Raw genomic sequence first — 57671 nt, 5'->3', positions numbered from 1 at the left:
TACGGCTCGAACACCAACGTCTACTTCGAGCCGATGAACGAGCCGCACGGCTACAGCTCGGCGGAGTGGCGCGACGTCGCGGCGAACTGGCTGAGCTACCACTACTCGGCGGTGCCCGGCCGGGTGCTCATCGGTGGCACCGGCTTCAGCCAGGATCTGCGCGACATCTGCAACGACACCCGCTTCAACTCGACCCTGCTGTCCTTCCACTACTACGCGTTCTTCTACGGCGCGATGACCTACGACGCCTTCCGCAGCCACATCCAGACCCGCCTGGGCAACTGCGCCTCCCGCGCGGTCGCGACCGAGTTCGGCGCTCCCATGAACGACGGCCGCAACTACGCCGACGCGGGCAGCACCGACAACTTCGTGCGCTACATCCGCGCGATGGCCCAGGTCATGCGCGACAACCAGATGGGCGGCACCTACTGGCCCGCCCTCGGCGGCAAGCCGGGCACCATCGGATACGACTGGTACTCGATGTTCGCCCTCGGCGGCAGCGGCACCAACCTCAGCCTGACCGTTCGCAACACCTCCGGCGCCGACCGGATCCGGTACGCCTGGGGCGACACCATCGACGGTGGTCCGACGACGCCTCCGCCCACGACGGGAACGTTCTACCGGATCAACGTGCGGCACAGTGGCAAGGCGATGGACGTCCAGCAACCGAACACCGACAACGGCGCGCGGGTCGGCCAGTACACGTACGGCGGCAACGCGTGGCAGCAGTGGCAGTTCCAGGACGCCGGCAGTGGCTACTGGCGCATCATCAGCCGACACAGCGGAAAGTGCCTCGATGTGGTGAGCGCTTCGACCGCCGACGGCGCCGAACTCGTCCAGTACACCTGTGGCACCGGCACCAACCAGCAATTCCAGATGGTCGCCAACGGCAGCTACTTCCAACTCCGCGCCCGGCACAGCGGCAAGTGCGTGGACGTACCGGCCGCATCGACGGCGGACGGCGTGATCCTCAAGCAGTATCCGTGCAACACCGGCGCCAACCAGCAGTGGTCGCGCACGGCCGTCTGACGCTCGTCTCGCCGCGACGACCGATCCACGGTGGCCCGCACCCCCGGTACCGAGCTGGTGACCGGCGCCGGGGGTGTGCGCCGTTGCGACGCCGCCTATGCCGGCGTCGCAACGGGCAGCCCGGCGACGTCAGACGGCCCTGAGGTCGGCCGCGCCGAAGGAGACGGCGAATCGCTTGCACCAGATGGAGACGCTCCGGAAGTCGCGGGGGTCAACCGATGCCGGTATCTCGTACACCTGGTTGCCCTGATTGCCCTTGAGCCTGGCCAGTTCGACCCATTCGCCGTCATCGAACACCCGCCACCCGGCCTTGCCGAGGGTGACCGGTTGGTCGGTCAGCCACACTCGCAGGTCCGGCCCGCTCGACGTACTCAGGTTCCGGATGACGAGCTGGTGGCGCCCGTCGGCGAGCCGGTGGATCTCGGCACTGCCGGTCGTCCGGTGCTCATGGGTGACGAACTCGCCGGCGGTCAGGATCGCGTTCCCGGCTGGTGTCGCCGCCGGAGCCGCCGACGCGGGAGTGGGCGCGGTCGACGTGGTCCCCACGGGGGGAACCGCCTCGTCGACGTACGTGTCGGTGAACAGCTTCCACGGTTGGAACCAGTAGAGGGCCAGAGCCGCCACGAGGACAGCGGAGGCGAGACCGGCCCAGGCCACTCGCGACCGGAAGATCCATTTCCCCACCCCCGCAGCGTACGACCCCCGCAGCCGTCGAACTGGTCGCGAACCCTTTCGGAACCCTTACGACGCTCCGGGTCGCCCACTCCAGCCAACGTCGGTTGTCGTCGATGAACAGGTGGTGCGGTGCGGTTGCGGGCCGGCCGGGCCGGCACACCACACCGTTGCCGATCGCCCAGGCTGATAGGTTGATCTCAGGTGTGCCGGGAAGCCTGGTCGGCGTTGCGATAACGGCTGACCAGAACCGGAGAAGCGCCGAATGAGCATCCTGGCCTGGATCGCGGTGGCCGTGTTCGCCGCCGCCTACGTCCTGATCGCAACCGAGAAGATCAACCGGGTGGCGGTGGCCCTGGGCGGCGCGTCGATCATGTTGGCGATCGGGGCGACCGATGCCGAGCATGCGTTCTTCTCCGAAGAGGCGGGCATCGACTGGAACGTCATTTTCCTGTTGCTGGGGATGATGCTGATCGTCGGAGTGCTGAAACGCACCGGCCTGTTCGAGTACTTGGCGATCTGGAGCGCGAAGAAGGCTCGGGGCCGTCCGTTCCCGATCATGGTGATCCTGGTGGTGGTGACCGCCGTGGTGTCGGCGGCGCTGGACAATGTCACGACCGTGCTGCTGGTGGCGCCGGTGACGCTGCTGGTGTGCGAGCGGCTCGGCGTGCCGCCGATCCCGTTTCTGATCGCCGAGGTCATGGCGTCCAACATCGGTGGCGCGGCAACCCTGGTCGGCGACCCGCCGAACATCATCATCGCCAGCCGGTCGGGGTTGAGTTTCACCGACTTCCTGAACGTCATGGCCCCGCTGGTGCTGATCGTGCTCGTCGTGTTCGTCGGCCTGTGTCGGATCATGTTACGCACGGCGTTCCGCTACGACGCCGAGCGCGCGGCCCGGGTGATGGCGCTGCGAGAGGCGGACGCGATTCGCGACCGCCGCCTCGTGGTGATCAGCCTGGTGGTGCTCGGCACGGTGCTGCTCGCGTTCAGCCTGCACACGGTGCTGGACCTGGAGCCCTCGGTGGTGGCCGTGCTCGGTGGCCTGCTGTTGCTGGCGTTGTCGCGGCTGGACACGGAAGACGTGGTCAAGGACGTCGAGTGGCCGACGCTGGTGTTCTTCGCCGGCCTGTTCGTCATGGTCGGAGCCCTGGTCGCCACCGGAGTGATCGACAGCGTCGCCCGGTCGGCGACCGAGGCCGTCGGGGGCAAGCTGTGGCCAGCCACCATGTTGATGCTGTGGGCGTCGGCGGGGCTGTCGGCGATCGTGGACAACATCCCGTACGTGGCGACGTTGAGCCCGATCGTGAGCGAGCTGGTGAACGCCGAAGGTGGGCTCGGTAAGGCTCAGGTGCTGTGGTGGGCGCTCGCCATCGGGGCTGACTTCGGCGGCAACGCCACCGCCGTCGGCGCTTCGGCAAACGTGGTGGTGCTCGGCATCGCCGAACGTGCCGGGCACAAGATCACGTTCTGGGGGTTCACCAAGTACGGTCTGATCGTCACCGTGATCTCGGTGGCGATCGCGGTGCCGTATCTGTGGCTGCGATTCTTCTGACGCTCAGGTGCCGAGCATCCGGTCGAGCAGCCCGTCCAGGGTGATCGCGCCGGTCATCACCCGGTCGTGGTCGACGACCGCGACCAGCGGCACATTCGATCGCGCCATCACCGAGGCGACCTCGAGCAGGGTGGCGTCAGCGTTGACCGCCGGCAGGCCCGGACGGTTGCGGGGCAGCAGGTCCGCGACGGTGCGGTCGCCTATCCCCTCCAGGATCACGTCGGCAGCGGCCTCGTCGATCACCCGGGCCAGCGCCGGATCGTCCTGGCAGTAGGACGGCAGTGCCATCCGCAGCACCTGCGTGCCAGCCAGCACCGTCGACGGGCGGCCCTTGGCGTCCACCACGATCAGGCCGGGCAGGTCCTGCGCCGCCAGGATCCGCGCGGCCTCCCGGGCCGGCATGTCCTCGGTGACGGTGTCCATCGGGATGGCCACATCGCTCGCGCGCATGCACCGACGATACGCCCGGACGCCGCGTTGACCGCGCTGACGCCGCCTGGCAGCCCCCCACTCGCAGTGGACCTATTTCTGGTAGACGTCCGGAACGTCGTCATGGTCACGGTCGACCTGCTCGGCCTCGTAGATCTGCCGGTACACGCGATTACGCAACCGCAAGATGACCGTGGCGAGCGCGGCGGCAATCAGGGAGCCTCCCAGCACAGCGATCTTGACCCGGCCGTCGGCGTCGCTGCCGACACCGAAGGCGAGTTCGCCGATCAGCAGCGAGACGGTGAACCCGATGCCGGACAGCACGGCCAGGCCGACCACGTCGATCCAGGCCAGCCCCGAGTCCAGTCGGGCCCGGGTGAACCGCGCGACGAGCCAGGTTGCCAGCAGGATGCCGATCGGCTTGCCGACGACCAGACCGAGCATGATGCCCACGGCGATCGGGTCGGTGAGCGCCTGCGTCAGGCCGTCCAGCCCGCCGACGGCCACCCCAGCGGCCATCAGCGCGAACAGCGGCACCGCAACACCGGCGGAGATCGGCCGGAATCGGTGCTCGAAGTGCTCGGCCAGGCCGGGTCCGGGGCCGGCCCCTGTGGAGCGCGGCACCGGGACGGCGAAGGCGAGCAGCACCCCGGCGACGGTGGCGTGCACGCCGGAGGCGTGCACCAGCGCCCAGGTCGCGAACGCCAGCGGCAGGAGCAGCCACCATGAGCGCACCCGCCGCTGCACCAGCAGCGTGAACAGGCCCAGCGGCACCACCGCGGCCAGCAGTGGCAGCAGCGACAGGTGGGCGGTGTAGAAGACCGCGATGATGACGATCGCCAGCAGGTCGTCCACCACCGCCAGGGTCAGCAGGAAGGTGCGCAGCGCGCTCGGCAGATGCCGGCCGATCACCGCCAGCACGGCGAGGGCGAACGCGATGTCGGTGGCGGTCGGAACCGCCCAGCCCTTCACCGCGCCGCCCCAGTTCACCACCGCGTACAGCAGGGCCGGCACGAGTACGCCGCCGACCGCGGCGGCGACCGGGACCGCGGCCCGGCGGGGATCACGCAGATCACCGGCGACGAACTCGCGCTTGAGTTCGAGACCGGCGACGAAGAAGAAGATCGCCAGCAGCCCGTCAGCCGCCCACGTCGCCAGCGACAGGTCAAGGTGCAGCGCGTGGGGCCCGACGGTGAGCGCCGTCATCGCCTGGTAGCGGTGCGCCCACGGCGAGTTCGCCCAGATCAGCGCCACGACGGCACCGACCAGCAGCAACGCGCCGCCGATCGTCTCCTTGCGCAGTACGTCGGCGATGCGACGTGCCTCAGCCCAGGAACCACGGCCGAGAACACGAGGAGGCGACTGAGGGTTCGACGTCACAAGCAGGCCAACTTTCGAAAGACGGGTCGGAACCATCTGCCGACCAGACTTCCCGGCGCACCGGAACCCATCGTACCGGGGCCTTTCGCCGCGGATCCCTCGACCGCAGACAGCCGACGGCGCGCCATCGGCCGCCAGATCTCGTTTCAACCGACCGGCTCCGTGGGTACGCTCCCACCGGCTGATCATCCGATCGACGGAGACCCTCGTGATCATGGCTCTGCTGCTCGACCTCGCCAACATCGTCGGTGGTTTCCTGCTCGCCGTCTCGGTGCTGCGGCTGTTGCCACGCGTCGGTGACGACCTGGGCCGCCTCGCCGGTCGGGCGGCCCCGATCGCGTGGGTGGTCGGCCTCGTGGCGCTCGTGACCGGCGGCTACCACCTCATCGTCCACCTGGTGTCCGGCCCCCGGGTGTTCCACTTCGAGGTGGTGGGGATCGGTGTGGGGCTCGCCCTGTTGTGGAGCCGGCTGACCGGTCGGCCGGCGTCGCGCGAGGAGCGGTCGGACGGCGCGACCGGAGTCCGCCTGTTGCTCGCGATCTTCGGTCTCATCGCGATCGTCGTCGGTATTCAGGGGCTCTTCACGCCGGACGGCTGATCAAGCCCGCACGCCCGACCCGCGCGTGCGGCGTTCGCGCATGAGCGGGGTGTCACCCCGGCGGTCAACGTCGGTTCCCATCAATTCCCTGATTGAGGAGAGTCCCATGTCGGTCCAGGCATTTCTCTACGTCATCGCGGTCATCCTGATCGTGCTCGCCGCACTGCCACTGCCCACTCGGGGTGTCTCGTTCGCGCTGCTGGGCGCCGCCTGCGCCCTGCTCGCCTACGCCTGGCCGGTGATCACCGACTGATTCTTCGTCGGTGTGGTCGGTGGCCGGCAACCAGCACCCGACAGTGTTGCCGGCACCCGGCCATGTCCCACCTTGCGGGGTCCGACAGGGACTCGTCGATGGACGGACGCGACGGACGCCAGCGGCGTCCACGAGACGCTTCCGGTCACCGGGGCAGGCCGAAGTGGTGGGTGAGCGAGGCGCGCAGGGTGTCCGCATCCCCGGCGGACCAGGCGACGAAGCAGTCGGGGCGTACGAGCAACGCGGTCGCGGTCGTGCCCCGCAACGCGCCGGTGGCGACGTCGACCCGGTCTCGCCAGGGCGCGGCCACCTCGGCGTAGACACCCGTGGAATCCAGTAGCAACGGCCGGGCGGTGCGGGTCAGCTCGGCGAGGCGTACCGCGGCGTGGTCGGCGTGCACGACCACGTCGGGGGCGCACCGGCCGGCCAACGGGTCGGCGGGGTCGGCGGGGTAGTGGATGTCCGCGCCGGACATCAGCGCCGCGATGTGCCCGGTCACCTCCGGGATGCGCAGCAGTTCGGCGAAGAGTTCCCGCAGGCCGGTGATCTCGTCGCCGGGCTCGATGAGCGCCGACTGCGCCTGGGTGGACATGACGACCCGTTCGGCTACGGGACGGCGCTCGGTCTCGTATGTGTCGAGCAGGCCCTGCGGCGCCCACCCGCGCACCGTGGCGGCCAGCTTCCAACCCAGGTTGACGGCGTCCTGCAGGCCCAGGTTGAGGCCGGGGCCGCCGATCGCGGGGTGCACGTGCGCGGCGTCGCCGACCAGCAGCACCCGGTCGGCGCGGTAGCGGGCGGCGATGCGGGTGTTGCCGCCGGTCAGCCGCCGCAGCAGGCCGGGGCCGTCGGGTGGGCCGAAGGGGACGTCGACGCCGAGCACCCGGCCGACGCTGGCGCGTAGCTCCGCCAGGGTCATGGGGGTCTCGTCGCTCGTCGGCGCGTCGGGCCACTCCGTCGTGCTCAGGATCGCCGGGCGGCCGGGGAAGGGCGCCCAGGCGATCATGCCGCGCGGGGTGCGGGTGTGCTGGAACGGCGGGACGACGCCGTAGCCGGGGGCGCACAGCCCGCCGGTCTCCGGGTCGAGGGATGACGCGGGGACGGTCACGGTGGCGGTGCGGGAGACCGACCGGTCGAACGTGGCGCCGGGAAAGTCGATGCCGGCGAGGCGGCGCACCGCGCTGCGACCGCCGTCGGCGCCGACGAGGAAACGGGACGTGAGCTGCGTACCGTCGGCGAGGTGAACCTCGACCGCGTCGGGGCGTTGGCGGAGGTCGACGACCTCGTGGCCGCGGCGCAGGTCGACGCCGAGCTCGACGGCGCGGGCGGCGAGGGTGGCCTCCAGCTGGGCCTGCGGCACGCCGAGCACGTAGTGCGGATTCTCCGCGAGCACCGTGAGATCCAGCGGGAACGCGCCGAAGGTGAAGGCTGGTTGGGGGGACGGCGGGGTGCTCTCGCCGCTGAGCCGCGCGTAGAGGCCGCGCCGGTCGAGCAGGCGGACGACCTGGCCGACGAGGCCGTTGGCGCGGGGCTCGCCTCCGGGCGTGGCGTGGCGTTCGAGGACGACGGGGTGGACGCCGGCCAGAGCGAGTTCGCAGGCGAGCATGAGGCCGTTGGGGCCGGCTCCGACGATGAGCACATCGATCACGATCGTGATCCCTTCGGGGTGTGCGTCATCGCCGCGGCAGGCGCGGAACGCGACCGGCCCGCCGTGGGGTGTGACGCGGACAAGAAGTGGCTGGGGTGGTGCCGTGAGCGAGGGGCGGGCCTCAGCGGGGCGGCGCGGGGAGGCCGGCGGCGACCTGGGTGAACGCGTCGGTGATGAGGCGCTCGATCGGGGTGGGCGGGTCGGGGCTGTCGAGATAGTGCTGCATGGCGACGGCGACCGCGGCGCTGGCGGCGGCCGCGACGAGCCTCGGATACATGTCGGTGGCGAGGTCGGTGCCCGTGCGCTCGGCGACCGCGGCGGCCAACTCGGCCTCGGCGATCGCGACGGCGCGCAGCCGCTCGCCCTGCAGGGCCGGCTCGGCGAGCATGGTGCGTACGCCGGCCACCCACTGGGCGTGCGCGGGAGACGGCATGGCGTCGACCTCGGGGCCGCGGGTGAACTGCTCCAGCGAGGCCTGGGTGAGCGCCGCCCAGAGCGGCTCGTCGGCGGGGCGTTCGCGCAGCGCGGCGGCGGTGCGCAGGCTGCGGTCGAGGTGGCGGGAGGCGATCGCCTCGGCCTTGCTGGAGAAGTAGTTGTTGAAGGTGCGCGGGGAGACGCCGGCAGCCTCGGCGATGTCCTCGACGCGGACGTTGTCGTAGCCGCGCTCCGCGGTGAGGTGGATCGCGGCCCAGCCGAGCGCCGCCCGCGTCTCGGCCTTCTTGCGCTCCCGCAACCCCGTCATGCCACCACCCTAGCACTAATTGCGCGCCCCGCAAATATGCGTGCCACGCAAACTGATGGTCGCTGGTGCCCAGCTCACCCGACGATCGGGTAACTCCCGATCCTCGGTGACCGGTCGGCCTCACTCGGCGGGGAGGCGATAGCCGAGTCCCCGTACCGTCTGAATCAACTCGGGCCGACCCAGTTTGGCGCGCAGCGCCGCCACGTGGACCGCCAGGGTGTGCCGGCCCGACCAGGTGGTCTGCCACACGTCCAGCATGATGCGCTCGCGCGTGAGCGCGAGGCCGGGTCGACGGGCGAGCGAGGCCAGGATGTCGAATTCCTTGCGGGTCAACGACACCGGCCGGGCGTCCACGTGGACCGTGCGGGCCGAGAGGTCGATCCGCAACCCTCCGACGTCGATGACGTCGGACGGTCGCGGACCCTGCCGTGCTGTTCGCCGCAGCAACGCCTCGATGCGCGCCTGAAGCTCGTCCATCGCGAACGGCCTGACGACGTAGTCGTCGGCGCCCATCCGCAGGCCGACGATGCCGCCGCGCTCCTCGCCCCGTTCGGTGACCGCGATGATGCCCAGTTCGGCGCTGCGTTCCCGCAGCGCCCGGCACACGGCGAATCCGTCGCCGTCCGGCAGACAGAGATCCAGCAGGACCAGGTCGCAGGGGGCCGCCACGAGCGCTGCGGCACCTGTCGACGCGTGTTCCACCTGATAACCGCACCGGCGCAGCGTCGAACCCAGGACCGCAGAGATCCGCCGGTCGTCCTCCACGAGCAAGATCCGCATCGCCCCGCCTGTCGTCGTCGCGGCGTCCACCCGGCGCGGGGCGAGAGCGGGATCGCCAGCGGCCAGGGCGGCCGGCGACGTCGTCGACGCACCTCGTCAGTCCCGAACGACGGGGGGACGTTCCGCCGCGAATAACAGCCGACAGCGCTGAGCCGGCGCTGATTTCTGGCTGAGGCGGCGATCGGACGGGCGGACGTCGAGGGCGCGAGGCATGGTTGCTCCGCACGGAATACTGGTCGGTGAGGAACTCGCGGTCGAGGCGTCGCGATCGAACTTGAGAGAGTCTTGACCGGCGTCCCGGCTAGCCGAGCGGTGCCGCCTCGGCGGCGCCGATCTCCCGGAACAGCTCGTGTGCCGCCCGCCATCGGGTCTGAGCCGCCGACGGACGGCCCAGCGCCGCGTACGCGCCGCCGACGGTCATCAACGTGCGGGCGTACGCGAGACGTTGCCCTGCCCGGCGTTGGACGCGCAGCGCCGGACGGCCCTCGACGAGGCACCCCGCGGGATCGCCGAGGCCCAGTCTCGCGGCGGCGAGGCGGCTGCGCGCCTGACCGGCCACCAGCCGGTACCCACCGGCGCGGGCCGCCGCCATCGCACCGGTGGCGTGCTCGTGGGCGCTGTCGAACTCCTTGCGGGCCGCGCTGAGATCGGAGAGCAGCATCAGCGCCTCGACCCGGGCGCGCTCGTTGCCGGTCCGATCCGCCAGGTCAAGCACCAGATCGAGCCGGCGGCCCGCCTCCGCCAGTCGGCTCTGCCGCAGCAGTACCTCGGCGAGCGCGGTCTGGGTGACCACCTCCAGTCGGCCGTCCGCCAGTCCCTGGACGATGTCGAGGCCGAGGTGGAGCACCTCCTCGGCCTCCGCGTAGCGTCCCGCGTCACCGTGCACGCGGCCGAGCGTGGTGAGCGAAGCGGCCTCCTCGTGCCGGGCGCCGATCGTCCGGCCGACGCGCACCGCCTCCTCCGCTGCCGTCCGCGCCTCGTCGAGCCGGCCGAGCTCCCGGGCCACCAGCGCGAGGTTCTCGCTGGCCACGGCAGCGCCCAGATGTTGGCCGGTCGCCCGCAGCAACCCCATCGCCAGTTCGCCGTGCCGTGCGGCCGCGGCCAGCTCGCCCACCTCCTCGCAGGCGGCCGCCAGGTTTGCCAGCGTGCCGGCCTCGGCTCGGCGGTCGCCGATCTCCCGATCGATGACGAGAGCCTGCTCGAACCGGCTGATCGCGGCCCGGGGCCGGCCCAGCTGAGCCAGTGCGATACCGATGCTGCAGTGTGCCGCCGAGGCGCCGACCTGCCAATCGGCTCGGGCGGCGAGCGCCGCGACCGCCTCGTACTCGGCGCGGGCGGCGCGCAGATCGCCGGTACGCCAGTTCAGCAGTCCCAGGCTTTGTCGCATCACGGCCTCGCCGCGCAGGTCGCCGTCGCGGCGGGCCGCCTTGAGCCCGGTCCGGGCGATCGACCGCCACTGGCTCAGCGGCGTCCGCATGCGGAGGAAGTCGTACAGGGCGTGGGCGAGTTGCCACGCCATCCGGTCTCGGCCGTCGGCAGCCGCGTGTTCCAGCGCCGCCACCAGATTCGCCGTTTCCGCACCGAGCCATTCGCGGGCGGGTGCCTGATCGTCGAGCTCAGGGATCCGTACGCCGGTCGGCGGTGGATCCGGCGGCAGCCGTAGCCGCGACGGGCCGTTCAGCGCGGCGCTGGCCCGGGCGACAGCATGCAGGTAGAAGTGCAGCAGCCGGTGCACGGCGGCGGCATTGTCGGCCGCGTCGCCATGTTCGGCGGCGAGCTGCGCTCCGTACTCGAGCAGCAGGTCGTGGCTGACGATCCGGGCTGCCCGGGTGATTCGGATCAGGTGCAGTCGGGCGAGGGTGTCGATGAGCGGTTCGAGATCGTCGCAGGGCAGGCCGGTCAACGCCGCGGCCGCGGGTACGGCGAGGCCGGACGGTGCCGGCACCAGTCCGAGCAGCCGGAACACCCGACCCGCTGGGGCCGGGAGCGCCTGGTACGACAGCTCGAACGCGGCCCGGACGGCGGTGCTGTCGTCACCCTCGACCCGCAGCTGCGCGACCCGGCCCCGCGCGATCAGCTCGTCGAGGTGCCTGCGCACGCTCACGTGCGCCCGGTCGGCCAGGCGGGCGCCGGCGATGCGCAGGGCCAGCGGCAGGTGCCCGCAGATTTCGGCCAACTCCCGAGCAGCGGCCGGGTCGGCGTTGATCCGCTCGGCCCCCGCGGTGCCGACGAGCAGTTCCACCGCGTCGGCGGCAGGTAGGACGTCGAGAGTGAGCCGAGCGGCACCGTCCCGGGCGACCAGGCCGCTGAGCCGGTCCCGGCTGGTCACCACCACCAGGCAGTCCGGGCCGCCCGGAATGAGTGGCCGCACCTGGTCGGCGTCGGCGACGTTGTCCAGTACGAGCAGAACGCGCCGACCGGCGAGCGTCGAACGGTACAGCGCGACCTGCGCGTCCGGCTCGGCCGGTATCCGGTCGGCGGTGACGCCCAGCGCGTCCAGCAGCAGCGGCAGCGCCTCACCGGGGGTCCGGCGTGGACGACTGTGGAACCCGCGCATGTCCACGAACAGATGTCCGTCGGGGAAATGGTGGTGGACGTCGTGCGCCCACCGCACCGCCAGGCTGGTCTTGCCTGCCCCCGCTGGGCCGCAGACGACGGCGACCGGCGCCGCCCGCTCCCTCAGCGCCTCGTCGAGGAGGGCCAGTTCGCGTCGGCGGCCGACGAAGCCGGGGGTGGCCGCCGGCAGTTGCCGCGGCACCACGCCCGTCGGTTCCCGCACCCGCTGCCCCGCGGGTTCCGCGGCGGGCTCGGCGCCGGCGAGCATTGCGCGATAGGCCCGCTGGAGCTCCTCGCCCGGCTCGATGCCGAGCCTCTCGACCAGGTTCTCGCGGACCCGACGGAACAGGGTCAGCGCGTCGACCCGACGGCCGCACCGGTGCAGCGCGATGAGCACCGCCAGCGCCAGACGCTCCCGGGCCGGGTTGTCGGCTATGAGGTCGGACAGATCGTCGACGATGTCACCGTACCGGCCCAGCCGGAGATCGAGGTCGGCGCGCAGCTCAACCGCCGCGAACCGCTCCTCGTTCAGCTGCGGGGCGACGAGTTCGTCCAGCCACGGGCCGGCGACGTCCGCCAACGCCGGCCCCCGCCATCGACGCAGAGCGCGGTCGACCAGCTCACGAGCCTGCTGCGGCTCGCACGTGCGCGCGGACCGCAGTAGATCCCGAAAGTCGTGCAGATCCACCGCGGACCGGTCGACGGTGAGCCGATAGCCGGTCCCCACCCCCACCAGCTCGGCTGTGCGTGGCGGGTCAACCGAGTTGAGCAGGGCCCGTAGTCGGGAGACGCAGCCCTGTACCGCGTTACGAGCCGATGCGGGCGGTGCCGTGCCCCACAGTGCCGTCACCAGGCGGTCGATGGGAACGATGTTTCCGCACTCCAACGCCAGCATGGCCAGCACGGTGCGTTGCTGCGCGGCCGACGGGCCCAGCCAACGGGTGCCGTGCCACACGCCGACCGGACCCAGCAGCCGGATCTGCAGGCCGTCCTCCACTTGGTCCACGCCCGGTCCGATCCGTAGGAATCCACGACGCTGGAAATGATCTCACCATCGACACGCAGCCGACGGCCCATCGACGCCCACCCCTGAATCAGCCGTCCGTGTCGTCGGTCACGCTCCTGCCGAGGCGTCCCAACGCCCTCCGGGACCTGGCGTCCACAACGGACAAGCCCGGCGCGGTGCGGCCGCCACTTGTCGTGGCTGCTTCGGTCAAGATCTGTTCAAGAACATCGCCGAAACCTGGACCCCTGAATTGTTCTCTTGAAACGGTGATGGAAGTGGATCAAAACAGCATCGATGTCCGGAGATGCATCGATGCTCTCCATCGTCCGGACGCCGTCGTCACCACCTCGGAAGGAACCGTCGTGTCAGGACCATCCGGAGCGCACTGGGGGCGCGCCGGGGGTCGATCAGCAGCACGGTCGAGGCGACCCCCGCGGGGTGGTCGACCGAGCAGCCCCAGTCCGCCGCGGCGTCGCTCCGGACCCGCGGGTTCTCGCTCGATTCGGGCGCCGATACCGGTAGATCGTCCTCAGGGACCAGATCCGAGGAGTACGCATGAACCAGGAAAAGGGACTATCGCGGCGGCAGATCCTCCGCGTTGGTGCCGTGGTGGGATCGACAGTCGCCGTGGTGGCCGTCTCGGGCGAGTCGGCATCGGCCGACCCGGGGACGGATGCGGCACAGGCCGGCTCGCGCGGTGAGCTGGCCCGCGTGTCAGCGGTGGCGGCCGGCGGTGCCGTGGTGGGTACGCCGAAGGTGGCGAACCGCACCGCGATCCGGGCGGCGGAGCGTGTTCCGTTCGCCGGCTTCCCGGACGGGATCGCCCCACGACCGGGTGACCTGGTCACCGTGACCGACCTGTGGCCCGGCCTCGCCGTGGCCGCCGTGCCGGTGGTGCACTGGGTGACCGGAGTGCCGAAGCGCGACGGCAGCGGCTATGCGGTCGCGGGCCAGCGGCTGGCCGCCTCGCCGTTGCTCGACAGGCGGACTGCACGACGGGTGCGGGTCTGTGTCCTGGACACGGAACTGGCCGACGCCCAGGTCCTCGCGGTCGTCCCGGCCTGAGCTGGTGCCGATGATCGACGCAACGGTGCGGATCGTCGCGGCAGCTGTCCTGCTCTACACCGCGGGTCAGAAGCTCGCCGCGCCCATCGCCTTCCGTCGCACGCTCGTCGCGCTCAGGATGCCGCGTCCGCGCGTGCTGGCACTGCTGGTCAGCGGCGTGGAGCTGGTCACCGCGGTCCTCCTGCTGACCGCACCGCGTGCCTGGGTGACAGCGGGCCTGGTGATCGCGCTCGGCGCGTCGTTCGCAGGTGCGGCGTCGATCGCTCTGGCACGGGGCGCCTCGGTGCGCTGTGCCTGCTTCGGCGGCACGTCCGAGGCGAAGCTGGGTTGGACGCAGCTCGCGCTGCTCCCGATCTGGCTCGCCGTCGCCTGGACGGCGCACCGCGACTCATCGGATCTGCTCGTCGGTCCGGACGCCGTCGCGGTGACGGCGCTGGTGCTGTGCCTGGCGACCGTCGTCCGTCAGCTGTTGCCTCTGGCCCTGCGGAGCTGGAGCTACCTCAAAGTGTTGGAGAGTCAATGGGCTTCCTCTGGGTCGTCGTCGCCGCATTGAGCGTGCTGATGGGGATCTGCGTGTTGGCGCTGATCGACCAATATCAAACCCTCGAACTGATCCGTACGTCCCTCAAGCTCGAAGACAACCCGTCGCCGATCCCGATCCCGATGGACGACTCGATCAGGCCCTCCCTGGTCGGGCTTCCGGCACGACTCGACGCGCAGCCGCATCTCGCGCTGCTCTTCCTGTCCGTGTCCTGCACGACCTGCCGGTCAATCGCGGAGGGCCTGCGCCGCAAGGACCTGGAACTGGTGTGGATCGTCCTGCAGCAGGCGCATTCCGAGCAGGAGGGCCGCGCCTGGCTCGAAGGACTGAACATACCAATCGACCGGGCGACCATCGATGTCGAGGAAAATGTCGCGCGGGCGATCGGCATCGACACCGTCCCGTCGGTGGTCCTCTACCGCTCGGGTGAGGCCTTCCTGGCCCAGACACTGCCGTCATTCCGGCAACTGCAACCGCTGTTGAACGCCCGCACCGTCCCGTCCCGCCTGCCCGTCGCCAAGGAAGGAACCGTACGGCTATGACCAATCAGATGGAGTGCGTGACACCGACCGAGACGGCGGTGCTCACCGACCGCCGTCGTAGCCGCCGATTCGCGCTCATGGGCGCGGCGTCCGCGGTCGTCGCCGGCCTGGCCACCGTACTGAAGGCATCCCCGGCGGTGGCCGACTGCCTGGGGTCGCCCTGCTGCTCGCTGGCCAGCTGCACCCGGTGCCACTACGCGGTCGAACCCGATCGCTACACCTGCCCGTCGGGCTATTACCGCACGTTCTGGACCTGCACCAGCGGCAGCCGCACGTACGGCTGCGGTGAGTGCAGCAAGAGCAAGACCTCGTGCTGGTCCGGTCCGTTCGCCTGCTCGATCTGGTACGTATGGTAGTTCTGTGGACGATCGTGCTCGCCGTGGTGGCGGGCTTCGCCCAGCTCTTCAGCCCTTGAGGCCAGTCCTTCATCGGAGTCATCCGCCCCTTCGTGCAAGGGGACTCGTCCCGTCTCGTCCGAAGCGGTCTGCGCTTCGTCGCCGTACTGTCCGTCGCGCACATCGCCATGGCGGGCTTCGTCACCGCGTCGCTGTACCAGGTCGGCACCCTGTTCGCCGGGCGGCTCGATGCCCAGCTCACCGTGGGGCTGTGTCTCGTGGCGGCACTGGTGGCGGCGGCCTTCGACGTACACGCGATCCGGACGGATTCGTACGCCCCCGGGCTGCGCCGACAGACGTCCAAGGAACTGGGCCATCGGGAGAACATCCCGTGGTGGGTTCCGCCGATGATCTGGGGTCTGGACACCGGCCTCATGTGGAGCACGTTCCGGGTGTCGGCGACGACCTGGGTGCTGCTGGTGGCGGCGCTGCTCAACGTCGCTCCGCAGTGGAGTGGGCTGGTGTTCGGTGGCGCGTTCACCGGTCCACTGGTCGTGGCGATTCTCGCCGGTCATGGAAGCGTGAGTGACCTGGGGCGTCCCGGGCCACGGCGGCTGGTGCAGTCCGCGGCGGTCGCCACGGCGTTGCTGCCGGCCATGGTGGTGGTCGTGTCGTCCGTGATCTGAGGTTCGGCCGGGGCCCGACGTGGGCCCCGGCCGAACCGGCGCGACCCCGATGACGGTGCGTCCGCCCGTCCGCCCCCCCGCGACTGCTCCGCTACTCCGGCCCCGGCCCGCGACCACGGGTACGGTTTCTGTGCTCGACAGGTACGGGCACCGACGGCATGTCGCCGGGGCGGGAACGTCCGGCCCGGTGGCGACGGAGCGTGGAGGGGAGCGAGGGTGGCGCAGCCGAGAGCACTCGTGGTTCGGGGCGGCTGGGAGGGGCACCAGCCGGTCAAGGCGACGGAGTTGTTCATTCCCTTCCTCGAACGCAGCGGCTATGCCGTACGGGTCGAGGAGTCGACCCAGATCTACGCCGATGCCGCCGAGATGGCCGACACCGACCTGGTCGTGCAGTGCATGACGATGTCGCAGATCACCGCTGACCAGGTGGCGGGCCTGAGCGCCGCGGTCATCGCCGGCACGGGTTTCACCGGCTGGCACGGCGGGATCGTGGACGCGTTCCGCGCGTCGTCGGAGTACCTGCATCTGGTGGGCGGCCAGTTCGCGACCCACCCGGGTAAGGAGCCGTGCGAGCGCCACGGCGGCCCGGAGGACAACTTCCTGCCGCACACGGTGCGCATCACCGACCTCGGCCGGGAGCACCCGATCACCGCGGGGATCGAGGACTTCGACCTGGTCACCGAGCAGTACTGGGTGCTGCACGACGACCTGATCGACATCCTGGCCGTCACCACCCATCCCACGCAGGCGTGGCATCCATGGCACCGGCCGGTCACCTCGCCGGCGATCTGGGCGCGACGCTGGGGTGCCGGGCGCATCGTCGTGACCACACCGGGGCACAGCCTCGACGTGCTGGAGGACGCGAACGTCCGTACCGTCATCGAGAGGGGGATGGTGTGGGCGACCCGCACCGCGTCGGCATCGTAGGTCTCGGGGTCATCTCCCGCGCGTACCTCGACACCCTCGCGAACCACCCCGCGGTGCGCATCGTCGCGCTGGCCGACCTCGACGCCTCCCGGTCGGCCGCGGTCGCGGCCACGATTCCCGGCAGCGAGGCGTTGAGCGTCGAGGGTCTGCTCGCCCGTCCGGAGGTGCAGACGGTTCTCAATCTCACGATCCCCGCGGCGCACGCCGAGATCTCACTCGGCGCGATCGAGGCGGGCAGGAACGTGTACGTCGAGAAGCCACTGGCCGTGACGTTTCCGGACGGCCGCTCGATCATCGAACGGGCCTCCGCGGCTGGCGTCCACGTCGGGTGCGCGCCGGACACCGTCCTCGGCACAGGTACGCAGACGGCACGGGCGGCGATCGACGGCGGGCTCATCGGACGCCCGCTGTCGGCGACGGCCGTCATGGTCACACCGGGACACGAGCGCTGGCATCCCCACCCCGACTTCTACTACGCCCCGGGCGGCGGCCCGTTGCTGGACATGGGGCCGTACTACATCTCAGCGCTCGTCCACCTGCTGGGGCCGGTTCGCGCGGTCGTCGGAGCCGCCAGCCGCCTGCGCGCCGAGCGTGTCATCGGCTCGGGCCCGCGCAACGGCCAGCGCGTCCCGGCGGAGGTGGACACCCACGTGACCGGTGTGCTTGAGCATGCCAACGGTGCTCTCTCCACCATCACCACGAGCTTCGACGGCGTCGCGACGACGGCCGCGCCGATCGAGGTGCACGGGGAGACCGGCACGCTCGCCGTACCCGATCCGAACATGTTCGACGGGGACGTGCGCGTCTTTCCGCTGGGCGGCACCGAATGGCGCGTTCTCGAACCACGGGCCGGTTACGTCGAGGGCTCCCGCGGCATCGGGCTGATCGACCTGGTCACCGCCGACGGTCAGCGCCCGCCCCGCGCCGGCGGCGACGTCGCGCTGCACGTACTCGAAACGATGACCTCGCTGCTCGCCTCGGCGGCCGAGGGCCGGCGGATCGAGCTGACGACTGTGGCGCAGCGGCCGGCACCGGTTCCGCTCACTCCGGTCAACGACTGGAAGAAGTGACCCGGTGCGGGCCGGCGGCTCTCCGCCGGCCCGCACCGTTGGTCAGAGCACGGTCCGCCGCCGTCAGGGGGCCCAGGGGGCGGCGATGTTCCAGGTGCTGTCGGCGGCCCAGAGGGTGGGCCGGTTGTAGGCGTCACCGCCCGTGCCGTTGCTGAGCCAGACCTCCGAGTTGTAGTGCCGGAGGTACTTCCCGCGGAAGTTGTACGACTCCAGCGAAACGCCGCTTCCGGTCAGCCCCACCCGGGCGCACCAGGTGGCGTCGGCCCGCAGGAGCGCTGACCCGTCGTTTGGCGAGTTGCGGACCCGGGAGTCCTGGTGCCGCAGGTACTGACCGGGATAGTTGACCGACTCGAAGGAGTAGCAGGCGCCGTCGGCCAGGCCGGGCCGAATGGTGTACGTCGCGTCGTTCTTGAGCAGCGCCGAGCTGCCCGCGTCGACCACCTCGGTGTACGCCAGGCTGTTCTGGTGCCGCAGGTACCGGTTGGTGTAGCCGGGGGTGGTCACCTGCAGTGAACGCCGGGTGTTGACCGGCAGGGCGACGGGGGCGGAGCTGCCGATCGTCCGGGAGGCGTTGACGAGGGCGGTGTTGGCCGCGCGGACGCGGGCCTGGTCCATCTTGACCACCTGCCGGTCGTAGGTGAGGAAGCCGTTCAACTCCCCCTCCTGGTCAGCGATCTCGGTGTAGATCGAGGCGCTGAGTCCCTTGCCGAGCATCAGGTTCTGCGCACCCTCCACCAGCCCCACGTACCGGTCGGTGAGCGCAGCGGAGGTGGGTTGCCACTCGTAGGCGAAGAACTGCCCGTTCGGGCTGTACTCGTGGCCCGGGGTGCGCAGGCCCAGGCCGCCGAACTCGCCGAGCACCGCGATCCGGCCGCTCGATGGCGAGGGTGAGTCCGGACCCAGGTAGACGTGCCAGTCGTCGATGTCGCCGTTGCCGGGGTCACCGAGGGACTGGCAGCAGTTGTGCCCGCTGTGCGGGTTGACCAGCCGGGTGGGGTCCTGATTCTTGATGTTCTGCGCCACGCGGCGGGTGTCGGCCAGGGCGCGCTCGCCCCAGCCCTCGTTGTAGGGCGTGTAGGCGACGACCGCGGGGGAGCTGCGGTGCTCGTCGACGATCTCGCGTGCCTCGCTCTCGAACTGCGCCTGCTGGGCATCGGTGGGGTCGATGTTCTGCGCGGTCAGCGACGGGATGTCCTGCCAGACCAGCAGGCCGAGCCGGTCGGCGTGGTAGAACCAGCGCTGCGGTTCGACCTTGATGTGCTTGCGCACCATGTTGAAGCCCAGGTCCTTGTGCTTCTGCAGGTCGAAGGCGAGAGCGGCGTCGGTCGGCGCGGTGTACAGGCCGTCCGGCCAGAAGCCCTGGTCGAGGGTGCCGACCTGGAAGACGAACTGGCCGTTGAGCTTCGGTCGCAGCACCCCGTTGACCATGCCGGTGGTGATCTCCCGCATGCCGAAGTAGTGGACGGTCTGGTCGACCGTCGCGCCGCCGGCGTTGCGTAGGCGTACCCGCAGGTTGTAGAGGAACGGGTCGTCGGGTGACCAGCGGCGGGCGTTCGGCACCGGGACGCTGAAGTCGGTGAAGCCGCCGGTGGCGGAGCCGACAACCGTAGCGCCGTCGAGCGCCTCGGCGAGCACGCTGTGCCCGCTCACGTCGCCCCGGGTGAAGACCCGGATCCGCAGGGTGTTGGTGCCCAGGTTCGGGTAGACGTCCACGCTGCTGATCGACGCCGCGGGCACCGGCTCCATCCACACCGTCTGCCAGATTCCGGAGCTGGGCGTGTAGAAGATCCCGCCGGGCTGCTTGGTCTGCTTGCCGATCGGGGGCAGGCTGCCGTTCTGCCGGGTGTCGGTCGGGTCCCACACCTTCACCACGATCTCGTTCACGCCGCCGTTGAGCTGCGGGGTCACGTCGAAGGTGAAGGCGTCGTAGCCGCCGGTGTGCGCGCCGACCCGTACGCCGTTGACCCAGACCGTGCTCTGCCAGTCCACGGCGCCGAAGTGCAGCAGGGTCCGCCGGCCGGACCAGTTCGGCGGGACGGTGACGGTGCGTCGGTAGAACAGGTAGTTGCGGTTGTCGTTGGCGGCCCGCTGGACACCGGAGAGGGCGCTCTCCACGGGAAACGGCACGTTGACCCGCTCGGGCAGGTCGGTGTTGAACTGCGGGGCGTCGTCGGTGCCGGACTGGCGCAGCTGCCACTCCCCGTTGAGGTTGAGCCAGTCCGGTCGGGTCATCTGCGGTCGCGGGTACTCCGGCAGGGGCGTCCCGGCCAGCGCCTGGCTGGTCCACGGGGTGGTCAGTGGCGGCGTCTTGGCCGGTGCGGCCCGCACCGGTCGGGTCGGTGCGGCGAACACGCCGACGACGAGGGCGAGGATGAGCAGTAGGGGCAGGGCGGGGCGGGCGGGGACCTGACGTGTCATGCCGTCTCCGAGGGGCGGGTCGCCGCGGGCCGTACAGCTGAGCCCGCAGCGCGCGGGCGGTGGGCATCGGGTGGCTTCTCGAACGCGGACGGCGGATGTCGGCGGGATTTCCACCCACAGGCGATGGTGATCTGATCGACATCCATCACCACCCGTACAACGTTATAGAGGCACCCTGGACACTCAGTCAATTGCTGATCGTCAATGCTCGCGGTTTTGTTCTCGATCGTCGTACCTCGGCCACGGCGACCGCCCCGGCTCCGAGCCGGGGCGGTCGGTCGCGGGGCGCCCCCGTGGCGCGCCCCGCGCGTCCTCAGTGGTTGTTGTTGAGCCAGATGCAGGAGTTGTCGCTGCCCGTCCACCGCCAGCAGAGGTGGTCGCGGGTCTGTGGCCCGTACTCGCCGTCGGCGGAGATTCTGAGGTCGGCCTGGACGCTGCGCAACGCGCTCTGGGTGTAGCCGCCGAAGTCGTTGTCGACTCCGTTGGGGCCGAGGTACCTCCCGTAGATCCCCGTCAACGTCCGCTGGAGTTCACCGACGCCGGAGCTGGGGTCGCCGCGGATCAGCAGGCAGTTGAAGTTGATGGTGCTGCTGACGTACGCCGGGATCCAGGCCGTCGCCCCGCGGGCGCCGGACCAGGTGGAGGTGTAGACGCCCGCGCCGTTGCAGTGCGGCAGGGCGGCCTGGGCGGGCGAGGAGATCGCCACCGCGCCGCCCACGGTGGTGACGGCGAGCATGGCGGTGAGGCCGAGGCGAGAAAGACGTCGGAGCATGGGAACCCCCAGGTCGAGGTGTGGGTCGCACGCGCAACGCTGCGGTGCGCGGCTTGCCTCACCATCGTTTCGTCCGCCGCGGTGCCCGGACAGGAGCCGGACCGGAGATTGACCGGCACTTCGGGGCCCCTCAGCGCAGCGAGGCGAGCTTGGCCTCGATCGCGCCGGTGTCGGCCTCCCGCAGCGACACGAGGATGTCCAGCGCCTGCTGCCAGGCCACCCGGGCCGAATCGGCGTCGCCCGCGGCCAGGTGAGCGTCGCCGAGGTTCACCAACGCGTCCGCCTCCAACCGTCGATGACCGATCTCGCGGCGCAGACGGACGGCGTGCTGGTGGCAGGTGACCGCCTCGGTGAAGGCGTCGAGCTGCAGGTGGGCGTGCCCGAGACTGGCCCACGTGATCGCCTGGCCGAGGACGTTGTCGACCGACGTGAAGAGGGTCAGTGCCTGCTCGCAGCTCTCGATCGCGGCGTGGTGGTCACCGAGCTGGCCGTGGGACCAGCCGACCGCGTTGAGCGCGAAAGCCTGGCCGGTGACGTGTCCGGCCTGCCGGTGCAGGCGTAGCGCCTCCAGGGCGTGGGCGAGGGCCTGCTCGGGCTGTTCGGTCCGGTCGCAGATCCACCCGAGGTTGAGTTCGACCCGGGCCTGCCCGGCGAGGTCGCCCAGCCGCCGGTACCTGTCGTACGCCAGCTCCAGGTGGCGCTGCGCGTCGGCGTACTGCGCAAGCGCGATGTCGGCGAAGCCGAGCACCCCGTGGGCGTACGCCTCGGCCCGGTCATCGGCCAGACGGACGGCCGCCGACAGCGCCGTCCGCAGGCTGCTGGTCCAGTCCTGGAAGTAGCCGCGCTGGTTGAGGTAGGTGGTGATCGCCCAGGCGAGGTGACACGTGTGGCGGTCGAACCCGTGGCTGGCCGCCAGCCGCAGGGCCGAGAGCAGCACCGGGTGCTCGTCGGTGAACCACCACAGGGCCGCGTCGCGATCGGCCAGCGCCACCGGCGCGACCCCGGGCCCCGGCGGGTCGATCGGCAGCCGGTCCCGTTGCGGATAGACCAGCTCGTCGGCGGCGTACGCGACCAGGAGGTAGTGGTCGAGCAGGCGGGACCGGGCGGCGTGACGGCTCGCGTCGCTGTCCTCCGCCGCCGTCAGCTCAGCGGCGTACGCGCGCAGCAGATCGTGGTACGTGTACCGCCCGGGACGGTGTTCGGTGAGCAGGTGGGCCCGAGTCAGCTCGGCCAGGTGGCGGTGGGCCTGCGCGAGTGTGATCCCCGCGAGGCTGGCCGCCGCCGCGACGGCGAAGTCCGGGCCCGGATGGACGCTCAGCAGACGGAACAGCCGGGCGGTGGGCCCCTCGAGGGTCCGGTACGACCACGACATGACCAGCCGCAGGTCGGTGACCGGTTCGCCGCCGTCGAAGGCATCCAGGCGCCCGGCCACCGGGCGCAGACTCGCCGCCAGGTCCATCAGGCGGAACCCACTGTGGATGGCCGCCCGGGCGGCGACGACGGACAGCGCCAGGGGCAGCCCGGCGGAGGCGCTGACGATGGCGTCGACGGCCTCGGGCTCGGCGGTGACGCGTTCCGCGCCGAGGCGTCGGGTCAGCAGTTCGCGGGAGTCGGCCCCGGACATGACGTCCAGGGTGATCGGATAAGCGCCGTTCACGCTGACCAGACCCAGGAACTGGTCCCGACTGGTGACGAGGACGAAGCAGCCCGGCGCGCCCGGCAGCAGCGGGCGTACCTGGTCCGCGTCGCCGGCGTTGTCGAGGACGACAAGCACCCGCCGGCCGCCCAGCAGACTGCGATATCGAGCGACCTGCTCATCCAGTGCGGTCGGCGGACGGGCGCCCGGTCCCGCGAGAGCGTTGACGAATCCGGCGAGCGCCGTGCTCGGGCTGACCGGGACGCCGCCCGGGTCGAAGCCGCGCAGGTTGACGTAGAGCTGGCCGTCGGGAAAGTGCGCGGCGATGCGATGAGCCCAGTGCACCGCGAGCGAGGTCTTGCCCACCCCGGCGGTGCCGGAGACGATCGCGAGACCCATCGCGGTCGGCTGATCCGCCGCTCGGGCCAGGATCCCGTCGAGGCGGGCCAGCGGGTCGGCGCGGCCGACGAAGCCGAAGCCGTCCGCGGGCAGCTGCGCCGGAACACCGTTCGAGCCGACAGGTGTCGGCGCCCCGGCGAGGAACCGGTCCCGCTTCGTCCCCTGCAGGCCGAAGGCGTCGGCCAGCAACAGCAGCGTCGCGGGCCGCGGCCGCGCGATCCGCCCTGCCTCCAGATCCCGCAGATGCCGAACCGACAGCCCTGTCTTCGCGGCCAGATCCTCCTGCGTCAGCGCGCTGTGACGCCGAAGCTCCTGTACGGCCTCCCCGAACACGGGGATCACGGTATAGGCGGCGGTCACTGCGGACAATCGGGCACACGACGCAAGAGACCCGTCAGTGGTGACAGCGGAGGAACTACTGCGGTCCGGCCTACGGCGTAACCGCGGGGCTGGCCGGGGGGGACGGGCCATGGTCGGGGCGGACCCGCCACTGTGGCGCAGCCGCGTGTCCACGGCGAGCAGCGTGAGGGCGGCCAGCGTCAGCAATCCACCGATGAGTGCCAGCGGGCGTGCCCCCGAGACGGGCAGGAGGCGCCGCCGAGCAGCGATCCGCCGGCGATGCCGGCCGTCAGATGGTGATGACGACCTTTGCCCGCGCGTGCTCGCCTTCGAGATACCGGATGGCCGCGGGCACCTCGTGGAGGGGATACGTACGGTCGATGACCGGGGTGAGACGGCCGGCCTCGACGTGGCCGCGGAGCGTGTCGAGGTGTTGCCGGCCCGGTGTCGTCGTGAGCGTGACGATGCGGTGTCGGACCAGCGGGGCCAGCAGCCGTCCGCGCGCGATCAGCCAGACCGGTCCGAGGAGGCTGCCGCCGTCGTACACGCCGCCACCGGAGAGCACCAGCGTCCCGGTCGGTGTCAGCGCCCGCCGCAGCTCGCTGAGTGAGCGGTTGCCGACCAGGTCGAACACGACGTCGTGGCGGTGTGTGCCGCGGGTGAAGTCGTCGCGGTGATAGTCGACGACGTGGTCGGCGCCGAGCGAGCGGACCAGGTCGACGTTGCGGGTGCTGCACACCCCGGTCACGGTGGCGCCGAGCGCCTTGGCCAGCTGCACGGCGAGAGTGCCGACGCCGCCCGAGGCGCCGTTGATGAGGACGCGGTGGCCGGGCTCGACGCCGCCGGCGTCGCGCAGCCCCATGAGCGCCGTGATGCCAGCCAGCGGCAGGGCTGCCGCCTGCTGCGGGGTCAGGTTCGCCGGCATCGCCGCGACAAACGTCTCGGGCACGCACACGTACTCGGCGAACGCCCCGTTGGCCTCGCCGAGGTCGCCGAACACCGCGTCGCCCGGCCGTACCTGCCGGACGTCGGCGCCGACGGCCTCGACCCGGCCCGCGAAGTCGCGGCCACGGATGCGCGCCCGGGGCCGCGTCCGGCCCATCGCCAACCGCGCCATCCGGGGATCACCCCGCATGGCATGCCAGTCGTACGCGTTGAGCGAGGCCGCCTCGACCCGTACGAGCACGTCGCCCGGGGCGGGCGTCGGCGTGGCGACCTCGGCGAGCGCGAGGGTTTCCGGTGGGCCGTATCGGTCCTGAACGATCGCCTTCATGATCCCTCCCTGGGGTGTACGGCGTACACTGACGGTAGGTGTACGCCGTACACCTGTCAAGGCGGTTATGGTTCAACAACCGCCGGACAGGACGAGGACGAGATGGCTGAGCAGGCTGAGACGCTGCGCCGGACACCGCTGAGCAGGGATCGCGTCCTGCGTGCCGCCGTGGCGCTCGCCGACGAGGCCGGCATCGAATCGCTCAGCATGCGCAACCTCGCCCAGGATCTGGGCGTCGTGCCGATGGCGCTCTACAAGCACGTGGCCAACAAGGACGAACTCCTCGACGGCATGATCGACGTGATCGTCAGCCAGATCGACCCGCCCGCGTCCGACGCCCACTGGAAGGACGCCATCCGCCGGCGCATCCTCTCGGCGCGGGAGGTGCTGCGCCGGCACCCCTGGGCGCCGCTCGCGATCGAGTCCCGGAGCATGGCGACGCCTGCCGTCCTCGCCTATCTCGACTCGGTGGTCGCGACCTTCAAGGCCGGCGGGTTCTCCGCCAACCTCGCCCACCACGTGATGCACACGATGGGCAGCCGGGTGCTGGGCTTCAGCCAGGAACTGTTCGACGCCTCCCGCCAGGCCGGTCGCTCCGGAGCCACCAGCCCCGAGCCGCCCGCCGCCCTACCGCCGGAGTTCGCCGCCCAGTTCCCGCACCTGGCGGAGATCGCCGGGGCGGCGTCCCACGACGACCAGTCGGTCGTGGGGCAGGGCTGCGATGACCAGTTCGAGTTCGAGTTCGCTTTGGACCTGCTGCTCGACGGCATCGAACGGCTGCACCAGCAGGGCTGGACATCGCCGCGGCGGGCCCGGTAGGGCGAGGGACCGCACCGTCGGCTCGGCGGGGTGGCGCGCGGCCCTGATTCTTCACTCCGATGTCACCACGCGACCCCCCGGGTGACGTGTTCGTGTCCGTCGGCCGGAGTTGGCTGTCAGCCGTCGCACTTGCCTTGACCAGGAGCTGATCCGCGTGCCTTCCTCCCGTCGTACCTTCCTCGCTGGCGGCGCCGCCGCCGGTGTGGGCCTTGCCGTCGCCGGTGGCCTGCCGTCCCTGGCGCAGGCCAGCCCCGGTCGGCCGCACTCGCAGGTCAAGGGTGGTCCCGTGCCCTTCCCGCCGCTCGTGGACGACCCCAGGGGGATCCTGGCCCTGCCCGCGGGCTTCAGCTACACCGTGGTCACCCGGACCGGCGTCACCCGACTCGACCGCGGCCAGGGCACGACCCCGTCGGACCACGACGGCATGGCCGTCTACGACGCCGGCCACGGGCGCTACACCCTGATCCAGAACCACGAGATCGACCCGGGCGCCGAGTTCGGCGTGCCGCACGTCAAGGGAACGGTCTACGACGCGGGTGCCGTCGACGCCGGTGGCTGCACCGTCATCACGACGGACCGTGCGGGCCGCAACCTGGGCGAGTTCGTCGCCCTCTCCGGCACCGTCTCCAACTGCGCCGGCGGGCCAACCCCGTGGGGGACCTGGCTGACCTGCGAGGAGACCGAGGACCGGGCCGGCGATGAGTGGGAGGAGGGCGGCCGCACCGGCGTCTTCGCCAAGGACCACGGGTACGTCTTCGAGGTCTGGGCCGACGGCAGCGCGGACCCGCGGCCGATCAAGTGCCTGGGCCGCTACTCCCACGAGGCCCTGGCGGTCGACAAGGACCGGACCCACGTCTACCTCTCCGAGGACGCGGACGAGCCCAACGGTCTCTTCTACCGCTGGGCGGCCCCGGCCGGGGTCAAGCTGGGCCCCGGCGTGCTGACCCGCCTCGCGCCGAACGCCGGCGTCCTCGCCGCGATGCAGATCATCATGGACGACGGCTCCGTGCTGCCGGACGTCGCCTACCTGACCTCCGCTCAGCTGGGCCGCCCCTTCCCGGTGCGGTGGATCGAGGTGCCGGACCGCGACGCGCGCACCACGTCCGTACGCGAGCAGTTCGCCGACGGCCAGGTCACCCGGGGACGCAAGTTCGAGGGCGTGTGGGCCACCGACGAGGGCGTGTACGTGGTCAACTCGTACGCCTGGGACGAGGGTGACCTGCCGGCGGACGCGGCGCCGCACGACGGCATGGTCTGGTTCTACAACTACCGGACCCAGACCATCCAGCTGGTGACCTACTTCCCGCACCAGACCGCCTCCGAGGAGGGCACGCCGGTCAAGTACACCGACCTCACCTTCGACGGCCCGGACAACGTGACAGTCACCCCGTGGGGAAGCCTGGTGCTCGCCGAGGACGGCGCTGGCGCCTCCCACGTGCTCAGCACGGTTCCGGGCGGGCCGACGTACGCGATCGCCCGCAACCAGCTCAACGATTCGGAATTCTGCGGGCCGACCTTCACCGCCGACGGCAAGGTGCTCTTCGTCAACATGCAGGACCCCGGCCTCACCCTGGCCATCACCGGCCCGTGGGAGAAGTATCTGGGCTGACCTGCGAGGCCTGCACGGTTTCCTGCTCACGGGCGCTTGACCGGCGGCGGGGGCGGAGGTCGTCGACAATGGCAAGGGTGCACCCCGCCTTCGTCCTGCACCACCACCGCAAACCCCGACCGCACTTCGACCTGCGGCTCGAGGAGGACGGTGTGCTGCGCTCGTGGGCGGTTCCCCGTGGTCTGCCGGACAGTCCCGGCGACAACCGGCTCGCGATCGCGGTGCCCGATCACCACCTTGATCACCTCACCTACGAGGATGCCGACAAGTCGATCGCCGACATCGGCACGTGGGAGGAGCACGACCGCACCGACCGCCGGATGCTGTTCACGCTGCACGGGCGTACCGGCCGCCGGCGGTACGCGCTCATCCGCACCGGCGAGGGGTGGCTGCTCCACCTGACGAAGGAGCAGCCACCCGGCTGAGGCTCGCGCGGGTCGCGTGGCCGGGCCCCTCAGCGTGCTCGCCCACGTCGAGCGCCTCGGGTCAGGCGTCGCTACCGAGAGTGACGGTGGCTCCGGTGGCGATGACCTCTCCGATTTCGATTGAGTGACGTAGCTGTTAACCCACCAATCACCGGGGTCTAAGTTCTGCCCGCTCGAGGGGTCAAGAACGAGCAGGTCGGTGAGCGGACGAACGCGCTGCCTCACCGATCCGGTCGGAATAGTCCCAGGTCAGCGGATCGTCAAGCCGCAACAGCGCCGACGAGGTTCGCGGGCGGCCTCGGGTGCGGGCCGGTGCGCGGTGATCCGTGGAGCCGGCGCCATGGGCCCTGACTAATGTCATGAGTACCGATGCGCCCTGCATCGAAGTCAGTGACTAAGCGCACTGGGACCCACCGCCTCCCGTCGACGAAACTCGATTCAACGCCGGAACAACAGCCGGCCGAGTTCGAGAGGAGGCGGGACGGTGGACGAACGCTACGACAGCTACTGCGCGGCGGATCGGCTGTTCTACGACTCGCTCGGCAGCGCCGTCGCGCAGCCCGTCTTCCCGGCCGCCGAGCGCCCCATCCCGACCGGCTGGCGCCGCGAGCCGCTCGACGACTGGCTGATCTACGCGCCGGACGGCGGCTCGCTGCCGCAGCAGGGCTGGAAGATCCACGTGTCGGCGGGCCTGGCGAACGCCGAGCGGGTGCTGGACGCCGTCTGGAACTACTGCGTCCCCCGCGGCCTGTCCTTCAAGTTCCTCCGCGGGCCCCGCACGCTGCTGCTGCGCAACTCCAAGTACGCCGCGCGGGCCGCCAGCGGCAAGTTCATCACGGTCTACCCACACGACGACGCGGAGCTGGAGCTGGTCTGCAAGGAGCTCGACGAGCTGCTCACCGGCGAGACCGGACCGTACATCCTCAGCGATCTCCGCTACGGCGACGGCCCGGTCCACGTGCGCTACGGCGGCTTCGCCGCCCGCTACTGCCACTCGCCCGACGGTCAGGTGGTGCCGGCGATCGAGGACGACAACGGCACGCTGGTGCCGGATCGCCGTGAGCCGGTCTTCCATGTACCGGACTGGGTCACCCTGCCCGACTTCCTCGGCCCGCACCTGGCCGCCCGCAACGACACCAGCACCAACCAGGTGCCGTACCGGATCGAGAAGGTGATCCACTTCTCCAACGGCGGTGGGCTGTACGTGGGCCGGGATCTGCGTACCGACACCCAGGTGGTGCTGAAGGAGGCCCGACCGCACGCCGGCCTGGACGCGGACGGCACCGACGCCGTCGCCCGGCTGGCCCGCGAGGCCGAGGCCCTGCGGCAACTGGCCGACCTGCCGCAGGTGCCGCGGGTGCACGACGAGTTCGCCCTCGGCGAGCACCGGTTCCTCGCGCTCGAGTTCATCGAGGGTCGGCCGCTGAACAAGGTGCTGGTCGACCGGTACCCGCTGATCGACGCCGACGCGACCGACGACGACCGGGCGGAGTACGCCCGCTGGGCCCGGCACATCCACGAGCAGGTCGAGTCCCTCATCGCGGCGATCCACGAGCGCGGCCTGGTCTACGGTGACCTGCACCTGTTCAACATCATGATCCGGCCGGACGACCGGGTCGCCCTGGTCGACTTCGAGGTGGCCGCCCCGATCGCCGGGCACCGCCGGCCCGGACTGCGCAACCAGGGCTTCGCGGCGCCGCGGGACCGAACCGGCCCAGCCGTCGACCGGTACGCCCTGGCGTGCCTGCGGTTGGCGCTGTTCCTCCCACTGACCCAGCTGGTGCGGCTCGCGCCGGCGAAGGCGGCTCACCTGGCCGACATCATCGCCGCGAACTTCCCGGTGCCGAGGTCCTTCCTCGACCCGGCCGTCGAGGAGATCACCGGTGGCCCCCAGGTCGCCGCCGACCCGCACGGGGCTCTCGGCGCGGATGAGTGGCCCACCACGAGGGACCGACTGACCACGGCGACCCTGGCGAGCGCCACTCCCGAGCGTGACGACCGGCGCTTCCCCGGCGACATCGAGCAGTTCCGCAGCGGCGGCCTCAACCTCGCCCACGGGGCGGCCGGAGTGCTGTACGCGCTCGACAGGAGCGGCGCCGGGCGGTGGCCCGAGCACGAGGACTGGCTGGTGCGGCGGGCGACAGCGCCACCGTCCGGCACCCGCTGCGGCTTCTACGACGGCCTGCACGGCGTGGCGTACGCCCTCGATCACCTCGGACGCCGCCAGGACGCGCTGGACGTGCTCGACATCTGCCTGCGCGAGCCCCTGGACGGGCTCGACCACAGCCTGGCGAGCGGGTTGTCCGGGATCGCGCTCAACCTGGCCGAGCTGGCCGGGCGCACCGGGGAGGCGTCGTTGCGCGACGCCGCCTGGCGGGCCGCCGAGCGGGTGATCGGGCAACTGGCCGACGACCCCGGCCCGGACGTCAGCGGCGGACGCAATCCGTACGCCGGGCTGCTGCGCGGCCGGACCGGACCGGCGCTGATGTTGCTGCGGCTCTACGAGCTCAGCGGTGACGACGAACTGCTGGGACACGCCGCCACGGCACTGCGCCAGGATCTGCGCCGGTGTGTGCTGCGGCCGGACGGCGCCCTGGAGGTCAACGAGGGCTGGCGGACGATGCCGTACCTGGCGCACGGCAGCGTCGGTATCGGGCTGGTCCTCGATGCGTACCTGCGCCACCGGGCCGACGACCGGTTCGCCGAGGCCAGCGCGGGGATCCGCCGCGCGGCGCGGTCACCGTTCTACGCACAGTCCGGGCTCTTCGCCGGCCGTGCCGGCATCATCGCCTACCTCGCCGCCTCGGCCCACGATGCCGACCGCAGGGAACTCGCCGCACAGGTGGACCGGCTGGCCTGGCACGCGCTGCCGTACCGGGACGGGACCGCGTTCCCCGGCGAGCAGTTGCTGCGGCTCTCCATGGACTTCGGCACCGGCACCGCCGGCGTGCTCTACGCGCTGGCCTGTGCGCGACACGACGAGCCGCCGGTGCTGCCCTTCCTCGCGCCCCTGTCGGGCGCGCAGAGACTCCCCCGCGACAGCGGGGGCGACCGGATCGACGAACGGATGGAAGGGAGGTGAACGACATGGCGCTTCTGGACCTCCAGGGCCTGGAGATGGCTCCGGCCGACCGCACGGGTGGCGGTAGCCGGGCGAGCCTGCTGCTCTGCGGCGACAGCTCGCTCTCCGTCACGACCTGCAACTGATCCATCGCAGAACGCGGTCGCCCTGGGCGGGCAGACGTGCCCACCCAGGGCGACCGCGTAGCACTGGGAGGACCGATGCCGACGTTCGAGGCGGGGGACCGGCTGCTGAGGCGGACGGTTCTGGCCGGCGGCGGCTGGACCGGTGGACTCGCGGCGGTCGCGTTGCTCGGCGCGGCCGCTGAACTGTTGCTGCCCGCGGCCCTCGGCCGTGCCGTCGACGCCGCCCTCGCCGGCGGCTCCGGCTGGTGGGCGGTGTCCGCCGGTGCCCTGGTCGTCGTCCTCGTCTGCGTCGACACCCTCACCGACCTGGCCAGCGGATTCGGTGCGGCACGCGCCACCGCCGGGCTGCGCCAGCGCCTGCTGCGTCACCTGTTCGCCGTGGATGTCCGCACCACCCGCCGCTATCCGGTGGGTGATCTCGTCGGCCGGTTGGTCGGCCAGGCCGCCGACGCGGGACAGGCCGGCAACGCAGTCGTCCTGGCCATCGTGGCGGTGCTTCCACCACTCGGCAGCGTCGTCGCGCTCGCCATCATGGAACCGGTCCTGGGGATCACCCTGCTCGCCGGCCTCGGCCTGCTCGCCGTCCTCATGCGCGCCTTCGTGGCCGACGCCTCGGCCGCGACCGCCGGATACCAGCGGGTGCTCGGGGCCATCGCCGGCCGACTGCTGGAGTCGCTGACCGGTGCCCGGACCATCGCCGCCGCCGCCACCGTCCACCGTGAGGAGGACCGGGTGCTGGCGGCCCTGCCGGAGCTGGGCCTGCACGGCCGGCGCGCGTGGGAACTGCTGGCCCGGGCGAGTGCGCGTACCTCCGCCGTGGCGCCGCTGCTGCAGCTGAGCGTCATCGCGGTCGGCGGGTACGCCCTGACCGCGGGCTGGCTCACGCCAGGCCAACTGGTCGCCGCCGTCCGGTACGCGGCCATGGGCGCCGGACTCGGTGGGGTGCTCGCCACCCTGAACCACCTGGTCCGCAGCCGCGCCGGGGCACACCGGGTCGCCGAGCTGCTGGAACAGCCCGCCGCGCCGGCGGGCGAGCGACAGCTTCCACCCGGCGGCGGGGCCCTGCGACTGCGCGGGGTACGCGTGCACGCCGACGACGGCCGGCCCATCCTGGACGGCATCGACCTGGACGTACCGGCGGGTGCGATCGTGGCCGTCGTCGGAGCGTCCGGTGCCGGCAAGTCGACCCTGGCCGCCGTGGCGGGACGGCTGCACGACCCCGACGGCGGTGAGGTGCTACTGGACGGTGTGCCGCTGCGCGACCTCGACGGGGCGGCGCTGCGCCGAGCCGTCGGCTATGCGTTCGACCAGCCGGTGCTGATCGGCGCGACCGTCCACGACGCGATCGGCCTGGCGCTGCCGGTCGAGTCCGCGACGCCGCCGGCCGACGGGAGCCCGGCCACGCCGGCGGTCCTTCGGGGGGCCCGCAGGGCGGCGGTCGCCGACGTGATCGACCGTCTGCCCGACGGCTATCGCACCCCACTGGCGGACACACCGCTCTCCGGAGGCGAGACCCAACGCCTCGGCCTGGCCCGGGCGTTCGCCGCCGAGCGGCTGCTCATCCTGGACGACGCGATGTCCAGTCTGGACACCGCGACCGAGCACCGGATCACCGAGGCGGTTCTCGGACGCGGCGGCGAGCGCACCCGACTGGTGGTCACCCACCGGACCGCTGCCGCCGCCGCGGCCGACCTCGTCGCCTGGCTGGACGGCGGTCGGCTGCGCGGCCTCGCGCCGCACCGGCGACTCTGGGCCGACCCGGACTACCGCGCTCTCTTCCAGCCGGCCGGCGGTGGGCCGTGAGCCGTCCCAGCGTACGACGGGTGACCTGGCGGGCGCTGCGGGCCCGCCGGCGTGACCTCGCCCGGCTCTGCGGCTGGTCGCTCGTCGAGTCGCTGCCCGCGCTGCTCGCCGGCCTGCTGGTCGCCCGGGCCGTCGACGACGGTTTCCTGGCCGGGCGGCTCCTCAACGGCCTGGCGTGGCTGGGGGTACTCGCCGTGACCGTGCTGGTCGGCGCGGCGGCGACCGGTCGGACGTACCGCAGCCTCGGCGCGGTGGTCGAGCCGTTCCGTGACGAGGTGGCCGCTCAGGTGGTCCGGGGTGCCCTGCGCGACGCCACCCGGGCGGGTGGCCGCCCGGACAGCGCGGCCGTGACCCGGCTGACCCACCAGATGGAGATCGTCCGCGACACCTTCGCGGGCCTGCTGATGGTGACCCGCGGTTTCCTCTTCTCCGCCGGCGCGGCCCTGCTCGGCCTGCTCGCCCTGGCGCCGGTGGTGGCGGCGCTGGCCGCCGCGCCACTGGTCGCCGGTCTGGCCGTGTTCCTCGCCGCGTTGCCGGCGATGGCCGGGCACCAGCGCGCGTACGTCCGGGCTGGTGAACAGCTCGGCCAGGCGGCGTCGGCCGCGCTGGCCGGTCACCGCGACGTGCTGGCCTGCGGCGCGCAGGCACGCGTCACGGCCGACGTGGAACGGCAGGTGTCGGCACAGGCCGCCGCCGAACGCGCCCTCGCCCGGATGGCGGTGATCCGCAGCCTCAGCCTCGGCATCGGCGGCTGGTTGCCGCTGGTCGTGCTGCTCTCGGCCGCTCCGTGGCTGGTCGAACGCGGATTGACGGCGGGCGCGGTGCTGGGGGCGCTGATCTACGTCTCCACCGGCCTGCAACCGGCCCTGCACACGCTGGTGCAGGGCATCGGCGGCGGCGGGCTGCGGTACGCGGTCACCCTGGAGAACATCCTGCGGGCCGCTGCGGTGTCCGGCGGACCCCACCTGCCCGCCCCCACCACCCGGGCGCCCCGCGCGCGCCCGCCGGCCCGTCCGGTCGACCGCTCACCGGCCGTCGAGGTCCGCGGACTGACCTTCGGCTACGGCCCGCGCGCCCGGCCCGTTCTCCGGAACTTCGCACTGACGCTGGCCGACGGGGATCACCTCGCCGTGGTCGGCCCGAGCGGCGTGGGAAAGTCCACACTGGCCGCCCTGCTCGCCGGTCTGGTGCCGCCGCAGGCGGGCACGGTCCGCCTGGCCGGCGCGGCGGTGGCCGACGCCGAGCCGGCCCACCTGGCCCGGATGAGAGTGCTGGTGCCTCAGGAGGCGTACGTCTTCACCGGCAGCCTCGCCGACAACCTCCGCTACCTGCGGCCGGACGCCGACGACGACCTGCTGGAGGTCACCCTCGCCGCGCTCGGTGCGCGCCCCCTGGCGACGCGCCTGGGCGGTCTGGACGCGCCGGTCGTGCCGGCTCTGCTCTCCGCCGGTGAACGGCAGCTCATCGCGGCGGTCCGGGCCTGGCTGGCGCCCGCCCCGCTGGTGGTCCTCGACGAGGCGACCTGTCACCTGGACCCGGCGCTGGAGGCGACCGTCGAGAGTGCCTTCGCCCGGCGGCACGGCAGTCTCGTGGTGATCGCGCACCGGATCAGTTCCGCGCTGCGGGCCGATCGGGTGCTGGTCCTCGACGGCGACGAGCCCGTGGTGGGAACGCACGAGCAGTTGATGGCCCGATCGGCCACGTACCGGGCCCTCGTCGGTTGCTGGGATGATCCGGTGGCGCTGTCCCGGACGGGGGCCCGGCTGAGCTGACCTCCGCGCCCCGAGCCGACGGCGCCGTCAGATCCAACCTGCCTCGCCTGCCATCCGCACGGCCTCCACCCGGGTGCGCGCACCCGCCTTGCGGGTGATTCGACCGAGGTGGTTGCGGACGGTGCCCCGGCTGAGCCCGAGCGTCGCCGCCACCTCGGCGACCGGTGCCCCGGCCGCTGTCAGCGTCAACACCTCCGTCTCGCGGCTGGTCAGCGGGCTGTCCGAGCGCAGCGCCGCGACGACGAGATCCGCGTCGAGCACCGGCTCCCGGCGAGCGAGCCGGCGGATCCCGTCGATGACCCGTTGGGGGCCGGCGTCACTGCGCAGGATGCCGACCGTCCGGGTCGGGCAGAGCATGCCGCGCAGTCGCCGTGCCCGATGTGGGTGGGCCAGCACCAGGACGGGGCACCGACCGAAGCGGCTCGGGTCGACTCCCTCGACGACGTCGAGGTCGGCCACCACCACGTCGGGGCGTTGGGCGCGGACGGCCGCGGAGACCGCGTCGCCGCGATCCACCTCCGCCACGACGCGGATGTCGTCCTCGGCGGCGAGGACGAACGACAGCGCGCCCAGCACCAGGGCACCGTCCAAAGCGAGCAGGGTACGGATCACGATGAACCTTTCCGCACTCCGAAGGCGATTACACTACGTCGATATTCAAACACGCATCCGTTGGGCCCGCACGGCGACGGGGGCGGGGCCGGACACGTCCACCGGCCCCGCCCCCGACGGCTACAACCAGCCGTTACTCCGCGCGCGCCACACCGCTTCCAACCGGTTGCGCGCACCGGTCTTGCGCAAGATCACCGAGAGGTGATTGCGCACCGTCCCGTGCGCCAGATAGAGGCGGGCCGCGATCTCCTTCAGGGGCAGACCCTCGGCGGCCATCCGCAGCACGTCCATCTCCCGAGGCGTCAACGGGATCTCCGGAGGGCTCAGCACCGCCACCGCGGCGGCCGGATCGATCGCCCGCTCCCCGGCGGCGAGCGCGCGGATCGCCCGCACCAGCTCCACCAGGGAGCTGTCCTTCCCGAGCAGGCCGCGTGCGCCGGCCGCCAGCGCGGCCTCCACCAGGGCGGGGCTCCACCGAGGGCTCATCGCCAGCACGGCGGCGTGCGGCGCCTCGGCGCTGATCCGGGTGACCATCTCCACCGGGTCGGGCGACTCCGGTGTCAGCGCCAGCACCACCACCTGGGGTCTGCACCGGCGTACCACCGTCAACAACTCGCCGACACCCTCGACGTCGGCGACCACCTTCATGTCCTCCTCACCTGACAGCGCGGCGCAGAGCGCACCGCGCAGTAAACCCATGTCCTCGGCGACGACAACGTGGATCACCACGTTTCTCCGATCTCAGGTACGCGTCACACCGGCCACCGATCCCGGAACGTCCACGGGCTGGTCAGGGCGGTCGTGCGCGACGGACGGATAGGCATGGGCCCGCGGCACCGTCACGGCAGACGGGCACGGGCACTGATCGACCAGGCCAGCGGATGGGACCGAGCGTGTCGGCCGGCATCCGGGTCGGTCGACCCGCCTCAGCCCGGGCGGGCGATCGCAGACGGAGCGTGGCTCTCGACGAGGAGTGGCACGAGTTCGCAGGGCACCCCGGAGGCGAGGGGCGACTGCCGGTCGACGGGCCGGATCAGACCCGGCCCCGCCGTCGATCCATTGTCGACGCCGGCGGCCTCCTGGTCGACCGGCGCGACGGGTCGGCCGGGAAGTTCGGCGGCCACCGCCAACGGGGCCGGGCGTGCGGCGAGGTGCCCCTTCGAGGCCGTGGGACGCGTGGGGACGGCGACGGACATCGGCGGCGGCGCGGCGGGAGGCGGCGCTGCCGTGGCACATACGACCACCGGCGCGGCGCGGACGGGCGACACCGCCGAATCCGCCGGTGGTGTCGGCGCGGCCGCCACGGGAGGCGAGTCGGTCATCGGCACGGTGGCCGGCCCGGGCGCTGGGGGAGCGGTCAGCGGAGGTGTCGCCGGAGGGATCACCGCCCTGAGATCGGGCGGTAGAACGGCGTCGGTGACACGGAGAAGCGCCACGATGACAGACTGGATCGGCACTGTCCGTACGATGGCGACGACATGCGGCAGTGGGGCGGTGATCAGGCCCACCGCGAGAGAACCGGCCGGTACGGGCAGCGCGTGTGCCTCGGCCGCGGCGGGGACCGGCCGCGGTGCCGGATCAGCGGCCGGCCGGGACGGGTGCCCATGGCGAGTTGGACGATGAGCCGCGGGCGTTGGGGACGCGGGCCGGAGCCTCGCGCGCTCGGCAGCGCCGGGCGGGACGGCTGCGCCGACTCGAGGCAGCGGCACAAAACCGGGCGACGCGTCCCTGGGCCGGCGAGGCGGCGTCGAGGGTGTCACGTCGCGGGGGGTGACGACGCTACCGATGGCCCCGGCCAGCGGGGCGCGGGGCCGATCAGGACGGGGTTCGTCGGCCCGCACGACGCGCGGGCGTTCACCCGCGGAGCGCTCCGCGACCGTGAGCCGTGCGATCGGCTCGACCAGAGCGCGGATCTGCCGATGAGGCTCGTTGCCGGGGTCGCTGCGTATCCCGTCGGCGGCGGCCGGCCCCTGGAACAGGGCGGCCAGGAGGAAACCGGCCCCGACGGCAGCCGCGATCAGCACCAACCGCCGGGCGAGCCTGCGCAGTCGGCCGGCCACGGGCGCAGCCGACCGGCTCGACGCAGACATCGTCGTGGTTCCGTTGACGGGACTTCGCACGCGGGCACTACCCCCTTCCCTCTGGATTGCTGACCCATAGTAGCGATGTACTCACCTATTCGCATCCGGTGATGCGCGTGGGTCGTCGGCCACGTCATCTCCGCCACGAGGCCGCGCCCTGCTGGCGGCGGACACGGACCCATCGCTGATGCGAAACACTCATTGCGAAAACTGTCTCCAGGGGCGTATAAACGAAAGGAGTCTTTCGATTAGGAGTGTCACTCCATGGAACCGACCGGGTCGGAACGTCGCGTGCGGGTACGCGACGCCACCACGCTGCGCGCGCTCGCCCACCCGCTGCGCCTGCGGTTGCTGCGCTACCTGCTGGCCGCCGGCCCGCGAACCGCCGCCCAGTGCGCCGAGGCTCTCGACGACACGGGCTCGAACTGCAGCTACCACCTGCACCAGCTGGCCCGGCACGGCCTCATCGAACGGGCCCCCGCCGAGGGGACCAACCGACGTGACCGGCCCTGGCGTGCCGCCGCCACCGGGCTCGAATACCTCCCCGACTCCGACGACGCCGACGGACAGCAGGTCAACGACGCGCTGACCGCGCTCGAGTTCGACGAGGTGTTCCGGTCGCTGCAGCGCTACCAGAACCGGCAGCACAAGCTGACAGACGAGTGGCGGGGGAGCGCGACCTTCCACAACTACACGCTGTCGCTCACCCCGGAGGAGTTGCGACACCTCACGCTGACCCTGGACGCCGTCATCCGGCCGTACCTGCGCCCCCTGCGCAACGCGCCCCCGAGCGACGCCCGACCGGTCAGCCTCAGCCTGCAGGCCTACCCCACACCGGAATTCGTCTGACATGGTGACGCTGTTGCGTCACCGCGGATTCGTCGTGATCTGGGCCGCGGGGCTCTGCTCGAGCGTGGCGAGCTGGTTGCTGCTCACCGGGCTGCCGATCTACGTGTTCGGTGTGACCGGGTCGGCGTTCACCACCTCCGCCGTCTTCCTCGTCGAGCTGCTGTGCGGCATCACGCTGGGGTCGTTCGCCGGTGCCCTGGCCGACCGCTACGACAGGTTCCGGCTCATGGGCTGCGCCGCCGTGGCGCAGGCGGCAGCGGTGCTTCCCCTGCTCGCCGAACCCGGCCACCATCTGTGGATCATTTGCCTGATCGCTGGCGCCCAGGCCGTGCTGACCCAGACGTTCGACTCCGCCCGCAACGCGGCGCTGCCCAGCCTCGTCGAGCCCGCGCACCTGGTGAGCGCGAACAGCATGGTGGCACTCAACATCAGTGTGGGACGGCTCATCGGAGGCTCGCTCGGTGGGTTCGCGATCACCCGCGCCGGCACCGGTTACCTCGCCATCGGTGCCGTCGTGGCCTTCACGACCACGGCAACCCTGATCGTCGCCGGCCGCCGGGCCGCGCGTCGCGGCGTCGCGGCGTCGAACCCACCGGAGCGTACGTCGTCGTTCTTCGCCACCTGGAGGTCCGGCCTCGCGGCGATGCTGCGCAACCACACCGTGCGGGTGACGATGCTGAGCGTGGCGCTGGGTGGCATCGCGCAGGGCCTGTTCGTGGTGCTCTTCGTGGTCTTCGTCAGCCGCGCGCTGCATGCCGACGGCACGCTCACCGGCGTGCTCCGTGGCGTACAGGCGATCGGCGGGGTGGCCAGCGGGCTCATCGTCGGCATGCTGGGGACGCGGCTCAGCTCCCGGCTGCTGATGAGCCTCGGCGCCACCACGTTCGGCCTGATCAGCCTGGTCATCTGGAACGGACCGGCGGTCACCCGTCAACCCGGGTGGTACGTCCTGCTGTTCATCCTGGTCGGCGTGCCGGGCGTCGCCTACGGCAGCGGGGCCTTCGCGCAGATTCAGCAGAGCGTGCCGGACACCGATCTCGGCCGGGCCTTCGGCGCCTACTACACGATCTACAACGCGGCACAGGGCCTGGGCATGGTGGCGGCCGGTCTGCTGGGCGACGCGCTCAGCGTCGTGCTCGTCCTCAACGTGCAGGCCGCGTTGTACCTGGCCTCCGGTGTGGTCGCCTTCGTGGGCCTGCGCCCTGGTGGCCGCGTCGCTCGGTGGTCGGGCAGAAAGATCCTGGTCAGCAGGGACGAGCGCCGGGAGACCGTCGAGTCTGCTCCGTAGCCGCGGCGATCCGGGACGGCTCGCTCACCCTGGCCCAGGCCACCGCACCGACTGACCAGCGCGGGACCGCACGTCGGGTCAGTCGGAGGCCTCGTTGATGAGGTGGCGCAGGTCGTCGGCGCCGTCGCTCTCCGCCCGGTAGCGGATGGCCGGCTTCATCCTGCCGGCGGCGACCGCGAGCGGCCACCGCCGGCGCGGTTGTGGCGTCAGAGTCGGGAGGTGAAGGTGGCCAGGAAGCGGTGCGGGGTGACGACGCCGGCGTTGTCGAAGCAGATCACGTCGACGTCGGCGTTGGTGGTGTACGTCCACGGTTGGGTGAGGTGGCAGTAGTTGCTGCCCGCGCCCTGCGCCACCACCTGGACGTGGGTCTCCTTGAGCCCGATCTGCGGGAAGGTCGCCAGGTAGCGGCCGGCCGGCACCAGCGGCGCCACCGTGTTCGCCCCGACGCCGAGCACCGAGTTGTCGTTGGTCGGCCCACCGACGGCGGTGCCCAGGTAACCGAAGTACGACGGCGGCGCGAGGGAGCCGATCACCGGCCGCCGGCGGTGGTACGACAGGGCGAAGTCGGTGTTGACGAACGCGCCGGCCTGGTCGTAGCAGAAGACGTACACCTGCACGTCGCTACCGACCGCGGCCCAGGAGTAGACCTTGCACCGGCGGGGGCCGGCGTTCGGCTGTACGGCGGTGACCTGCACGTCGCCGGCGAGCACCCCGGCCAGCCCGACCCCGGGCAGCCGCACCAGGTACTGCCCGACCCCCAGTGGCCCGACCGTGTTCACCACGCCCGTCGAGTTGTACGACTGCACCACGACGCCGCCGCCCCACTGCACGTACGCGTGGGAGGTGCCGGCCGGCAGTACGCCCGAACTGGTCGTCCAGAGCACGGTGAATGGGGTGTCCTCGCGCGTGCCGCCGGGCCTGTGGCACTGCACGTCGACGATCTCGTTGGCGCCGGACTGGAACCAGCGAACCACCTCGCAGTAGTGCCCGGTCCGGTTCACCGGGGTCACGTGCGGCACGCCCCGCGAGCTGGCGCCCACCTGGGGGAAGCGGACCTGGAACCGGCCGGGCGCGAGCTTGACGCCGTCCGCCCAGGCGGCCGGGAATGCGGTCTTCCAGCTACCCCACTGCCGGCTGGTGTCCAGCACGGTCCAGACCGGCACCGTGGGGTCCTGCACGTACGCGAACCCCCAGCGGTCGGCGGTGGCCGCGGCGGCCGGTGCCGCCGGCGTGAGTGCGCCGGCGGCCAGGACGGCGGCCAGCGCGGCGGTGACGAACGATCGGAGACGCATGTGTTCCTCCATTCGACGGGAACATGTCGGGGAGGAGTGTGCTCGTCGTGACGTAATGGTCACAGTCGGCTACCGCGCGCTCCGGTGTCGGTTGTCGGCCACCCGCAACCGGAGCCGATCGGTGTGGTGAACTGTGGACGGCCCCCTCGCCGGGGCGAGAGGGCCGTCCAGGAGTGCGCCGGCGGGGATCAGCCGCCGGCGAACGTCAGTTCCACTCCGCACTTGGCGTTCTGGTTCAGGCAGGACCTCACCAGGGCGCCCAGGTGGTCGGGCTCCCAGGCGTTCATGAAGTCGCCGTGCATCGAGGACGGCTTGCCGGAGGAGAGACTGAGACCGTCCCCGCCCAGCGACTCGTAGTTGACCATGAAGGAGAGATCGGGCACCGCCACCGGGTACCTGCCGGTGCAGACACCGTTCACGGGGTCGCCCATGTGCGACTTGTGATCGGGCGAGTCGATGTTCCTGCCGTCCCAGCAGTCCTTGAACACCAGCTGGAAGATCAGGTTGCCGCCGGCGGCACAGACCGGCCAGTTGCCGTCTGCGCTGCGGCCGATCTCGGCGCTGCCCGCGCACCAGAACTGGTTACTGCCGCTGCTCTTCGGGGTCTCCACCTGCCGCTTGGCGTCGCCCTCGACGACCCGCAGGCCCGGCGGGAAGGGCTTGACGGTCGACGGGTCCTTGACCCGGGAGCCGTAGTAGACCCGGAAGCTCTTCATCGGTACGGGCTTGCCGTCCTTGCGCAACTCCGGGACCCAGTAGGCGCTCAGGTCACCAGGGGCGTTGCAGGTGGTCTTGGAGGAGAGCAGCTTGTCGGTCGTGGTGAAGGCGTCGACCTTGGGGCCGAAGAACGTGTGCTGGTGCGAGGCGCCCGACAGGCCGGGCAGGACGATGGGGTCGTCCGGGGCGGAGTTGGCGACCTCGCAGTCGGTGTGGAACTCGGGGACGCGGGTGGTGCCCGGCGGCACCGCCTTCGGCTTGATCGCGTTGAAGGCGGCCAACTCCTTGCTCCACGCGGCCTGGTCGACCGGCACCCAGCCGGCCGCCGGCGGGGTGGTCGGCGTGCCGGGAGCGGTCGGCGTCCCCGGCGTCGGCGTCGCCGGGCCGGAACTCGGCGTGGGGGACGCGCTCGGCGTCGTGCCCGTCGCGGGGCCGAACGTGAACCAGTTCAGGTTCACGAAGTCCGAGCGGGAGGCGCTCTTCATGACGGCGAAGACGGTCTGTGGGCCGGTCGGCACGCCGGACGCCCTGGCCGTGGCGGTCGTCCACTTCTGCCAGCCGCCGGTGTGGGCGACCGGGAAACTGGCCAGCAGCGCGCCGGTCTGCGTGCCGAGGCGCAGTTCGACGGCCCCGCCGTCGGTGTTGTGCGCGGCGACCCGGGCCGTCAGCTCCGCGCCGGTTATCGAGACGCCGTCGTACCGCAGCCAGTCGCCGTTGGCGAGCCAGCCGACGTTCCTGCCGCCGTCGGCGTCGCCGGTGCTCTCGGTCTGCGCACCGGACTGCGCCGCGAAGGCTTCCGCCTGGACCCGGCCGGGCACGGCGACCTCCTCGGCCTGGGCGCCGGCGAGGTAGATGCCACTGCCGCCCAACGCGGCGACGACCGCGCAGGCGAGCGTGACGCGGGCGAGTCGACGGCGCTTTCGCGCCTGGTCTGGCGGTGCGACATGCGCGGGGGGAGTCCGCATTACCAGTGGTTTCCTTCGAGTCGGCGATAACGCTCCTGTCGGGTGAAGTATGTGCACGTCCAGAGCCTGCATCAACGTGCGGAAAAAGAATTAAGGAGGGCTGCGGGCAGGTCTCCTGGTAGCCGTCGTCCCGGCTTCGGATAACAGTTTTTCGCCCACGCAGCCTTAATTTTGTTTTAACTCCTTGAAGGCGACCCGGCCCTGCTGATTACGGATTTCGCGGTAACGAATCGTCTTTCGATCGGATACTGGAGGGCATGTCGTCCAGCCCTGGCGCTCCTCGGCTCGCGCGCCGGCCGGGGCGGCTGGTCGCCTTCAGCGACGGTGTCTTCGCCATCGCCGTCACGCTTCTCGTGCTGGAGATCCAACCGCCGAAGGACTTCGGGCGGCTCCTGCCGGGCCTCGGGGCATTGTGGCCGTCGTACCTGGGGTACGCGCTGAGCTTCCTGCTCGTCGGGCAGGTGTGGGTCAATCATCACGTCATGTTCGACCGGGTCCGGCACGTCGACCGTCCGGTCCTGTTCCTCAACACGCTGCTCCTGATGGTCATCGCGTTCCTGCCGTTCTCCACGTCGCTGCTCGCCGCCGCGCTCCGCGCGGAGCAGGGGCTGCGGACGGCGGTCGTCGTCTACGGCACGACACTGTGGTTGGCAGCGGCCCTGTTCAACGTCATCTGGGTCCATCTTCGCCGGGCGAGACTCCTGGACCCCAGTCTCGGCCCCTTCGGCGTCCGGGCCATCGGCCGCCGATTCGCACTCGCGCTGGTCTGGATCGGCGGCGGCATCCTCGTCGGCGCGTTCGTGCCGATCGCGGGCGTCGCCATCATCGCGGCCTTCCTGCCCGCCTACTACCTGCCCATCCGCGGCGAGTACGGCGAGGACGACAAGACCACCGACCGCCCCGGCTGAGCCGGACCGGGTGGCCCGGAGACCGGCTCGGCGTACATCGGCGACGAGGCCGTCGAAATATTGTGGGTGCGGCTGTCGATCGGGACCGGCTCTCTTCGTAGCCATGGTGAGAGCCCGGAATCGAGACGGGCCACACCCCGCTGGAGGGCACGATGACCACCACCGCGCAGACCACCCGCACCACCACGTCGGCCTTCCGCGCGCTGATCGGGGCCGGCGTGATCGCCACGGTCGCCGCGAGCGCCGCCACCATGGCCGTCGCCGCCGTCGGCCACGCGGCCGGAATCAGCCTCGACATGAGCGGCGCTTCGATTCCGGTCACGGGGTTCGGCGTGCTGACCGCCGTCTTCTCGTCGATCGGCGTGCTCCTCGCCGTGCTGCTGTCCCGCTTCGCGCGGCGTCCGCGGCGCGCGTTCGTCCGTACGACTGTGGTGCTGACGGTCCTGTCCCTGGTGCCGGACGTGCTCGCCGACGCCGGGACGGCCACCAAGGCGCTGCTGATGCTCACCCACCTGGTCGCGGCCGCGATCGTGATCCCGGCCGTCGCGCGCCGCCTGGCCGCCTGAGCTGTTCCACCCATCGTCGAGCTATCGGAGGATCATCATGAAGCAGTACCTGCTGTCCGTGCACTTCGTCGAGGGCGCGCCGACGCCGTCGGACGAGGAGATGGAGATCATGTTCCGGGAGACCGGGCGGATCAACGACGACATGCAGGCCGCGGGCGCCTGGGTCTTCGCCGGGGGGCTCGCGTCACCCGACAGCGCCACAGTCGTCCGGGTCGAGAACGGCGCCACCTCCATGAGCGACGGGCCGTTCGCCGAGACGAAGGAACACATCGTCGGATTCTGGGTGATCAAGTGCGCGGACCTGGACCAGGCATTGGCCTGGGCCGAGAGGTGCGCGGCGGCCTGCGGCGCGGTCGAGGTGCGCCCGTTCGACGATCTGTCCCAGGCCTGAGCGGGCAGCCGTCGCCCGACATGGACCTGGCGAGCGTCTACCGCGCGGAGTACGGCCGCTGCGTCGCCACCCTGGCCCGCCTCCTCGGTGACATCAACCTCGCCGAGGAGGCGGTCCAGGACGCCTTCACCACGGCGCTGCAGAAGTGGCAGACCCTGCCACCCAACCCCGGCGCCTGGATCGTGACGACCGCACGCAACCGGGCCATCGATCGGCTCCGCCGGGAGTCGACCCGCGAGGCCCGGCACGCCCAGGCCCTGCTGCTGCACCAACAGGACGAGCCCCAGGAGGTGGGACCGGTGAAGGACGACCAGCTACGACTCATCTTCATCTGCTGTCACCCGGCGCTCGCCCCGGACGCGCGGACGGCCCTCACGCTCCGCCTGCTCGGCGGTCTCGAGGTACCGGAGATCGCCCGGGCCTACCTGGTTCAGGAAACGACAATCGCGCAGCGGATCGTGCGCGCGAAGAAGAAGATCCGGGATGCCCGCATCCCGTACCGGGTACCCGCTGAACACGAGCTGCCGGACCGGCTGCCGCCCGTGCTCACCGTGCTCTACCTGATGTTCAACGAGGGCTACGCCTCCACCGCCGGGCCACTGATCAGAACGGACCTGTGCGCCGAGGCGATCCGGCTCGCCCGCGAGCTGGCCGCGTTGATGCCCGACGAACCCGAGGTCCTGGGCCTGCTCGCCCTGCTGCTGCTGACCGAGGCGCGCCGGCCGGCCCGGCTCGGCCCGACCGGCGAACTGGTGCTCCTCGCCGACCAGGACCGGTCACTGTGGAGCCGGGCACTCATCGCCGAGGGCCACGATCTGGTCCGGCGCTGCCTGCGGCGTAACCGGCCCGGCCCGTACCAGATCCAGGCCGCGATCGGCGCGGTGCACACCGATGGCGCGGCCACCGACTGGCCGCAGGTTCTGGCGCTGTACGACCAGCTCTTCTCGCTCGCGCCGACTCCCGTCGTCGCGCTCAACCGTGCCGTCGCGGTCGCCGAGGTGCACGGGCCGGCGGCGGCCCTCGCCGCGTTGGCGGACGTCGACCTCCCGGGCTACCACCGGCTGCCCGCCACCCGGGCCGAGCTGCTGGCCCGGCTCGGACGCGACTCCGAGGCCCGCGCCGCCTACGACCAGGCCATCGCGCTGACCAGCAACGAGACCGAGCGTGCCTTCCTGCGGACGCGTCGTACCGAACTCACCCACCCGAGGAGACCATCGTGACCGCCACCTACACCTTCGACGTCTTCACCAGCCTCGACGGCTTCGGCGCCAGCACTGGCAACTGGGGCGGCTACTGGGGTAAGCAGGGCCCGGAGCTGCTGGAGCGCCGACTCGCCACGTACGGCGAGGACCAGCGCATGGTCTTCGGCGGCGGCACCTACCGGGTGTTCGTGGGAATGCTGGCCGACAGCACCGAGGAGTCCGAGGTCCGGGACGCCTGGGTCACCCGCATGGTCAACCTTCCGGCGACGATCGTGTCGAACACGGTGCAGGGCCCCCTCGACTGGCCGGACGGGACCATCGTGCGCGGTGACGCCGTCGACGTCGTCGCCCGGCTCAAGGAGGAGTCCGAGGTGCCGTTGCGGTCACACGGCAGCCTCTCGATGAACCGGGCACTGCTGGCCGCCGGTCTGGTCGACTTCGTTCAGGTGACGCTCTTTCCGGTGCTCACCGGTCAGACCGGAACGGAGCCGATCTTCCACGGGATGGCCGACTACGACCTGGAGCTGATCGAGAGCCGGACGCTGGACTGCCGCTCCCAGGAACTCATCTACCGACCCACCCTGCACAGCTGAGTCGTCCCTGCCACCCGACGGTGGCGCGGTGCCGCCGGCCGTGCCTGGTGATCCCCGGCGGCGGCACCGGACACCCACCCGTGCCGGTCAGCAGCGCACCTCGGTCTCCTTCTGCGCCACGTCGGAGATCCCACCGAGGGCCCGGGTGCACACCGTCAGCGTGTTGGCGCCCAGCGACCAGACGTCCGGGCCGCTCGAGCACTGCAGGTCGCGAAGCGTGCTTCCGGTGACGATCGAGGTGCAGACCTGGTAGGAGCCGTGGCTGGCCCGGTACTGCTGCCACACGTACGTGTAGGCGTAGTTCTTGCCGCAGCCCTTGTACTGCTTGACCGAGGCGGCGGTCTGCCCGCCGACGGTGACGTACGCCGTCGCGCCGATCTGCACCGAGCTCGCGCAGCGCGGGTTCGTCTCGGCGTGGGCGGGGCCGGCGAACGCCAACGTCGCGGGCACAGCCAGCCCAGCGGCCGCGAGGATGCGTACGCCGCGTCGGGAAAGGCTCTTCATCGATGACCTCCTTCAAGGCACCGGGACCGTCGATCCCCGTGTCGTCGATGCACCACATTGATGGTCACCGTGGCCCGTTCGGTAGCCTCTGACACGCCTTGACAACGTCTGACGGAGTCGTCTGACATGGGGGACTGATGAAGGACCAGCGTGCCGCCGCGGAGTCGAGTCAGGACGGACGGGCCGCCGAGAGGTTCGCCGAGCAGTTGCGGACACTGCGCAGCGCCGCGGGAGACCCGTCGTTCCGCAAGATGGCGGGGCGGTCGGGTCGGATCTCGCACACGACCCTGCACGAGGCCGCCGCCGGGACCAGGTTTCCCTCGTGGGAGACCACGCGGGAGTTCGTCCGAGCCTGCGAGGCGGACGAGGCCCAGTGGCGGCGCCGATGGGAGGACGCGCAGCGCCCGGGGATGGCCCAGCCCAGCGGGGACGGTGACCTCGAGCCGGTCGTCGCCGCGTCCGCGCCGACGGAGCAGGGCGCGTTGCAGGTCGTGGAGTATCCGCGGGCCGCGGATGGCGTCGCGAGTACGCGGCGGCGTCGCCTGCCGTGGCTCAACGCCGCCGCGGTGGTGCTGGTGGTGGCGGTGGCCGCCGTCCTGGGCCTGATCGTTCGTGGCCGGTCGGGCCCCGACGGCTCCGGCACCCCGACCGCGTCACCGTCGTCGGTGGCGTCGCCGTCCACGACGGCGTTCTCGGACTCGCTGATTCCCGGGGACTCGAGCAGGTTCGTCGCCGACGTCACCATCCCCGACGGCACCCAGGTGAAGGTGAACACCCAGTTCGACAAGGTGTGGGCTCTCGCGAACGTGGGAAGGGTCGACTGGCACCACCGGTACCTGGCGCGTACGGAGCCCACCGCCGACGGTGACGGTTGCCAGACACCGAATCGGGTGCCGATCGGTGACACGCCGCCCGGTGAGCAGGTGATGATCCGTGTTCGGGTCACCGCGCCGAGCCGCCCCGGCAGGTGCTGGGTCAGTTGGAAGATGGTCGACGAGACCGGGCGGGAGTACTTCCCCACCCGGCGGCCGGTGTACTTCATGGTCACCGTGACCGCCTGACGAATCGCCCCGAGCGGCGTGCGGATGCGCACGCTCGATGTCAGGCGCGGGCTCGACCCAAGCTGACAACACCGCATTCATCGAGGTCGGTGACGGCCTGACGGATCTGACAGGACACCGGGGGTACCGAACAGCGGGGCACTTCTCGCAGGGTGATGTCGCACCGAGAACGACTCACCAGCTACGAGGAGGACCCATCTTGCGCCGTCCCTGGTTAACCGTCGGGCTCGCCGCGCTCTGCGTGGCCGTCGGCGTCCCGGCCCACGCGGCGGCATCCGGCGCCACAGCGCAGCCGACCGCCGCCACGGCCGCGCGGCCGGTCGTGGACATGGAGGCCACCGTCCTGGCCGCCCAGATCGACCCCCGCCGGGCCGACAACACACTGACTCCGGGTGCGAAGAACTCCGTGCTCGCCGTGGAGCAGGCGTTGCAGGCGCAGGGCCTGCTGAACGCGCAGTGGGTCGACGGCTACTTCGGCACGGTGACCGTCTCGGCGTACGCGGCGTACCAACGCTCACTCGGCTACACCGGGCTGGCCGCGAACGGGCTGCCCGGCACCACGTCGCTGACGAAGCTCGGGCTGAACCGCTACACCGTCGGCAACACGATCGGTCCGGGCGCGAAGGTCCAGCGCGACGGGTACGTCGTCAACGCCCGTACCCAGGCGATGCTGGCCGAGGCCCAGCGTCTGCTCGGTTACACCCTGGTGCTCGACCAGGGCTCGTACAACCCCGGGGGCGACCCCACCTCGGCCGGTACGCACGACGGCGGGGGTGTGGTGGACATCGCGGTCACCGGCATGACCGCGGCCCGGCGCACCGCCGTCGCCCGGGCCCTGCGCCAGGTCGGCTTCGCCGCCTGGGTCCGCAACCCGAACCAGGGCGACTGGCCATGGCACATCCACGCCACGGCGATCAACGACACGGACCTGTCCAGTCAGGCGCAGCACCAGGTCGGCGACTACTACCTCGGCATGAACGGCCTGGCCAACCAGGGACCGGACGACGGCCCCCAGATCCCGATCAAGACCTGGGAGCAGTACCAGCGCGGGCAGTGACCCGCACCCCCTCACCGTTCTGAAAGGACACCATGAACATCCGTAAGAGCCTCGCCGCCGCCGGCATCGCGCTGGCAGCGACCACCTCGATCCTCAGCGTCGCATCGCCCGCGTCGGCGGCGGCCCGAGACGGGGTCTGCGACAGCGGCGAATTCTGCTACTACTACAACAGCGACAACGCGGGATCGATCTCGGACTTCACCGGTTCGCTCGACGACTACGGCACCGAGCAGCCCTCGTGCTACGACTTCAAGGGCGCTGGCGCTGGCAAGGGCCTGTGCATCAAGAACGAGGCCGCCTCGGTCTGGAACCGCAGCACCAAGACCGTCCGCGTCTACTACAACAGCGGCTACGCCGGTTCTTACCAGGACTTCGCGGCCGGCGCGAAGGGCAACCTCAACGCCACGCTGAAGAACAACAACGCCTCGCACCAGTTCTCGCCGTCGACGCGCACGAACCTGTCGTACGCCCTGTACCAGGCCAGCGGCGGCACGGTCACGTGCGGCTTCGACGGTTACACCACCACGCCCGGCCGGCACGAGGGCATCGACATCGCCCGCAGCGTCGGCTCGGACGTGCGCGCCCTGGTCTCCGGAACGGTCATCTACGTCGCGCAGGGCAGCACCGGCAGCGGCGGCCTGTCCACGATCTCCGTCTACAACTCCTCGCTCAACAAGACGGTGATCTACCTGCACACCGCGCCCAGGTCCGGGGTGAGCGTGGGCGACGCCATCAGCAAGGGCGAGATCATCGCCGATGAGTCGTGGCACGGAGTGTCCTCCAGCTCGGGCGCGCACACCCACGTCGAGGTCCGGGCCGGCCGGCAGACCCACGCGGCCGTCAGCGTCGGCGACCCCACCCTGGACAACGCCGACCCGACCGCGTTCTGGAACTCCCAGGGCTACAACGAGAGGTAGGACGCCATGAATATCCGCAAGGGCCTCGCCGTCGTCGGCGCCGTCCTCGCCATGTCCACCTCCATCCTGAGTGTCGCCTCGCCGGCAGCGGCGGCCGAACGGGACGGAACCTGCGACAGCGGCGAGTTCTGCTACTACTACAACAGCAACCAGGCCGGCTCGGTCTCCGACTTCACCGACTCGCTGGACGACTACGGCACGACGCAGCCGACCTGCTACGACTTCAAGGGCGCGGGCGCCGGCAAGGGCCTGTGCGTGAAGAACAACGCGGCGTCGGTGTGGAACCGGACCGGCAAGACCGTGCGGGTCTACTTCAACAGCAACTTCGCCGGCGCCACCCAGGACTTCGCATCCGGGGCGAAGGGCAACCTCAACGCCACGCTGAAGAACAACAACGCCTCGCACGAGCTGTTGAGCGGACCGACGGGCTGTAGCACCGACGGCACCAACAGCAAGCTGCCGAGCACCATCCTCGTCTACCGGGTCAGTCTCGGACGAGTCGATCGGATCGACTTCAAGACGTACGTCAAGAACGTCCTCCCGAACGAGTGGGTGACGAGCTGGCCGGCCGCCTCGCTGGATGCCGGTGCGATGGCCGTGAAGAGCTATGGCTGGTACTGGGCGCTGCACTCGACCCGGAAGACGTCCGGCGGCCAGTGCTACGACGTTCGGGACGACACCGGCGACCAGGTCTACCGGCCGTCGTCGGCGCAGACGTCGACGTCGGCGGCGGTGGACCGGACCTGGTCGACCCGGATGACCCGGAGCGGCAACATCCTGCGGGCGCACTACTGTGCGACCACCACCGCGTGCGGTGGCTGGGTGGACGGGGACTGGCTGTCGCAGTACGGCTCGCGTGACCTCGCCAACTCGGGCAGCAGCTACCAGACGATCCTGCGTTACTACTACCGCGACGTGGTCATCTCCTGACGTCACGCGTCGACCGTGCCGCCCGCCGCACCTCCGCGGCGGGCGGCACGCGCGTGGGGAGCCCGGCGCGGCCGGGTCGGCCGCCGGGCCGACAGGACGCGTCCGCGCCGGTCGTACGGCGACGGGTGGCAGACTCGTCGGCGTGAACGACATGGCCGCATCGACGGTGGACGGCGAGCTGGAGAGCGTCAGTCTGGTGGACCTCGCCGTCTCCCGGCTGACCCGGGAGATCCTCAGCGGCAAGAGCGACCCGGGTGAACGCCTCGTCGAGGAGCAGTTGACCCGCCGGCTGGGGATCAGCCGGGCTCCGCTGCGGGAGGCGCTGCGGTTGCTGGCCCAGCAGGGCCTGGTCGAGCACGTGCCCCGGCGCGGAGTCCGGGTGGCCACCCTGTCCGACCGCGACGTGCGGGAGCTGTACGAGCTGCGGGACGTGCTGGAACGATTCTCGGTGCGAGCGGGGATCCCGGTCGGCCGGGAGAGCGACCTGGCGGGGTTGCGGGCGACGCTGGACCAGATGCGGGAGGCGACCCGGGCCGGCGACCGGATGACTGTCGCGGAGTCGCACCGGGCGTTCCACGTCGCGCTGGTGGCGCTCGCCGGCAACCGTCAACTCTCCGCCGTGTACGGCTCGATCCTGGTGAAGTTGCAGCTCTACATGGCGATCAACCTGCGCCGCGAGGCGGAGGTGGCGCAGCCGCTGGACGGGGTCCACCGGCACGAGCGGCTGTTCGAGGCGGTCGTCGGGGGAGACCCCGAGGAGGTTCTCGCCGTGCTCTCCGCGCACGGGGCGCGCTCGTACCTCGACTAGGTCCCCGGCCGGGGTATGCGTGCCGTCATGTCCTCGTTACAGAGCGCGTGATTCGCTGTAACAAAACGGTCGACAATCGACAGTATGCCAGAACGAGTGGAGTCCATCTCGGAGCTTCGGACGGCGTACCGCGAGGGTGGCCGGACCCCCGTCGACCAGGCCGAGCGCATCCTGGACGGCCTGGCCGGGCGCGACGGCGAGCCGGTCTGGATCAGCACCGTCCCGGCCGACCGCCTGCGCGAACGGGCCGAGTCGCTGACCCGCCACGGTGATCCGGCACTGCCGCTGTACGGGATCCCGTTCGCGGTCAAGGACAACATCGACGTGGCCGGCATGGTCACCACGGCGGGCTGCCCCGACTTCGGATACCTGGCCGCCGAGGACGCTCCGGTGGTGCGCCGACTGCTCGACGGCGGCGCGCTGCTCGTCGGCAAGACCAACCTGGACCAGTTCGCCACCGGCCTCACGGGGGCCCGCTCGCCGTACGGCAGTTGCCAGAGCGTCTTCGGCGGCGGCCTCATCTCCGGCGGCTCCAGCTCCGGCTCCGCTGTCGCGGTCGCCGCGGGCCAGGTCAGCTTCGCCCTGGGTACGGACACCGCCGGCTCCGGCCGGGTGCCCGCGGCGCTCAACGGGATCGTCGGCCTCAAGCCCACCCGGGGTCTGCTCAGCACGGCCGGCGTGGTGCCGGCCTGCCGTTCGCTGGACTGCGTGTCGGTCTTCGCCCCTGACGTGGCCGGCGCCCTCGACGTGCTGCACGCGGCCCGTGCCGTCACCTCGGCCGACCCGTGGGGACGTCCGTTGCCGGCCGAGCGGGTGGTTCCCCGCATGCCGGGGACCCTACGCCTCGGGGTGCCGCGGGCAGAAGACCTCGAATTCTTCGGCGACACCGGGCAGGAGGCCCGGTTCGCCGCCGGCGTGCAACTGCTGCGTACCCTCGTCGGGTCCCCGCGGTCGGTGCCGCTCGGCCCCTTCTTCGCGGCGGGGGACCTGCTCTACCAGGGGCCCTGGGTGGCCGAGCGGCTCGTCGCGCTGGGCGGTTTCCTGCGGTCGCACCCGGAGTCGGTCCTCGCGGTCACCCGGGCCGTGCTGGAGACCGGGTGGCGCTACGACGCGATCGACGCCTTCCGGGGCCAGCACCGGCTGCGCGAGCTGCGCGCGCAGGTCGACCAGCTCTGGCAGGACGTCGACGTGCTGGTCGTGCCCACCGTCGGCACCACGTTCACGCTCGACGAGATCGCCGAGGACCCGATCGGGCGCAACGCCATGCTCGGCCGCTACACCCAGTTCGCCAACCTGCTCGACCTGGCCGCCGTGACCGTACCCAACGGGTTCACCGCCGCCGGCCGGCCGGCGAGCCTGACCCTGCTCGGCCCGGCGTTCAGCGACACCACCCTGGCCCGGCTGGCCGCCACCCTCACCACGGGCGGCGCAACCGGTCCGGAGGTCGAGCCCGGCCCGCCGCCGATCGAGGTGCCGGCCCAGCGCCGGGCGGACGTGCTGATCGCCGTGGTCGGCCGGCACCTGGCCGGCGAGTCCCGCAACGGCGAGCTGCTCGGGCACGGCGCGGTCCTCGCCGGCACCGCCCGCACCGCGCCGCTCTACCGGCTCTACCGCATGGACACGTCCGACGGCGAGGGACTGCCCGGTCTGGTCCGGATCGCCCCGGACGGGCCGTCGGGCCATCCCATCGAGGTCGAGCTGTGGCGGTTGCCCAGCGCCGCGGTCGGTGGGCTGCTGACCGGCGTGCCCGCACCCCTCTCGCTCGGGTGGGTCCGCCTGCACGACGGGCGGGACGTGCTCGGTTTCCTCTGCGAAGCGTATGCCGCGGGCCCGCCGGCCGAGGACATCAGCGCCAGCGGTGGGTGGCGGGCCTACCGCCGTTCCGCCGTCCGGCGCTGACGCGGGCGGCACCAGCGATCACGACAGGAGGCGAGAGGATGGGCAGCATCGGACCGGTACCGGCCAACCCCTACCCGTGGCCGTACGACGGCGCGGCCGACACCGCGCGTACCGCAGTGCTCTGCATCGACTGGCAGACCGACTTCTGCGGGCCGGGCGGCTACGTCGACGCGATGGGTTACGACATCGGCCTCACCCGGGCCGGCCTGCCGGCCACCGCCCGGCTGCTGGAGCACGCCCGATCGCTCGGGATTTTCGTCGTGCACACCCGGGAGGGGCACGACCCGCAACTGTCCGACCTGCCGGCGAACAAGCGGTGGCGCTCGGCGCGCATCGGCGCCGAGATCGGGGCGGCCGGCCCGGCCGGCCGGATCCTGGTCCGGGGCGAGCCCGGCTGGGAGATCGTGCCCGAGGTCGCCCCGGTGGCCGGTGAGGTGATCATCGACAAGCCGGGCAAGGGCGCCTTCTACGCCACCAACCTCGACCTGGTGCTCCGCACCAGGGGCATCACCCACCTGATCCTCACCGGCATCACCACCGACGTCTGCGTGCACACCACCATGCGCGAGGCGAACGACCGGGGTTACGAGTGCCTGATCCTCTCCGACTGCACCGGCGCCACCGACAAGGCCAACCACGACGCCGCGCTGCACATGGTGACCATGCAGGGCGGCGTCTTCGGCTGCGTCACCACATCCGAGGACGTCATCGCCGCCACGGCGAAGTGAGGTGCGCCCATGTTGACCATCGCCGCACGACCCGGCCCGTACTCCTTCGACCTCCCGAGCACCGCGCTGCTCGTCATCGACATGCAGCGCGACTTCCTGGAGCCCGGCGGCTTCGGTGCGAGCCTGGGCAACGACGTCAGCCAGTTACGCACGACGATCGCGCCGCTCGCGGCGCTGCTGGCCGACGCCCGTGCCGTCGGCCTGACCGTCGTGCACACCCGCGAGGGGCACCTGCCCGACCTGTCCGACTGCCCGCCCGCCAAGCTCCACCGGGGCGCGCCGAGCAAGCGGATCGGTGACCCCGGCCCCAAGGGCCGGATCCTGATCCGCGGCGAGTACGGCCACGACATCATCGACGAGTTGGCGCCGCTGCCCGGCGAGCCGGTCATCGACAAGCCCGGCAAGGGCGCCTTCCACGCCACCGATCTGGACGCCCTGCTCGCCGAGCGGGGCATCCGCAGCCTCCTGGTCACCGGGGTCACCACCGAGGTGTGCGTGCACACCAGCGTCCGGGAGGCCAACGACCGCGGGTACGAGTGCCTCGTGCTCGCCGACTGTGTCGGGTCCTACTTCCCCGAGTTCCAGCGGGTCGGGCTCGACATGATCGCCGCCCAGGGCGGGATCTTCGGGTGGGTCGCCGACTCGGCGCAGGTACGCGCCGCGCTGCCCACCACGTCCGCGTTGCAGCCCTCTTCCTGACCGGGAGCAGCCATGGTCCCCACGAAGCCCACAGTCGTCCCGCTCCCGTACTGGGTGCGCGGCGACACCAACGCGTTCTTCGGTTTCGGCGTCAACGTCCTGGTCAACGTGCTCACTCTGACCGGGCTCTGCATCGCCGTGGTGAACCTTCCCGAGGGGGAAGTGTTCGGCACCATCCTGCCGGCGCTCGGCATCGCCCTGGTCGCGGGCAACGTCTACTACACCTTCCTGGCCCGCCGCCTCGCCCGCCGGGAGAACCGTGCCGACGTGACGGCCCTGCCGTACGGGCCGAGCGTGCCGCACATGTTCATCGTCATCTTCGTCATCATGCTCCCGATCTACCTGCGCACCCAGGATCCGGTGCGGGCCTGGGAGGCCGGGCTGGCGTGGGCCTTCATCATCGGCGTGATCGTGCTGATCGGCGCGTTCGTCGGGCCCTACATCCGCCGGTACGCGCCCCGGGCCGCGCTGCTCGGCACCCTCGCGGGGATCTCGATCACCTTCATCTCGATGAACCCGGCTGGGCAGATGTGGCGCATGGCCTGGGTCGCCCTGCCGGTCTTCGCGTTGCTGCTGATCGGTCTGCTCACCGACGTGAAGCTGCCGTTCAACTTCCCGATCGGGCTCGCGGCGCTGCTCGTGGGCACCGCGATCGGCTGGGCCGGCGGGGCGATGTCGGTGCCCGACGTCACGGCGGCCGCGCGGGACATCGCGGTCGCCGTACCCTCGCTCAAGCTGGACCTGCTGGTCACCGGGCTGGCCGACATGGCGCCGTTGCTGGCGACGGCGATTCCGCTCGGCGTCTACAACTTCACCGAGGGCATGACCAACGTGGAGAGCGCGGCGACCGCCGGGGACAACTACAACCTGCGCAGTGTGCTGCTGGCCGACGGCGCGGGCGCGGTGATCGGTGCGGCGCTCGGGTCGCCGTTCCCGCCCGCCGTCTACGTCGGCCACCCGGGCTGGAAGGCGGCGGGTGGACGCAGCGGCTACTCGATGGCGACCGGCGTGGTGATCGCGGTGCTCTGCTTCCTCGGCATGTTCGGGCTGCTCGCGGCGATCTTCCCGACGGCGGCCATCGTGCCGATCCTGCTCTACATCGGTCTGCTGATCGGGGCGCAGGCGTTCCAGGCGACCCCACGGGCGCACGCCGCGGCCGTGGTCGCCGCGCTGATTCCCAACATCGCCGCCTGGGCGACCGGGCAGATCGACAACGCCTTGGCGGCGGCCGGCACCAGCGCCGCCGCGGTCGGCGACGACGCGCTCAACGGCGCCGGCGTGGTGTACGACGGGCTGCTGGTGCTCGGCCGGGGAGCCATCCTCGCCGGCCTGGTGCTCGGCGCGGTGGTGGTCTTCATCATCGACAAGCGGTTCGTCCGGGCGGCGATCTTCGCCGGCGCCGGCGCGGTGCTCTCGTTCATCGGGCTGATCCACGGCGAACGGATCGAGTGGAACGCCAACGGACAGGTGGCGCTCGGCTACCTCTTCGTCGCGGCGATCTGCGTGATCGTCGCGCTCGGTCGGCCCACACCGCGCGATCCCGACCCGGAGGAGGCCGAGCTGGACCGGCCGCCCAATCCGGCCGCGTCCACCAGCCCCGCCGCCGATCGAGCGGAAGACGAGCAGAAGACGTCGGCCCTGAGCGGCTGAGCCGGCCGGCCCGGTGGGGATGCCGACGGGCCGGCCAAGTGCCGACGCTTTCCCACCGGGCCGGCCAGGTGCCGACCCGACGGATCGAGAGGACGTACCGCGTGGAGATCGATCGGACGGACGTGGTCGCCGAGGTGGCGGCGGCCTTCGCCGGCTACGAGCGGGCGCTGGTCGACGGCGACGCCGAGGGGATCTGCGGGTACTTCTGGGACTCCGACCGGACCGTGCGGTTCGGCCTCGCCGACCACCAGTACGGGTTGGACGAGCAGCGCAAGTGGCGGGCCGCGCAGCCACCGCTGCCGGCCGGCCGCCGGCTGGTCGACCCGATGATCAGCACGTTCGGCGCGGACCTCGCGGTCGTGACGACCCGCTTCGGGTACGCCGGCGCCGCCGCCACCGGGCGGCAGACCCAGACCTGGGTACGCCTGCCCGTCGGCTGGCGGATCGTCACCGCCCACGTCTCCGAACCGGCCGAGGACCCCGGCTGAATGGACCCGACGGCTCGTCGGCTTCGAATGAGGGCTCGACGAAGCACCCCGTCCGGCATGGACGGGGTGCTTCGTCGGTTCAGCCGACGTCGGTGTCGGGCACCGGTCGGGCCTCGTCCGCGTTCGACGCCGGGGCGGCCACCTCGATCCGGGGCGACCGGTCCGGCGGAAGATGAGCGCGGTCGGCGATCACGACCACGTCCACCTCCCCGTCGATCATCTTCTGTTCGACGGCCTCCCACGGGGCCCGCATGATCCCGTTCAGTCGGTAGTCATGCTGGCGGAGGTGGGTCAGACACGTCGCGATGGCGTGCTCCGACGGCTCGATGTCGGCGGGTACCCAGATAACGGCTAGTTCCATGATCTCTCCTGATCAACGTCGTGGACGCGGGTGGAAGATCAGGAGCTGCCGTGGCGGTGGGGGACCCCGCTCCACGGGCCGACCGGCCGCGTGGCTGTCGAAGGGGAGGACGGCACGCCCCCGGTGCAGCGGTGCGATGGACGGCGGCCCGCCGGTCGCCGACGCCTTCTGGTCGAGCCCACTGGCGCCGGCGCCGGCGGGTGCGGACACGAATGCCGGCACCAGCGCCGGTTGCCCCGGGAGGGGCCCGACGGGAGGGGGCGGTGCCGATAGCGGTTGCGCGGTCCTCGTCGCCAGCGTTCGAGCCGGCGCGCCGCCGTTGACGATGCGGGGGAGGCTGGCCCGGGACGCCATCGCTGTCACGTGGGTCGGCGGCGGTGGCGACGGTGGCGCGGTGGTGCGTGCGGCCGGCGCGGCCGCCGCCGACGGAACGCGCGCGGCCGGCGGCGGGGACGACTGTCGCGCACGGGGTGGTCGGGTTGCCGCGGCGATCGACGGTACGACCGACAGCGCAGCGGTGACGGTCGGCAGGGGCAGGGGGACGGCCGTCGGCGCGGGCCGGGGGACGGCTGTCGGCACGGGCCGGGGGAGGGCCGTGGGCACGGGTCGGGGGAGGGCTGTCGGCACGGGCCGGGGGAGGGCCGTGGGCACGGGTCGGGGGAGGGCTGTCGGCAGGGGCAGGCCGACGTCCAGCGGCGTCTCGACCACGTCGTGCGGCAGCGCCCCGACGATCCCCGGTGCGGTGGCGTCCTCCGCCGGCGCGCGGGTGGTCGGCGACGGTGACGGCAACGGGGCGGCGTGCGCGGGCTTGGCGCCCAGGGC

General features: G+C 71.5%; 53 protein-coding genes and 1 pseudogene (1 of these 54 running past the window's edge). 35 read left to right on the top strand and 19 right to left on the bottom strand.

Annotated features, from left to right (window positions below; genetic code table 11):
* Positions 1-1029 carry the 3' portion of an RICIN domain-containing protein gene (locus ABZU53_RS16280; protein ID WP_355066562.1) on the top strand. Its footprint begins 405 nt before the window's first position, so only the last 1029 of its 1434 coding nucleotides appear in the window; its start codon lies beyond the left edge, outside the window; the stop codon is at positions 1027-1029.
* Between the two features lie 129 nt (positions 1030-1158).
* Here the strand turns inward: ABZU53_RS16280 and ABZU53_RS16275 are convergent, their stop codons facing one another.
* Positions 1159-1686: a DM13 domain-containing protein gene (locus ABZU53_RS16275; RefSeq protein ID WP_355066603.1), complete on the bottom strand. Its 528-nt coding sequence runs from the start codon at positions 1684-1686 to the stop codon at positions 1159-1161.
* 280 nt (positions 1687-1966) lie between these two features.
* Between ABZU53_RS16275 and ABZU53_RS16270 the strand changes: the two genes are divergently transcribed.
* On the top strand, positions 1967-3256 hold the full coding sequence (locus ABZU53_RS16270) for an ArsB/NhaD family transporter (RefSeq protein ID WP_355066561.1): 1290 nt from the start codon (positions 1967-1969) through the stop codon (positions 3254-3256).
* A 3-nt stretch (positions 3257-3259) separates the two neighbouring features.
* Here the strand turns inward: ABZU53_RS16270 and ABZU53_RS16265 are convergent, their stop codons facing one another.
* Positions 3260-3706, bottom strand: coding sequence for a CBS domain-containing protein (locus tag ABZU53_RS16265; RefSeq protein WP_354855530.1), 447 nt, complete (start codon positions 3704-3706; stop codon positions 3260-3262).
* Positions 3707-3778: 72 nt separating this feature from the next.
* Positions 3779-5065 carry a Na+/H+ antiporter NhaA gene (gene nhaA / locus ABZU53_RS16260; protein WP_355066560.1) on the bottom strand — a complete coding sequence of 429 codons (1287 nt, stop codon included), beginning with the start codon at positions 5063-5065 and terminating at the stop codon, positions 3779-3781.
* A 214-nt stretch (positions 5066-5279) separates the two neighbouring features.
* Here nhaA and ABZU53_RS16255 point away from each other — a divergent pair, with 214 nt between their 5' ends.
* Positions 5280-5663, top strand: a complete 384-nt coding sequence (locus ABZU53_RS16255; RefSeq protein WP_354855533.1) for a hypothetical protein — start codon at positions 5280-5282, stop codon at positions 5661-5663.
* 106 nt (positions 5664-5769) lie between these two features.
* Complete coding sequence (locus ABZU53_RS16250; protein WP_272616708.1) at positions 5770-5916, top strand: hypothetical protein; 147 nt, start codon at positions 5770-5772, stop codon at positions 5914-5916.
* 145 nt (positions 5917-6061) lie between these two features.
* On the opposite strand, the gene ABZU53_RS16245 is transcribed toward ABZU53_RS16250, so the two are convergent.
* From ABZU53_RS16245 to ABZU53_RS16230, 4 genes are all read right to left on the bottom strand, one after another.
* Positions 6062-7561, bottom strand: a complete 1500-nt coding sequence (locus ABZU53_RS16245; protein ID WP_355066559.1) for an FAD-dependent monooxygenase — start codon at positions 7559-7561, stop codon at positions 6062-6064.
* 121 nt (positions 7562-7682) lie between these two features.
* Complete coding sequence (locus ABZU53_RS16240; protein ID WP_354855527.1) at positions 7683-8303, bottom strand: TetR family transcriptional regulator; 621 nt, start codon at positions 8301-8303, stop codon at positions 7683-7685.
* 120 nt (positions 8304-8423) lie between these two features.
* The gene (locus ABZU53_RS16235) at positions 8424-9083 is read right to left on the bottom strand and encodes a response regulator transcription factor (protein ID WP_355066602.1); all 660 of its coding nucleotides are present in this window, start codon (positions 9081-9083) and stop codon (positions 8424-8426) included.
* Positions 9084-9384: 301 nt separating this feature from the next.
* Positions 9385-12645, bottom strand: coding sequence for a BTAD domain-containing putative transcriptional regulator (locus tag ABZU53_RS16230; protein ID WP_355066558.1), 3261 nt, complete (start codon positions 12643-12645; stop codon positions 9385-9387).
* A gap of 555 nt (positions 12646-13200) precedes the next feature.
* Here ABZU53_RS16230 and ABZU53_RS16225 point away from each other — a divergent pair.
* The 7 genes from ABZU53_RS16225 to ABZU53_RS16195 all read left to right on the top strand — a co-directional run bounded on the left by ABZU53_RS16225 (position 13201) and on the right by ABZU53_RS16195 (position 17811).
* Entirely contained in the window at positions 13201-13710 is a 510-nt protein-coding gene (locus ABZU53_RS16225; protein WP_355066557.1) for a hypothetical protein, read from the top strand.
* Positions 13711-13720: 10 nt separating this feature from the next.
* Positions 13721-14263 carry a MauE/DoxX family redox-associated membrane protein gene (locus ABZU53_RS16220; protein WP_355066556.1) on the top strand — a complete coding sequence of 181 codons (543 nt, stop codon included), beginning with the start codon at positions 13721-13723 and terminating at the stop codon, positions 14261-14263.
* A complete protein-coding gene (locus tag ABZU53_RS16215; protein ID WP_354855524.1) occupies positions 14230-14793 on the top strand; it encodes a hypothetical protein in 564 nt (187 codons plus the stop codon). Before ABZU53_RS16220 ends, ABZU53_RS16215 begins: the two co-directional genes overlap by 34 nt.
* Positions 14790-15149, top strand: coding sequence for a hypothetical protein (locus ABZU53_RS16210; protein WP_354855523.1), 360 nt, complete (start codon positions 14790-14792; stop codon positions 15147-15149). The genes ABZU53_RS16215 and ABZU53_RS16210 overlap by 4 nt, the downstream gene beginning before the upstream one ends.
* Before the next feature lie 92 nt (positions 15150-15241).
* The gene (locus tag ABZU53_RS16205; protein ID WP_354855522.1) at positions 15242-15814 is read left to right on the top strand and encodes a hypothetical protein; all 573 of its coding nucleotides are present in this window, start codon (positions 15242-15244) and stop codon (positions 15812-15814) included.
* 216 nt (positions 15815-16030) lie between these two features.
* Complete coding sequence (locus ABZU53_RS16200) at positions 16031-16741, top strand: ThuA domain-containing protein (protein WP_355066555.1); 711 nt, start codon at positions 16031-16033, stop codon at positions 16739-16741.
* Positions 16711-17811 (top strand): Gfo/Idh/MocA family oxidoreductase, encoded by a 1101-nt coding sequence (locus ABZU53_RS16195; RefSeq protein WP_355066554.1) that lies wholly within the window; start codon positions 16711-16713, stop codon positions 17809-17811. The genes ABZU53_RS16200 and ABZU53_RS16195 overlap by 31 nt, the downstream gene beginning before the upstream one ends.
* 63 nt (positions 17812-17874) lie before the next feature.
* Here ABZU53_RS16195 and ABZU53_RS16190 read toward each other — a convergent pair whose 3' ends face one another.
* The 4 genes from ABZU53_RS16190 to ABZU53_RS16175 all read right to left on the bottom strand — a co-directional run bounded on the left by ABZU53_RS16190 (position 17875) and on the right by ABZU53_RS16175 (position 24648).
* Complete coding sequence (locus ABZU53_RS16190) at positions 17875-20229, bottom strand: AbfB domain-containing protein (RefSeq protein WP_355066553.1); 2355 nt, start codon at positions 20227-20229, stop codon at positions 17875-17877.
* A gap of 313 nt (positions 20230-20542) precedes the next feature.
* The gene (locus tag ABZU53_RS16185) at positions 20543-21001 is read right to left on the bottom strand and encodes a peptidoglycan-binding domain-containing protein (protein WP_355066552.1); all 459 of its coding nucleotides are present in this window, start codon (positions 20999-21001) and stop codon (positions 20543-20545) included.
* A 130-nt stretch (positions 21002-21131) separates the two neighbouring features.
* Positions 21132-23369: a tetratricopeptide repeat protein gene (locus ABZU53_RS16180; RefSeq protein ID WP_355066551.1), complete on the bottom strand. Its 2238-nt coding sequence runs from the start codon at positions 23367-23369 to the stop codon at positions 21132-21134.
* A 295-nt stretch (positions 23370-23664) separates the two neighbouring features.
* A complete protein-coding gene (locus tag ABZU53_RS16175; protein ID WP_355066550.1) occupies positions 23665-24648 on the bottom strand; it encodes an NAD(P)-dependent alcohol dehydrogenase in 984 nt (327 codons plus the stop codon).
* Between the two features lie 102 nt (positions 24649-24750).
* Here ABZU53_RS16175 and ABZU53_RS16170 point away from each other — a divergent pair, with 102 nt between their 5' ends.
* The 7 genes from ABZU53_RS16170 (at position 24751) to ABZU53_RS16140 (ending at position 34283) form a co-directional block, all read left to right on the top strand.
* Positions 24751-25467, top strand: a complete 717-nt coding sequence (locus ABZU53_RS16170) for a TetR/AcrR family transcriptional regulator C-terminal domain-containing protein (protein WP_355066549.1) — start codon at positions 24751-24753, stop codon at positions 25465-25467.
* Between the two features lie 154 nt (positions 25468-25621).
* The gene (locus ABZU53_RS16165; protein ID WP_355066548.1) at positions 25622-27076 is read left to right on the top strand and encodes an alkaline phosphatase PhoX; all 1455 of its coding nucleotides are present in this window, start codon (positions 25622-25624) and stop codon (positions 27074-27076) included.
* A gap of 68 nt (positions 27077-27144) precedes the next feature.
* Complete coding sequence (locus tag ABZU53_RS16160) at positions 27145-27501, top strand: DNA polymerase ligase N-terminal domain-containing protein (RefSeq protein WP_354855513.1); 357 nt, start codon at positions 27145-27147, stop codon at positions 27499-27501.
* 484 nt (positions 27502-27985) lie between these two features.
* Complete coding sequence (lanKC, locus tag ABZU53_RS16155; RefSeq protein ID WP_355066547.1) at positions 27986-30583, top strand: class III lanthionine synthetase LanKC; 2598 nt, start codon at positions 27986-27988, stop codon at positions 30581-30583.
* A 5-nt stretch (positions 30584-30588) separates the two neighbouring features.
* Entirely contained in the window at positions 30589-30708 is a 120-nt protein-coding gene (locus ABZU53_RS16150; protein ID WP_013734295.1) for a SapB/AmfS family lanthipeptide, read from the top strand.
* Between the two features lie 75 nt (positions 30709-30783).
* The gene (locus ABZU53_RS16145; RefSeq protein ID WP_355066546.1) at positions 30784-32511 is read left to right on the top strand and encodes an ABC transporter ATP-binding protein; all 1728 of its coding nucleotides are present in this window, start codon (positions 30784-30786) and stop codon (positions 32509-32511) included.
* Positions 32508-34283: an ABC transporter ATP-binding protein gene (locus ABZU53_RS16140; RefSeq protein ID WP_355066545.1), complete on the top strand. Its 1776-nt coding sequence runs from the start codon at positions 32508-32510 to the stop codon at positions 34281-34283. The genes ABZU53_RS16145 and ABZU53_RS16140 overlap by 4 nt, the downstream gene beginning before the upstream one ends.
* A gap of 27 nt (positions 34284-34310) precedes the next feature.
* On the opposite strand, the gene ABZU53_RS16135 is transcribed toward ABZU53_RS16140, so the two are convergent.
* From ABZU53_RS16135 to ABZU53_RS16125, 3 genes are all read right to left on the bottom strand, one after another.
* Complete coding sequence (locus ABZU53_RS16135) at positions 34311-34895, bottom strand: response regulator transcription factor (protein ID WP_354855509.1); 585 nt, start codon at positions 34893-34895, stop codon at positions 34311-34313.
* A 120-nt stretch (positions 34896-35015) separates the two neighbouring features.
* Complete coding sequence (locus ABZU53_RS16130) at positions 35016-35621, bottom strand: response regulator transcription factor (protein ID WP_354855508.1); 606 nt, start codon at positions 35619-35621, stop codon at positions 35016-35018.
* Between the two features lie 200 nt (positions 35622-35821).
* A complete protein-coding gene (locus ABZU53_RS16125; protein ID WP_355066544.1) occupies positions 35822-36331 on the bottom strand; it encodes a hypothetical protein in 510 nt (169 codons plus the stop codon).
* A gap of 909 nt (positions 36332-37240) precedes the next feature.
* Here ABZU53_RS16125 and ABZU53_RS16120 point away from each other — a divergent pair.
* Both ABZU53_RS16120 and ABZU53_RS16115 read left to right on the top strand, forming a co-directional pair.
* The gene (locus ABZU53_RS16120) at positions 37241-37825 is read left to right on the top strand and encodes a winged helix-turn-helix domain-containing protein (protein WP_354855506.1); all 585 of its coding nucleotides are present in this window, start codon (positions 37241-37243) and stop codon (positions 37823-37825) included.
* 34 nt (positions 37826-37859) lie between these two features.
* Complete coding sequence (locus ABZU53_RS16115) at positions 37860-39113, top strand: MFS transporter (protein ID WP_355066543.1); 1254 nt, start codon at positions 37860-37862, stop codon at positions 39111-39113.
* Positions 39114-39319: 206 nt separating this feature from the next.
* Here the strand turns inward: ABZU53_RS16115 and ABZU53_RS16110 are convergent, their stop codons facing one another.
* Both ABZU53_RS16110 and ABZU53_RS16105 read right to left on the bottom strand, forming a co-directional pair.
* Positions 39320-40405 (bottom strand): hypothetical protein, encoded by a 1086-nt coding sequence (locus ABZU53_RS16110; protein WP_355066542.1) that lies wholly within the window; start codon positions 40403-40405, stop codon positions 39320-39322.
* A gap of 188 nt (positions 40406-40593) precedes the next feature.
* The gene (locus ABZU53_RS16105) at positions 40594-42087 is read right to left on the bottom strand and encodes a DUF1996 domain-containing protein (protein ID WP_355066541.1); all 1494 of its coding nucleotides are present in this window, start codon (positions 42085-42087) and stop codon (positions 40594-40596) included.
* 257 nt (positions 42088-42344) lie between these two features.
* Between ABZU53_RS16105 and ABZU53_RS16100 the strand changes: the two genes are divergently transcribed.
* From ABZU53_RS16100 to ABZU53_RS16080, 5 genes are all read left to right on the top strand, one after another.
* Positions 42345-42995: a TMEM175 family protein gene (locus ABZU53_RS16100; RefSeq protein WP_354855502.1), complete on the top strand. Its 651-nt coding sequence runs from the start codon at positions 42345-42347 to the stop codon at positions 42993-42995.
* A gap of 152 nt (positions 42996-43147) precedes the next feature.
* Positions 43148-43561, top strand: coding sequence for a DUF6069 family protein (locus ABZU53_RS16095; RefSeq protein WP_355066540.1), 414 nt, complete (start codon positions 43148-43150; stop codon positions 43559-43561).
* Positions 43562-43598: 37 nt separating this feature from the next.
* Positions 43599-43952, top strand: coding sequence for a YciI family protein (locus tag ABZU53_RS16090; RefSeq protein ID WP_355066539.1), 354 nt, complete (start codon positions 43599-43601; stop codon positions 43950-43952).
* Between the two features lie 20 nt (positions 43953-43972).
* Positions 43973-45172: an RNA polymerase sigma factor gene (locus ABZU53_RS16085; protein ID WP_354855499.1), complete on the top strand. Its 1200-nt coding sequence runs from the start codon at positions 43973-43975 to the stop codon at positions 45170-45172.
* On the top strand, positions 45169-45747 hold the full coding sequence (locus ABZU53_RS16080; protein WP_355066538.1) for a dihydrofolate reductase family protein: 579 nt from the start codon (positions 45169-45171) through the stop codon (positions 45745-45747). Before ABZU53_RS16085 ends, ABZU53_RS16080 begins: the two co-directional genes overlap by 4 nt.
* Before the next feature lie 87 nt (positions 45748-45834).
* On the opposite strand, the gene ABZU53_RS16075 is transcribed toward ABZU53_RS16080, so the two are convergent.
* A complete protein-coding gene (locus tag ABZU53_RS16075) occupies positions 45835-46251 on the bottom strand; it encodes a hypothetical protein (protein WP_355066537.1) in 417 nt (138 codons plus the stop codon).
* A 137-nt stretch (positions 46252-46388) separates the two neighbouring features.
* Between ABZU53_RS16075 and ABZU53_RS16070 the strand changes: the two genes are divergently transcribed.
* The 10 genes from ABZU53_RS16070 to ABZU53_RS16025 all read left to right on the top strand — a co-directional run bounded on the left by ABZU53_RS16070 (position 46389) and on the right by ABZU53_RS16025 (position 56488).
* The gene (locus ABZU53_RS16070; RefSeq protein ID WP_355066536.1) at positions 46389-47312 is read left to right on the top strand and encodes an NBR1-Ig-like domain-containing protein; all 924 of its coding nucleotides are present in this window, start codon (positions 46389-46391) and stop codon (positions 47310-47312) included.
* A gap of 199 nt (positions 47313-47511) precedes the next feature.
* Entirely contained in the window at positions 47512-48369 is an 858-nt protein-coding gene (locus ABZU53_RS16065) for a peptidoglycan-binding domain-containing protein (protein WP_355066535.1), read from the top strand.
* A gap of 32 nt (positions 48370-48401) precedes the next feature.
* Positions 48402-49286, top strand: coding sequence for a peptidase inhibitor family I36 protein (locus tag ABZU53_RS16060; protein WP_355066534.1), 885 nt, complete (start codon positions 48402-48404; stop codon positions 49284-49286).
* 6 nt (positions 49287-49292) lie between these two features.
* A complete protein-coding gene (locus ABZU53_RS16055) occupies positions 49293-50216 on the top strand; it encodes a peptidase inhibitor family I36 protein (protein ID WP_355066533.1) in 924 nt (307 codons plus the stop codon).
* A gap of 151 nt (positions 50217-50367) precedes the next feature.
* The gene (locus ABZU53_RS16050) at positions 50368-51024 is read left to right on the top strand and encodes a GntR family transcriptional regulator (RefSeq protein ID WP_355066601.1); all 657 of its coding nucleotides are present in this window, start codon (positions 50368-50370) and stop codon (positions 51022-51024) included.
* Positions 51025-51108: 84 nt separating this feature from the next.
* The gene (atzF, locus tag ABZU53_RS16045; RefSeq protein ID WP_355066532.1) at positions 51109-52923 is read left to right on the top strand and encodes an allophanate hydrolase; all 1815 of its coding nucleotides are present in this window, start codon (positions 51109-51111) and stop codon (positions 52921-52923) included.
* Positions 52924-52961: 38 nt separating this feature from the next.
* Entirely contained in the window at positions 52962-53651 is a 690-nt protein-coding gene (locus ABZU53_RS16040; protein ID WP_355066531.1) for an isochorismatase family cysteine hydrolase, read from the top strand.
* 9 nt (positions 53652-53660) lie between these two features.
* Complete coding sequence (locus ABZU53_RS16035) at positions 53661-54350, top strand: cysteine hydrolase (protein ID WP_355066530.1); 690 nt, start codon at positions 53661-53663, stop codon at positions 54348-54350.
* Between the two features lie 12 nt (positions 54351-54362).
* Positions 54363-56000, top strand: a complete 1638-nt coding sequence (locus tag ABZU53_RS16030) for a regulator (RefSeq protein ID WP_355066529.1) — start codon at positions 54363-54365, stop codon at positions 55998-56000.
* 101 nt (positions 56001-56101) lie between these two features.
* A complete protein-coding gene (locus ABZU53_RS16025) occupies positions 56102-56488 on the top strand; it encodes an AtzH-like domain-containing protein (protein ID WP_355066528.1) in 387 nt (128 codons plus the stop codon).
* Between the two features lie 79 nt (positions 56489-56567).
* On the opposite strand, the gene ABZU53_RS16020 is transcribed toward ABZU53_RS16025, so the two are convergent.
* Positions 56568-56849: a hypothetical protein gene (locus ABZU53_RS16020; RefSeq protein WP_355066527.1), complete on the bottom strand. Its 282-nt coding sequence runs from the start codon at positions 56847-56849 to the stop codon at positions 56568-56570.
* A gap of 12 nt (positions 56850-56861) precedes the next feature.
* Positions 56862-57671 (bottom strand): annotated as a pseudogene (locus ABZU53_RS16015) (hypothetical protein); the annotation flags it as partial.

Source organism: Micromonospora sp. NPDC005194 (genome assembly GCF_040608335.1).
Taxonomy (GTDB): Bacteria; Actinomycetota; Actinomycetes; order Mycobacteriales; family Micromonosporaceae; genus Micromonospora.
This window is presented reverse-complemented; position numbering and strand designations above follow the sequence as displayed.

Excerpts from the sequence above, each read along its gene's own strand:
- ABZU53_RS16110 (WP_355066542.1), bottom strand. The coding sequence starts at position 40,405 with ATGCGTCTCCGATCGTTCGTCACCGCCGCGCTGGCCGCCGTCCTGGCC.
- ABZU53_RS16225 (WP_355066557.1), top strand. The coding sequence starts at position 13,201 with ATGAACCAGGAAAAGGGACTATCGCGGCGGCAGATCCTCCGCGTTGGT.
- ABZU53_RS16170 (WP_355066549.1), top strand. The coding sequence starts at position 24,751 with ATGGCTGAGCAGGCTGAGACGCTGCGCCGGACACCGCTGAGCAGGGAT.
- ABZU53_RS16235 (WP_355066602.1), bottom strand. The coding sequence starts at position 9,083 with ATGCGGATCTTGCTCGTGGAGGACGACCGGCGGATCTCTGCGGTCCTG.
- ABZU53_RS16190 (WP_355066553.1), bottom strand. The coding sequence starts at position 20,229 with ATGACACGTCAGGTCCCCGCCCGCCCCGCCCTGCCCCTACTGCTCATC.
- ABZU53_RS16075 (WP_355066537.1), bottom strand. The coding sequence starts at position 46,251 with ATGAAGAGCCTTTCCCGACGCGGCGTACGCATCCTCGCGGCCGCTGGG.
- ABZU53_RS16070 (WP_355066536.1), top strand. The coding sequence starts at position 46,389 with ATGAAGGACCAGCGTGCCGCCGCGGAGTCGAGTCAGGACGGACGGGCC.
- ABZU53_RS16255 (WP_354855533.1), top strand. The coding sequence starts at position 5,280 with ATGGCTCTGCTGCTCGACCTCGCCAACATCGTCGGTGGTTTCCTGCTC.
- ABZU53_RS16210 (WP_354855523.1), top strand. The coding sequence starts at position 14,790 with ATGACCAATCAGATGGAGTGCGTGACACCGACCGAGACGGCGGTGCTC.
- ABZU53_RS16265 (WP_354855530.1), bottom strand. The coding sequence starts at position 3,706 with ATGCGCGCGAGCGATGTGGCCATCCCGATGGACACCGTCACCGAGGAC.
- ABZU53_RS16220 (WP_355066556.1), top strand. The coding sequence starts at position 13,721 with ATGATCGACGCAACGGTGCGGATCGTCGCGGCAGCTGTCCTGCTCTAC.
- ABZU53_RS16150 (WP_013734295.1), top strand. The coding sequence starts at position 30,589 with ATGGCGCTTCTGGACCTCCAGGGCCTGGAGATGGCTCCGGCCGACCGC.
- ABZU53_RS16250 (WP_272616708.1), top strand. The coding sequence starts at position 5,770 with ATGTCGGTCCAGGCATTTCTCTACGTCATCGCGGTCATCCTGATCGTG.
- ABZU53_RS16040 (WP_355066531.1), top strand. The coding sequence starts at position 52,962 with ATGGGCAGCATCGGACCGGTACCGGCCAACCCCTACCCGTGGCCGTAC.
- ABZU53_RS16095 (WP_355066540.1), top strand. The coding sequence starts at position 43,148 with ATGACCACCACCGCGCAGACCACCCGCACCACCACGTCGGCCTTCCGC.
- ABZU53_RS16215 (WP_354855524.1), top strand. The coding sequence starts at position 14,230 with ATGGGCTTCCTCTGGGTCGTCGTCGCCGCATTGAGCGTGCTGATGGGG.
- ABZU53_RS16050 (WP_355066601.1), top strand. The coding sequence starts at position 50,368 with ATGGCCGCATCGACGGTGGACGGCGAGCTGGAGAGCGTCAGTCTGGTG.
- ABZU53_RS16055 (WP_355066533.1), top strand. The coding sequence starts at position 49,293 with ATGAATATCCGCAAGGGCCTCGCCGTCGTCGGCGCCGTCCTCGCCATG.
- ABZU53_RS16120 (WP_354855506.1), top strand. The coding sequence starts at position 37,241 with ATGGAACCGACCGGGTCGGAACGTCGCGTGCGGGTACGCGACGCCACC.
- ABZU53_RS16240 (WP_354855527.1), bottom strand. The coding sequence starts at position 8,303 with ATGACGGGGTTGCGGGAGCGCAAGAAGGCCGAGACGCGGGCGGCGCTC.
- ABZU53_RS16100 (WP_354855502.1), top strand. The coding sequence starts at position 42,345 with ATGTCGTCCAGCCCTGGCGCTCCTCGGCTCGCGCGCCGGCCGGGGCGG.
- ABZU53_RS16185 (WP_355066552.1), bottom strand. The coding sequence starts at position 21,001 with ATGCTCCGACGTCTTTCTCGCCTCGGCCTCACCGCCATGCTCGCCGTC.
- ABZU53_RS16020 (WP_355066527.1), bottom strand. The coding sequence starts at position 56,849 with ATGGAACTAGCCGTTATCTGGGTACCCGCCGACATCGAGCCGTCGGAG.
- ABZU53_RS16175 (WP_355066550.1), bottom strand. The coding sequence starts at position 24,648 with ATGAAGGCGATCGTTCAGGACCGATACGGCCCACCGGAAACCCTCGCG.
- ABZU53_RS16145 (WP_355066546.1), top strand. The coding sequence starts at position 30,784 with ATGCCGACGTTCGAGGCGGGGGACCGGCTGCTGAGGCGGACGGTTCTG.
- ABZU53_RS16160 (WP_354855513.1), top strand. The coding sequence starts at position 27,145 with ATGGCAAGGGTGCACCCCGCCTTCGTCCTGCACCACCACCGCAAACCC.
- ABZU53_RS16270 (WP_355066561.1), top strand. The coding sequence starts at position 1,967 with ATGAGCATCCTGGCCTGGATCGCGGTGGCCGTGTTCGCCGCCGCCTAC.
- ABZU53_RS16090 (WP_355066539.1), top strand. The coding sequence starts at position 43,599 with ATGAAGCAGTACCTGCTGTCCGTGCACTTCGTCGAGGGCGCGCCGACG.
- ABZU53_RS16030 (WP_355066529.1), top strand. The coding sequence starts at position 54,363 with ATGGTCCCCACGAAGCCCACAGTCGTCCCGCTCCCGTACTGGGTGCGC.
- ABZU53_RS16105 (WP_355066541.1), bottom strand. The coding sequence starts at position 42,087 with ATGCGGACTCCCCCCGCGCATGTCGCACCGCCAGACCAGGCGCGAAAG.
- ABZU53_RS16085 (WP_354855499.1), top strand. The coding sequence starts at position 43,973 with ATGGACCTGGCGAGCGTCTACCGCGCGGAGTACGGCCGCTGCGTCGCC.
- atzF (WP_355066532.1), top strand. The coding sequence starts at position 51,109 with ATGCCAGAACGAGTGGAGTCCATCTCGGAGCTTCGGACGGCGTACCGC.
- ABZU53_RS16060 (WP_355066534.1), top strand. The coding sequence starts at position 48,402 with ATGAACATCCGTAAGAGCCTCGCCGCCGCCGGCATCGCGCTGGCAGCG.
- ABZU53_RS16035 (WP_355066530.1), top strand. The coding sequence starts at position 53,661 with ATGTTGACCATCGCCGCACGACCCGGCCCGTACTCCTTCGACCTCCCG.